Consider the following 57047-nt stretch of genomic DNA (forward strand, 5'->3'; position numbering starts at 1 on the left):
CAACCTCCTTTCCTCACCACTGAAAGTGCTTTACAACCCGAAGGCCTTCTTCACACACGCGGCATGGCTGCATCAGGGTTTCCCCCATTGTGCAATATTCCCCACTGCTGCCTCCCGTAGGAGTCTGGGCCGTGTCTCAGTCCCAGTGTGACTGGTCATCCTCTCAGACCAGCTAGAGATCGTCGCCTTGGTGAGCCGTTACCTCACCAACTAGCTAATCTCACTTGGGTTCATCCAATCGCGCAAGGCCCGAAGGTCCCCTGCTTTCCCCCGTAGGGCGTATGCGGTATTAGCCGTCGTTTCCAACGGTTATCCCCCTCGACCGGGCAGATCCCCAAGCATTACTCACCCGTCCGCCGCTCGCCGGCAAAAGTAGCAAGCTACTTTCCCGCTGCCGCTCGACTTGCATGTGTTAGGCCTGCCGCCAGCGTTCAATCTGAGCCATGATCAAACTCTTCAATTAAAGACTTGATGCTCAATGAATATCTGAATTGCTGCTATTTCTAGTGCACTTCACACAACATTGAAAAACAATATTTTTTTGTTTCCCAACATCCTGCGAGTGCCCACACAGTTTGCTTGATAAATTGTTAAAGAGCGTTGACCCTTCATCGGGTCAGGGCTGCGTATTCTACGCAATCCTTGGTGTTCGTCAAGCGTTGAATCAAACTTTGTTTCGTGTTGTTTCAACCCTTGTGACCGTCGGCGTGTTGCCCCGTGTCAGTGAGGGCGCATTATAGGGAGCCGCCGATTTTGCGCAAGGGCTTTTTGAGAAAAAATGGCTTCCACCGTATCGTTCGTTCACTTTTCCGGCAGAGGGTCGTTTCCCCTCTTTATATGCCTCACCTTATACTGAATGTTCGAGCCCGATCACGGATGCAGCCTTGCGGGGCTTTGGGGTAAGATAGCGCCCCTTTTTTACGCCCCCCTTCAGCTTGGAGAATTGAATGCCTTTTTCCCTCGGCCAACGTTGGATCAGCGATACCGAAACCGATCTGGGACTGGGAACCGTGGTTGCCATTGATGTGCGCATGGTCACCATGTTGTTTCCCGCCTGTGGTGAGAACCGCATGTACGCCATCAACGATGCTCCGGTGACCCGAGTCATGTTCAACCCCGGCGATGTCATCAGCAGTCACGAAGACTGGGAGCTGGAGGTGGAGTCGGTGTCCGAGCAGGACGGCTTGCTGGTCTATCACGGCAAACGCCTGGACACCGAGGAAGAAACCAGCCTGAAGGAAACCTTCCTCAACCACTTTATCAAGCTGAACAAACCCCAGGAGCGGTTGTTTGCCGGGCAAATCGACAAGATTGGCCGCTTTAATCTGCGCTACCAGGCATTGATGCACCAGTTCAGCCAGCGTCGCTCGCCCTTCCGCGGCCTGGGCAGCGGCCGCATCGGCCTGATTCCCCACCAGCTGCATATTGCCCATGAAGTGGGTAACCGCCATGCCCCCCGAGTATTGCTGGCCGATGAAGTGGGTCTGGGCAAAACCATTGAAGCGGGCATGATCATTCAGCAGCAGTGGTTGTCGGGCCGGGCCGCACGCATTCTGATCCTGGTGCCCGACGCGCTGATCCACCAGTGGCTGGTGGAGATGCTGCGTCGCTTCAACCTGCACTTTGCGCTGTTTGACGAAGAGCGCTGCGTCGAGGCCTTTGCCGACTCGGCCAATCCCTTTGATACCGAGCAGCTGGTGCTGTGCAGCCTCGACTTCATCACCAAAAAGCGCAAGCGTTTTGAACAGCTGGCCGACAGCGACTGGGATCTGCTGGTGGTGGACGAAGCCCACCACCTGGTATGGGACGCCGAGCGCCCCAGCCGCGCCTATGAAGTGGTGGAAGCCCTGGCCGAGGAGATTCCCGGTGTGCTGCTGTTGACCGCCACCCCGGATCAGCAAGGCCACGAAAGCCATTTTGCCCGCCTGCGCCTGCTCGACCCCGAGCGCTTTTACGACTATGACGCCTTTCTGGCAGAAGAAGAAGAATACCGCCCGCTGGCCGAAGCCGCCGAGGCGCTGCTGGCGGAGACACCGCTGGACGCTGCCGCCCGCGCCCGCCTGACCCCCTTTATGGATGGCGAAGAGCATGCCAGCCTGGAGACCCCCGAGCAACGCCGGGCGCTGCTGGCCCGACTGCTGGATCACCACGGTACCGGCCGCCTGCTGTTCCGCAACACCCGTCAGGCCATCAAGGGCTTTCCGTCACGCCGGTTGCATACTCACCCCCTGCCCCTGCCCACCCAGTACAAGACCGCCATTCGCGTGGCTGGCCTGATGGGCAGCCATCAGGACACCGCCGCCCAGGCGCTGCAGGCCCTGTACCCGGAAGAAATTTACCGCCAGTTCGAAGGCGGCGACAGCAGCTGGACCCAGTTCGACAGCCGGGTTGACTGGCTGCTGGACTACCTCAAGGAAAACCGTAACAACAAGGTGCTGATCATCACCGCCAAGGCCGGCGTGGCCCTGGCACTGGAAGAAGTGCTGCGCACTCGGGAAGGCATTCGCGGCACCGTGTTCCACGAGGGCATGTCACTGCTGGAGCGGGACAAGGCCGCCGCCTACTTTGCCCAGCAGGAAGGCGGTGCCCAGGTGATGATCTGCTCCGAAATCGGTTCGGAAGGCCGCAACTTCCAGTTTTCCCATCAGCTGGTGCTGTTTGATCTGCCCCTCAACCCGGATCTGCTGGAGCAGCGCATCGGCCGTCTGGACCGCATTGGTCAGCAGCACGACATCGACATTCATGTGCCCTATCTGGAAGACACCGCCCAACAGGCGCTGACCCTGTGGTATGAGCAAGGCATGGATGCCTTCAGCAAACCCAATGCGGTGGGACAGCCGGTGTATCAGCAGGTGTCTGAGCGCCTGCTTGAGCTGCTGGCCGGCCACGGCCAGGACAGCGAGGCGCTGGCCCAGCTAATTGAAGACACTCGTACCCTCACCCAAACGCTGATCAGCCAGATGGAGCAGGGCCGGGATCGGCTGCTGGAGCTCAACTCCAGCGGCGCCCTGCAACAGCATAATCTGGCGGAACAGCTGGCGAAGACGGATGAAGATCCGACCCTGGCCATTTTTGCCATCAAGCTGCTTGACGAAGTGGGCGTGCATCAGGACGACAAGGGCGAAAACGCCATTGTGCTGCGCCCCACCGAGCAGATGCTGGTACCCAACTTTCCCGGCCTGCCCGAAGACGGCGCCAGCATCACCTTTGACCGGCATACTGCCCTGGGGCGGGACGATCTGCAGTTCCTGAGCTGGGATCACCCCATGATCCGCGGCGGCATCGATCTGGTACTGGGCTCGGAAATCGGCACCACCTCGGTGGCCATTCTCAAAAACAAGGCACTGCCGGTGGGTACCCAGTTCGTCGAGCCCATCTTTGTGGCCGAGTCCGCCCACCACGCCCAGTTGTATCGTTTTCTGCCACCGGCGCCCATTCGCCTGCTGCTCGACAAGAATGGCAACAACCTGGCCGACAAGGTCAGCTTTGACGCCTTTGACAAACAGCTCAGCCCGGTAAATAGACATCTGGGCAGCAAGCTGGTAAACGCCTCGCAAGCGGTGATTCATCAGCAGCTGCAAGCCGCCGTCCCAATGGCCGAATCCCAAATGGAACAGTTGGTGGAACAGGCCCGTGAACGTATGCACGCGGCCATGGGCCAGGAGTTGAGCCGACTGCAGCAGCTGGCGAAGGTCAACCCTAACGTGCGCCAGAGCGAGATCGATCACCTGCAGGAGCTGAAGGCCGAACTCGACAACCTGCTCAGCCATACCCGCTTAAAACTGGACGCGATTCGGTTTATTGTGGTCAGCCATCAGTAACTAAAGAGCCCAATCATGGTATTGCTGCGTTACGATCCGCCGGTGGATCCCCAGTTCGACATTCTGTATCAGGATGACAGCCTCATCGTGCTGAACAAGCCCAGCGGCCTGCTCAGCGTGCCTGGCCGGGATCCGGTGCACTTCGACAGCCTGTCACTCAGGGTGTCGCGAGTGTTTCCATCGGTGCAGGTAGTGCACCGGCTGGACATGGCCACCTCCGGGGTGATCGTCATGGCGCTGAACCCCAAGGCCCACCGGGAGCTCAGCCGCCAGTTTCGCGAGCGGGAAACCGAAAAGCGCTACTATGCCTGGGTGCATGGCCAACCGAGTGAGGACGAGGGCAGCATTGACCTGCCCCTGTGCTGCGACTGGCCCAACCGCCCTCGGCACATGGTGAGCCATGAACACGGCAAAAAGGCGCTCACCCACTGGCGCTGCCTGCGCCGTGAAGGCCTACGCAGCCTGATGGAGCTGACCCCCATTACCGGTCGCTCCCACCAGCTGCGGGTGCACATGCTGAGTCTGGGACACCCGATACTGGGCGACAACCTCTACGCCGAGGGCGAGGCGCTGACCATGGCGCCACACCTGCAGCTGCATGCCGCCTGGCTGGCCTTTCGTCATCCCAGATACAAGCACCGGCTGGAGTTTACGGCCCCCGCACCGTTTGAGGTGAGCTGATGATAAGGGCGGCGCTGCTGATGCTGGGCTGGCTGACGGTGGCACCGGCCCTTGCACAGATTGACTGGAACGCCCGTGCGGAGTACCAAGCCGAGGCCAGACTACTTTACTTTGAGGCCGCGCGACCCGAGGCGCAGGGCGCTTTGCTGGTGTGGCCGGAGCTGGAGCAGACTCATCACTGGCTGGCCATGGCACCCTGGTGGCAACAGCGGGGCTGGGAGCTTCGAGTGCTGCTGCCCGACGAGCAACAGCGCCGGTTCGATCCCGCCGCCGAGCAAATCCCGCAAGCGCAGCAAGGCTGGCTCGAGCAACTGGGGCGGCGCCTGACGGCGGTATTAACCACCGACCGGAACATACCTCAGCTGGTGCTGACCCAGGGCAGCGCCACTCTCTGGTATCAGCAGCTGGTCGAAGGCGGCACACTGCCGCCGCCCGACGGCCTGATAGTAGTGGATGCGGTGCCCCGGTCTGCGGCACACCAGCGCATGCTCGCCATGGGCCTGGCGCGGGCAGGTTGGCCGGTACTGGATCTGTTTACTACCGGCAATGACGCCGCCGTCCCCAACCGGGAGCAGCGCCAGCACAGTGCCGCCCGCCGGGCCGCCGATTACACCACAGAACCACTCCATGACATCCACCACCCGGAGCGGCAGATTGCCGCCTGGCTGGTGCGCCGCGGCTGGCTGCCCTTGCCACCCGGTGCACCCGACTACCTGAAAGGAAGGACCTTGAATGAATCTGGTATTTCTCGACCGGCAAACCCTGGCGCCGAGCGTGAGCCTGCGCCGGCCAACCTTTGACCACCACTGGCAGGAATATGCAGAAACCGCCCCGGAACAGGTGGTGCAACGTTTGCTGCACGCCGAGGTGGCCATCGTCAACAAGGTGAAAATCGGTGCCGCCGAGCTGGCAAAGCTGCCCGCCCTCAAGCTGATAGCCCTGGCCGCCACCGGCAGTGACAACGTGGATTTGGCCGCCTGCCGGGCCGCCGGCGTGGCGGTGTGCAATATTCGCAATTACTCGAAAAGTGCGGTACCCGAACATGCCCTGTCGCTGATGATGGCACTGAGCCGCAACCTGCACGCCTACCGGTCATCGGTGGCCGACGGCCGCTGGCAGCAAGCGGGCCAGTTCTGCTATTTCGACTACCCGGTGCGGGATCTGAAGGACATGACCCTGGGGTTGATTGGCTACGGCACCATTGCAAGGGATCTGGAGCGACTGGTCCGGGCACTGGGCATGGACGTGATCGTCGCCGCTCGCAAGGGCCAGCCGGCAGAGCCGGGCCGTCAGTCCTTTGAGCACGTGCTGGCCGAAGCCGACGTGATCAGCCTGCACTGCCCGCTCACCGCCGATACTCACCACCTTATCGGCGAGCAGGAGCTGGCCATGATGAAACCGGATGCCCTGCTGATCAACGTGGGCCGGGGCGGACTGGTGGACGAGGAGGCACTGCTCTGTGCACTCAAGGAACAGCGCATTGGTGGTGCCGGCTTTGATGTGGTCAGCGCCGAACCGCCAGCCTCAAATAATCCGCTGATGCAGGCGCTGGACTGCCCCAACTTTATTCTTACCCCGCACATCGCCTGGGCCAGCCAGGCCGCCATGCAGCGATTAGCGGATCAGTTGGTGGATAATATTGAAGCCTTTGCAGCAGGACGGGAACAAAACCGGCTGGTGTGAAACCCGAAAAAAGAGTGAGACGTAAAGGTGAGACGCCTGTGAACTGACATTTCGTCTCACCTCTCACGTTCCACGTTTACGCCTTACCCACGTCAACGCAGATTGCGCGCGGCCTTGATGGTTTCCCAGGCCTGCTGAATGTCCTGGGCCTTTTCCTTGGCCATTTCCATCATTTCCTTGGGCAACCCTTGCGCCACCAGCTTGTCAGGGTGATGCTTTGACATCTGCCGGCGATAGGCCCGCTTCACGGTGGCGTCGTCGGCCCCTGATTCCACCTCCAGAATACGATAGGCATCGCGCAGCCGATCCTGGGGCGGTGTGGTAAAGCCCCCCTGGCCTCCGGCCCGCCCCTGGCGGTACATATGTAACTGCGCCTCGGCAAAGGCCAGCAACTGCTCCAGCTCCTGCTCGGAAAAACCGAGCTCGGCGGCAATGGTATGCAGCAGGCGGCGCTCGGCCGGATGCAATTCACCGTCGGCAAATACCAGCTGCAGCTGCACTTCCATAAAGAAGCGCAACAGGTTATGGCTGTTGCGCACCTGAGCCCGAAATCGACGCAGGGTCTGTTGCAACGGAAAATCGCTTTCCTTGCCATCGCGAAATGCCTGGCGTGCCTCGGCCTGTTGTGCCGCCCCCAGACGCATCTGTGCCATCAGCTGCTCGGCCAGCCGAATTTCCTCACTGGTAACCCGGCCGCTGGACTTGGCCAAGTGCCCCATGGTGGCAAAGGTGGCATAGAGAAACTGCTGTTGGGTGTCCTTGACCATGCCCCAGGCGCCGGCCAGCTTTTGATCGACCTTGTGCCCCAGCCAGAGCCCCAGCAGGGCGCCAGGAATATTACCGATAAGAAAGCCAAGCAGACAGCCGATGATCTTGCCCTTGATGTGTGCCAGCATTTACCGTCCTCCCCGCACGAAGAAGCCGACGGGAGGAAGTGCGAAATAACGCCTGAAGTCACGGTATGAGGTCATGGAAAGGTTTCTACGGTTGGATTCGGCCGGGCCGAGCCCCGGCGTAGAGCTGGCAGCGAGAATGCTTTATCATAGCCAGCTACCATAAAAGAATGACACCAAAAGCTCAACCAGCCCGCAGGAACCCGGGCGGTGTCGCCAACACCAGGAACGAGAGCATCACCCCATGAGAATACGGATTATTGGCCTTCCCCTGCTGTTTGTTTCCGGCCTGAGTCAGGCACAAGTTACCCCCCTGGAACAGCACGACGATGCCGACGCACGGCTGCTGCCCTTCAGTCGCTGTTTCAGCCATGTACCGCTGCTCGCCGAAACCGGCCAGACCGATACCGACGCCCCCATTTCGGTGACCGCCGAGGTGCTCAACGCCACGCGGGACGGCAAAATTCTCTACCGGGGAGACGTGGAGGTCATTCAGGGCGAACGCCGCCTCAACACCGATTATATGGAGCTGGAGCAGCAAAGCCGGGATGTGCTGGCGGAAGGCAATATTCGCCTCACCGACGGTACCATTACCGTGGAAAGCGACACTCGCCTCACCGGCAACCTGACCACCAAGGACACGGAACTGGATCAGGCCCGCTACCAGCTGCACGGAGACCCGGGCCGGGGTGAAGCACAATTGGCACAGCTGACCGGAGCAAGCGGTCAGGTAGACCTGAGCAGCGCCAGTTACACCACCTGCCCGCCGGGCGAAGAGGTATGGCAGTTAAAAGCCAGCACGGTAACCGTGGAGCAGGACGAGATCTTTGGCGAGGCCTGGAATGCGGTGTTGTGGCTGGGCGACGTGCCGGTATTTTACTTCCCCTACCTCAAGTTTCCGGTCAAGAATGAACGCCAGAGCGGCCTGCTCTATCCGACCCTGGAAATTAGCGGCGATAACGGTACCGACTTTCGTCTGCCCTATTACTGGAACATTGCACCCAACTACGATGCCACCATCACGCCCCGCTACATGGAAAAACGCGGCACCATGGCCCAGCTGGAGTTTCGCTACCTGCCGGTGGAAGGCCAGAACGGAATACTCTACGGCGAATACCTGTCCAGCGACGACAGCCTGAGTGACGATCCCGAGCTGGCCGACGAGGAGTGGCGGGATGATGCCCGCTGGCTGTTCCACTGGCGCCACAACGCCCGCTTTGACGAAGAAGGCCACTGGCGTGGCAATGTCGACTACACCCAGGTGGCCAGCTGGGACTATGCCTACCTGGACGACTTTAACCCTCCGGTGGGCACCGAGGTAGACGATCAGCTGCTGCAGTCATTTCGGGGCGGCTACTACGACCGGCACTGGCAGCTCACTACGGAAGTACGGGACTATCAGGTCCTGGAGCCCAACCTGGCGACCCAGCCATTTCAGCTGATGCCGGCACTGGTGCTGAACAGTTACCGGGGCCTGGGGGATGTTGATTTGGCCCTGGACTCGGAGTTGACTCGGTTTGGCAACGACAACGACACTACCTATGAAGCCACCCGCTTTCACGCCGAGCCCCGGCTCGTCTATTCCGTGGTGGATCAGGCCGGAGTGCAGGTCAAGGCCGATATTGGCGCCTACTACACCCACTACGAGCAGGACATTCCTTCCACCCTGGCGCCCTTTTACCGTGAACAGTGGGGCTTTGATAGCGACACCCTGGACAGCAGCGTAGACCGGCTGCTGCCACGGCTCAGGCTCAACGCCGGCCTGGTGTTTGATCGGGAAGCCCGCTGGTTTGAACAGGACTTTACCCAGACCCTGGAACCCCAGCTGCAGTACCTCTACGTTCCCTATGAGGATCAGGACAATATCGGCCTGTACGACACCACCAACATGCGTCAGGACTATTACAGCCTGTTCAGCGACCGCCGCTTTGCCGGCCTGGATCGCATCAGCGACGCCAACCAGCTGACCGCCGGCTTTACCAGCCGCATCTATGATGACAGCGGTACCGAGCGGCTGCGCCTGGCCCTGGCCCAGTCGTTCAACTTCACCCCGCCCAGGGTACGCCTCTATCCCGGCGAAGAGCTCGACGATACCAAGCGCTCCTTCCTCACCTTTGAAGGCGATCTCAACCTCGACAACAACTGGTTTATTCATGGTGAGGCCCAGCAGGACACCCGCAACCAGCGGCTGGCGGCTGGCAACCTGACCCTGGAATACAATGAGCAGGGCAAGCTGGCCCAGTTCGGTTTTCGTCACCTTAACCAGGCCTATTTCAGCGAAAGCCTGAGCGACGATCTCAACCAGATTGGCGGCACCGTATTCTGGCCGGTGGCGCCCCAGTGGAGCGTGGTTGGCGGCCATTACCGGGATATTGAACTCCAACGCAATATCGATACTCTGATAGGACTGCGCTACGACTCCTGCTGCTGGGCGGTGAGCCTGGTGTGGGAACAATGGCAGAAAGAAGACAAGCTGTTCAACCCCACCAGTACCACCCAGGAAACCAGTATAGGACTGCGCTTCGAAATGAAGGGATTCAGCTCCCTGGGCACCGGCAGCGAATTCAAGCCCGGCACTCGGCTGTTGCCCTATTACCGTCCGTTCAACCTCAATAACTGATTTTTCATTGCGCACAGGATTTGTCATGAACCAAAGATGTAAACAACTGCTGATGGCCGCCGCACTGGGTGTGCTGTCGGCTACCAGCCACGCCGCCGAGTTGCTGGACAGAACCGTGGCCCAGGTCAACAACGCCGTGGTACTGGAAAGCCAGCTCAACGCCCTGGTGGACCAGGTACGCCGCAGCGCCCAGGACGCCGGCCAGCCCCTGCCCGACGACCAGCGCCTGCGTAAACAGGCACTGGAGCGCCTGATCCTGGAAAGCCTGCAACTGCAACTGGCCGAACGGCTGGGTCTGCGTATTACCGACACTCAACTTGAACAGGCACTGGCCAATATCGCTCGCGGCGAAGGCAAAAACCTGGAGCAGCTGCGTGCCGGTGTTACCGCCAGCGGCCAGAGCTGGGCCGGCTTTCGCGAGCAGGTACGCAATGAGATCCTGATGAGCGAGCTGGCCCGCAACCAGGTGCGCCGACGCATCAACATTTCCGATCAGGAAGTCAAACAGGTGGTTCAGATGATTCGAGAGCAGGGTCAAAGCAACGCCCGCTACCGAATTGGCAATATTCTGCTGCCCCTGCCCGCCAACCCCAGCAGCGAGCAGCTGCGCCAGGCCAACCGCCAGGCCGAGCAGCTGCTGGCCGAACTGAAACAGGGCGCCGACTTTCGCAAGCTGGCCATTGCCCACAGCGCCGGTCCCAAGGCCCTGGAAGGCGGTGACTGGGGCATGATGGCCATGGGAGAGATGCCATCACTATTCAGCGAGGCGGTGAGAAATCACGCAAAAGGTGATATTATCGGCCCCATTCGCTCCGGCGCCGGCCTGCACATTCTCACCATTTTCGACATGAAGGGTGGCAAAACCCAGGCCGTGCAGGCGTTGGAGGTCCGCGCCCGGCACATTCTGATCAAGCCTTCCGTCATTCTCAGTGAAGACAAGGCCCAGGCCATGCTGGAAGGGTTCGCCCGCTCCATTCGCAATGGCGAGGCCAACATGGCGGAGCTGGCCGAACAGTTTTCCGATGACGCGGGTTCAGCCGTCAATGGCGGCGATCTGGGCTGGGCCTCACCCGAATTGTATGTCAGCAGTTTTCGTGACACCGTCACTCGGCTGCAACCGGGCGAGCTGAGCACACCGTTCCGTTCCGAGCACGGCTGGCACCTGGTGCGGCTGGAAGACAAGCGGGTGCTGGACGCCACCGAGCAGGCCACCGAACAACGGGCCTATCAACTGATTTTCAACCGTCGCTTTACCGAAGAAGTGCAGACCTGGCTGGACGAGCTCAAGGATCAGGCCTACATCCGTATTGTCGACGCTCAATTATCCGATGGTGATTCGTGAGTTGTAAACGCATAGCCATAACCCCGGGCGAGCCCGCCGGCATCGGTCCCGAACTGATGCTGGCGCTGTCCGATCTCGACTGGCCGGTGGAGCTGGTGGTGATCGCCGACCCGGCGTTGATTCAGGCCAGGGCCGAGCTTCTGGGCCGCGACATTACCCTGCTGCCCTACCGGCAGCAGGCCAAACCCGTGCCCCAGCGCGCCGGCACCCTGACCATAGAGCCGGTCACCCTGGCCAAACCGGCCGTGCCCGGCGTGCTGGACGAAGCCAACGGCCTCTACGTGCTGGAGACCCTCAAGCGGGCCTCGGACGGCAACATGAGTGGTGAGTTCGACGCCGTGGTCACCGGCCCGGTCAACAAGGGCATCATCAACAAGGCCGGCGTGTCCTTCAGTGGTCACACCGAGTTTTTTGCCCAGCAGGCCAATGTGCCCGATGTGGTGATGCTGCTGGCCACCCCCGGCCTGCGCGTGGCCCAGGTGACCACGCATATTCCCCTGGCCTATGTGGCCCGGGCCATTACCGAAGAGCGGCTCACCAAGATCACCCGCATTTTGCACGCCGAGCTGAAAAGCAAATTCGGCCTCGCCAATCCGCGTATCTATGTGTGCGGCCTCAACCCCCACGCCGGGGAGGATGGCCACCTGGGCCGGGAAGAACTCGACATCATCATTCCCGCCCTCAACGCCCTGCGCGAGGAAGGCATGGATCTGGTGGGACCGCTGTCGTCCGATACCGTATTCAACGAAAAAAACATGAAGGATGCCGACGCCTTCCTGGCCATGTATCACGATCAGGGCCTGCCGGTACTAAAGTACATCGGTTTCGGCAAGGCAGTGAACATTACCCTCGGGCTGCCCTTTATTCGCACCTCGGTGGATCACGGCACCGCCCTGGAGCTGGCCGGCACCGATCAGATAGACGCAGGCAGCATGCTCTGCGCCCTTAACCAAGCCATTGAGATGATAGAAAAACGCGATGAATAGCAAGGTCCACCAGGGGCACAAGGCCCGTAAACGTTTTGGCCAGAACTTTCTGCACGATGACTACACCATCGATCAGATTGTCAATGCCATTCATCCGACCGACGACTACACCATGGTGGAAATCGGCCCCGGCCTCGGCGCCCTTACCGGTCCGGTGTGCGACCGTATTCAGCGCCTCAATGTGGTGGAGCTGGACCGGGATCTGGCGGCCCGACTGGAAACCCATCCCTTCCTGAAGGACAAGCTCAACATTCACCAGGCCGATGCCATGAAGTTTGACTTCGCCGGCCTGTGCGAGCCGGGCAAGAAGCTGAAAATTTTCGGCAACCTGCCCTACAACATATCCACCCAGCTGATGTTCCACCTGTTTGAGTTCTCGGCGCTGGTGGCCGACATGCACTTCATGCTGCAAAAGGAAGTGGTCAACCGCCTTGCCGCCGGCCCCGGCAGCAAGGCCTATGGCCGCCTCAGCGTAATGGCCCAGTATTACTGTGAAGTGGTGCCAGTGCTGGAAGTGGGCCCGGAAGCCTTCAAGCCCGCCCCCAAGGTAGACTCGGCGGTGGTACGGTTGCTGCCCTATGAAACCCCGCCTCACCCGGTGAAAAACATGAAGGATCTGTCCCGGGTCACCGCCGACGCCTTTGGCCAGCGCCGCAAAACCATTCGCAACAGCCTGAGCCACCTGTTCAATGCCGACGAGATCACCGCCCTGGGCCTGGAACCGTCGGCTCGCCCCGAGCAGCTGACCCTGGCCCAGTACGCTACCCTCGCCAACGCCCTGACACAGAAAAAGGAAGCCTGATGTCCGCCGCCGCCATTCACATTTCCCCGGAGCCCCGTTATCTGGCCGAGCGCTCGTCGCCGGAAGACGATCACTATGTGTTCGCCTACACCATTACCATCACCAACCGGGGTGATGAAGGGGTTACCCTGATCAGCCGCCGCTGGCTCATCACCGACGCCAACGGCAAGCGAGTGGAAGTGGAAGGCAGCGGCGTGGTGGGCGAACAGCCCACCATAGCGGCGGGGGACGAATACTCCTACACCAGTGGTGTCAGCCTGGAGACCCCGGTGGGCGTCATGGAGGGCTTTTACACCCTGCGCCGGGACGATGGCAGCGAGTTTGAAGCCCCCATTCCCGCCTTTCGGCTGGCCCTGCCCAACCTGATCAACTGATGGCGACCTATATCGTCGGTGACCTGCAGGGTTGCCTGAGCGAGCTGAACCGGTTGCTGGCCGAGGTGGGCTTTACACCATCCCGGGATGAGCTCTGGCTCACCGGTGATCTGGTGGCCCGGGGGCCAGACTCCCTGGGCTGTCTGCGCCGCATCCTGGCCCTGGGCGCTGCCGCCACCACCGTGCTGGGCAATCACGACCTGCACCTGCTGGCGGTGGCCAGTGGCCTGCGTGCGCCGAAAACAGCCGACCGTATACACGACATTCTTCGGGCCGCCGACCGGGCCGACCTGCTCTACTGGTTGCGGCAGCAGCCGCTGCTGGCCCGCCATGAGCGGCACGGCTTTGTGATGACCCATGCCGGCATTCCGCCCCAGTGGACGGTGACCGAAGCCGAAGACGCCGCCCGGGTCGCCGAGGCCGAGCTGCGCTCAGCCCATTACCGGGATCGGCTGCGGGACATGTACGGCAACCAGCCGGACGGTTGGCGTGATGATCTTGGTGATCTTGAACGGCTGCGCTTTACCATCAATGCCCTGACCCGCATGCGGCTATGCCATGGCGACGGCCGGCTGGACTTCGATTACAAGGCAAGCCTTACCGACGCCCCGGCGGAGCTTCATCCCTGGTTTGATCTGCGGGATCACCATGAAGATCCGCCCCTGGTGTTTGGCCATTGGGCGGCACTGGAAGGTCAATGCGAGCAACCCGGCATCCATGCGCTGGACACCGGCTGTGTGTGGGGCGGCAGCCTGACCCTGCTATGCTGGGAAACCGGCGAGCGCATCAGCACCCCCTGCCCGGTACATGCTTGAAGACACAAAAAGCCCGGCATTTGCCGGGCTTTTTTATTTAATCCTTTCCAGCACCTGAAAACGGCAATCGTAGGCATTACGCTCGTCGGCAGGCCTGTGCTGTTCGCTCACCAGCCGCCAGTCCTGCTCATTCATCGCCGGAAAACGAGTATCGCCGTCGATATGGGCATCGATGCGGGTGATATAAAGGCGCTCGGCCAGGGGCAGAAAAGCCCCGTACAGCTGACCGCCACCCATCACCATGATTTCTTCCGCGTCCGCCAGCAGGGCCAGCGCCGCCTCGGGGGATGGCACCAGCTCGGTGCCGGCCGGAGCATCACGCAGGGAGCGGCTGACGATGACATTGCGCCGGCCCGGCAACGGCCGGCCGATGGACTCATGGGTGTTGCGGCCCATCACCACCGGCTTGCCCAGGGTGCTCTGCTTGAAGTAAGCCAAATCCGCCGGCAGGTGCCAGGGCATGCCGTTGTCGCGGCCAATGACCCCGTTTTGAGTCATGGCCACGATCATCGACAGCGTCATGATAGAGTTACTCGCGGGTGTAGATGACATGGCCGTCGTCTTCCTCGTCGTCCCAGTCGTCATCATCCTCATCGGCCACATCCGCTTCGTGCATGGCAGACTGGTGGTACTCATCCCATTTAAAGCTGACCGGCTCCCGGGCCGCTTCCAGCTCTGCCTGGCTGCGTGGGTGCTCTTCCAGAAACGCCATCAGCGCCTGGGTCAGCTCTCGTGTACCTTCCTTGCTGATGGCGCTCATGCGGAATACCGGCCCCTGCCAGTCCAGCAGCTCGGTAACCCGGGCGATCACTTCCTCGGCCTGCTCGTCGTCTACCAGATCCAGCTTGTTGAAGACCAGCCAACGGGGCTTGGCGGCCAGCTCTTCGCTGTACTGCTGCAGCTCGTTGACGATGATGTCGGCGTTGTCGGCCGGATCGGTGCCATCGATGGGCAACACATCAACCAGGTGCAGCAGCACACGACAACGCTCCAGGTGCTTGAGGAAACGAATGCCAAGGCCGGCGCCGTCGGCGGCCCCTTCAATCAGACCGGGAATGTCGGCCACCACAAAGCTCTTCTGGCCGTCACAACGCACCACGCCCAGGTTGGGTACCAGGGTGGTAAAGGGGTAGTCCGCCACCTTGGGCTTGGCCGCCGACACCGAACGAATAAAGGTGGACTTGCCGGCATTGGGCAGACCCAGCAGGCCCACATCGGCCAGCAGCAGCAGCTCCAGCAATACGTTGCGGACTTCACCCGGGGTACCGTTGGTCTTCTGCCGCGGCGCCCGGTTTACCGAGCTTTTAAAGCGAGCATTGCCCAGACCGTGAAAACCACCCTTGGCCACCAGCAGCTTCTGACCATGACGGGTCAGATCGCCGAGGATCTCGCCGGTCATCTCGTCCTTGGCGCGGGTACCCACCGGCACCGTCAGCACCAGGTCCTTGCCGCGCTTGCCGGTGCAGTTGCCGCCACGACCGTTTTCGCCCCGCTCGGCCTTGTGGAAGCGCTCGAAGTGATAGTCGATCAGGGTGTTGAGGTTCTCGTCGGCCAGCAGATAAACATCACCGCCATCACCGCCGTCGCCACCATCGGGACCGCCCTTGGGAACGTACTTCTCCCGGCGGAAACTGACACAACCGTTACCACCGTCGCCCGCATCAATGCGGATTTCCGCTTCATCGACAAATTTCATTTCACTGCTCTCCCATTCGTTTTCTGAGCCTGTGTATCCGGCTCACATGCCGAACGTGCCTTTATTAAAGCAAAAAGCCCCGCCGGTTGGCGGGGCTTTTAAGTAGTTCTGCCTGTAACTTATTCGGTTACAATGCTTACGAACTTGCGGTTCTGGGGACCTTTAACCTCAAACTTCACCTTGCCATCGGCTTTGGCGAACAGGGTGTGGTCCTTGCCCAGGCCAACGTTGTCGCCGGCGTGGAACTTGGTGCCGCGCTGACGAACGATGATGTTGCCCGCCAGGACAGATTCACCACCGTAACGCTTTACACCAAGGCGTTTGCTTTCTGAGTCGCGACCGTTACGAGTAGAGCCGCCTGCTTTTTTGTGTGCCATGGAACTTAACTCCTCTCTTAGGCGCTGATACCAGTGATCTTCACTTCAGTGAACCACTGACGGTGACCCTGCTGTTTGCGAGAGTGCTTACGACGACGGAACTTGACGATCTTGACCTTTTTGCCACGACCATGAGCAACTACTTCTGCAGTTACCTTGCTGCCATCAACGTAGGGTACACCTACTTTAACGTCTTCACCTTGGGCCACCATCAGCACTTTGTCGAATTCGACAGCTGCGCCGGTTTCCACGTCCAGCTTTTCCAGACGAACAACTTGGCCTTCGGCTACACGGTGCTGTTTTCCGCCGCTTTGGATTACCGCGTACATGATTTTAACTCCGAATATGGCACTTTTGCCCCAGAGGGCCGTGCACTAAAACTGTTCTACAATGGCCGCGCATTGTACGCAAATTGATCCCCCGAGACAAGGGGAGAAGGTGCAAAAAAATGATGCCCATCCGCATTGCGGGCCGTGCCCGGCGGGACAGGTTTATCCCTTTGACGAATCGTGTAAAATCCTACCACCAATGAATTCAGACTGCATCGTCCGGCTTATAACTTTATGGTAGATATCAACAGGATCAAACAACTGACCGAGCAAGACATGCAAGCGGTCAACGAGCTCATCATGACCCGGCTGCAGTCGGACGTCAGCCTGATTAACCAGCTGGGTTTTTACATTGTCAGCGCCGGCGGCAAGCGCATGCGCCCCATGCTCACGGTGCTGGCGGCCCGGGCCCTGGGCTATGAGGGCAACGATCACATCAAGCTCGCAGCCTTGCTCGAATTCATTCATACCTCCACCCTGCTGCACGACGACGTGGTCGACGAGTCCGAGTTGCGCCGGGGCCGGGATACCGCCAACGCCCTGTTCGGCAATGCCGCCAGTGTGCTGGTGGGCGACTTCCTCTACACCCGCTCCTTTCAGATGATGACCGAGCTCGACAGCATGCGCATTATGCAGCTGCTCAGTGAAGCCACCAATATCATCGCCGAAGGGGAAGTGCTGCAGCTGATGAACTGCAACGATCCCGACACCACCGAAGCCAGCTACATGCAGGTGATTTACTGCAAGACCGCCAAGCTGTTCGAAGCCGCTACCCGCCTGGCGGCGGTGCTGACCCACCAGCCCGAGGCCATTGAGCAGGCCATGCTCGACTACGGCAAATACCTGGGCACCGCCTTCCAGCTGATGGACGACGTCATGGACTACAGCTCGGACGCGAGTGACATGGGTAAGAACGTGGGCGACGACCTGGCCGAAGGCAAACCCACCCTGCCCCTGCTGCGAGCCATGGAAAAGGGCTCCCCGACCCAGCGCGAACGCGTTCGCGACGCCATTGCCAATCGCACCGGCATGGATCATCTGGACGAAATCATGGCCATACTGGTCGAGACCGAGGCGCTGGATTACTGCCGCCAGCGCGCCCGGGAAGAGGCACAGAAGGCCATCGATGCCCTGAGCGTGCTGCCCGACTCCGAGCACAAGGCGGCGCTGGTGGATCTGGCCCATATGGCGGTAGAACGTACCAGCTAACGCTGGCTGTGAAATGTGAGGGGTAAGCTTCTTTCCCCTCACTCCTTGCCCCTCTCCACCAACGAAAACGCCGGCTCAGTGAGCCGGCGTTTTTTTCGCGAGCCGTCGAAGCATCAGGCCTCGAACGGGTGGCGCAGTATCATGGTCTCGGCGCGATCCGGACCGGTGGAGATAATGTCTACCGGCACCCCGGTCAGCTCCTCAATGCGCGCGATGTAATCCCGCGCGGCCTGAGGCAGACCTTCCAGGGTGGTTACACCCACGGTGTTTTCGCTCCAGCCGGGCATGGATTCATACACCGGGGTCACGGTCTCGTAACCTTCGGCGGCCATGGGCGGCACGTCCTGCACGGAGCCGTCGGGCATGCGATAGCCGGTACAGATCTTCACCTCGTTCAGACCGTCGAGCACGTCGAGCTTGGTCAGGCAGAAGCCGGTGATGGAGTTGACCTGAATGGCGCGCTTCATGGCCACGATGTCGAGCCAGCCGGTGCGGCGCTTGCGGCCGGTGGTGGCACCAAACTCGTGTCCCTTCACGCCCAGGTGCTCGCCCACGTCGTCAAACAGTTCGGTGGGGAACGGACCGGAGCCCACGCGGGTGGTGTAGGCCTTGATGATGCCCAGCACATAGTCCACGTAGCAGGGGCCAAAACCGGAACCGGTGGCCACGCCGCCGGCGGTGGTGTTGGACGAGGTCACGTAGGGGTAGGTGCCATGGTCGATGTCCAGCAGGGTGCCCTGGGCGCCCTCGAACATGATGCGGTCACCGTTGCGGCGGGCCTTGTCGAGCATGTCGGTCACGTCCACCACCATGCTGGTCAGCAGCTCGGCGTAACCCTTGGCCTGCTCCAGTACCTCGTCGTAGGACACTTCTTCTTCGCCGTAGAAGCCCTTCAGCTGGAAGTTGTAGTAGGCCACGATTTCCTTCAGCTTGTCGGCAAAGGAAGTCATATCGAACAGATCACCCACGCGCAGGCCGCGACGGGCTACCTTGTCTTCGTAGGCCGGGCCGATACCACGACCGGTGGTGCCGATGGCCTTGGCGCCACGGGCCTTTTCCCGAGCCTGATCCATGGCCACATGGTAGGGCAGGATCAGCGGGCAGGCTTCGCTCAGCTTGAGGCGCTCACGCACCGGTACACCGCTTTCTTCCAGGCCGGCCATTTCCTTGAGCAGGGCATCGGGAGACAGCACCACGCCGTTGGCGATGATACAGGTACAATTGTCGCGCAGGATACCGGAGGGGATGAGATGGAGGACGGTCTTCTTGCCGTCGATGACCAGGGTATGTCCGGCATTGTGGCCGCCCTGATAACGTACAACATAACGAGCCTTGTCGGTCAGCAGATCGACAACTTTGCCCTTGCCTTCGTCACCCCACTGGGTGCCAAGTACAACAACGTTTTGTCCCATTTTCACTAACTGTCGAGTTGTTAAAAATGGAGTCTACCAAATTTTGACCAAGGCCGGAACTGCTGGACGGCCGGATTGCCGAAAATATTACCGCAAAATGAAAAACGCCCGGCGAGGCCGGGCGTTTTGGTTCACCTGGATCCTTCAGGATCCTTCAGGTAACGGAAGAAGTCTCCGTCGGGCTTAAGGATCATCATGTCCCCGCCCTGTTCAAAGCTTCTGCGGTAGGCTTCCAGGCTGCGAATAAAGCGGAAGAATTCCGGATCGGCCGCGTAGGCCTCCGCGTAGATCCTGGCCGCCTCGGCATCCCCTTCACCACGCAGGGTGCGGGAGTTGCGCTGGGCATCGGCGATCATCACCGTCACCCGGCGGTCGGCCTCGGCCTTGATCACTTCGGCCTGCTCACGACCCTCGGAGCGGTGCTCCCGAGCCACCGCGGTCCGCTCGGCGCGCATGCGCTGGTAGATGGAGTTCGACACCTCGGTGGGCAGGTTGATCTGCTTGATGCGCACATCCAGTACCTTGATACCCAGCTCGGAAGAAGACTCCAGCAGGCCCTTGAGCGCGCTTTCCATCACATCGCCCCGCTCTCCGGAGACGATATCGCGAATGGTGCGGCTACCGATCTCGGAACGCAGGCTGTTGTTGATCCGCCGGCGCAGCAGGCTTTCGGCCTGGAGCCGGTTGCCGCCGCCAGTGGCCAGGTAGTACTGGGCGAAATTGTCGATGCGCCACTTCACGTAGGAGTCGATGATCAGGTCCTTTTTCTCGGACGTCACAAAACGATCCACCTGATCGTCCAGGGTCTGAACACGGGCATCCAGCTTGCGCACCTGATCGATCATCGGCACCTTGAAGTGCAGGCCCGGCTGATACACCACCGGCAGCTCCGAGCCCTGCTCGCGCTTGACCTTGCCGAACTGCAGCACAATGCCGCGCTCGCCTTCGGCCACCACAAAGACCGAGGAAAACAGCAGTATCGCCAGCAGGGCCAGCACCACGATTAACAATCTTTTCATCGCTTAGTTTCTCCCTGACGTCGGACGAATGCTGGTTCTGTCGGAGCCCGGCCGAAGCTGGCCGCTGTCCTGACCCGAGGGCACATTGGAGTTCGAGTAATCGGAGGTGATTACATTGGGATCAACTTGAGCTTCACGCCGGGACTGCTCCGCCATCAGCTTGTCGAGAGGCAGATACATCAGGCTGTTGTTGCCGTCCGGTGTATCCACCACCACTTTGTTGACCTTGCTGTAGATCTCTTCCATGGTCTCCAGGTAGATACGCTCACGGGTCAGCTCGGGCTGCTGCTCGAACTGGGGCAGCAACTCGCGGAAGCGGGCCACCTCACCCTCGGCGCGCAGGGCCACTTGCTGCTTGTAGGCCTCGGCCTCCTGCAACAGACGCTGGGCCTGACCTCGAGCCTTGGGCTCGATTTCCCGGGCATAGGCCTCGGCTTCCCGAATAAAGCGCTGCTCGTCTTCCTGGGCGGCAATGGCGTCATCAAAGGCGTCCTTTACCTCTTCCGGCGGGCGGGCCGGCAGGAAGTTAAGATCCAGAATCATCAGACCCAGCTGGTAAGGCTCGATAATCTGCTGCAGCAGCTCACGGGTTTCCTGACGCACCCGTTCACGACCCACGGTCAGGACGTCGTCCATGGTGCTGTGACCCACCACGTAACGCAGGGCGCTGTCGAGGGCCTGATGCAGGCTGTCATCGGCGTTGGTGACGTTGAACAGATAGTCCCGGGGCTCGATCACCCGGTACTGCACATCCATCTCCACCCGCACCAGGTTTTCATCCCGGGTCAGCATAAAGCCGGACGCCGGCAGTGAGCGCACGGTTTCCACGTCCACCGGATACACCCGATCGATGAAGGTGGCTTTCCAGCTCAGGCCGGGCTCTACCGTCTGGTAGAACTTGCCAAAGCGCAGCACCACGCCCCGCTGGGCTTCACCTATGGTGTAGAAGCCACTGACCACCCACACCGCCAGGGCGATAACCAGCGCCACCGTTACCCCAAAGGAGCCGATGCCACCACCGCCACTGCCGGAGCCACGGCCGCCAAGCAGACCGCCCAGTTTTCCGCTGAGGTTGCGAATCACCTTGTCCAGATCCGGCGGACCCTGATGCTTGCCGTCATTCCCCCAGGGATCACGGTCTTTGCCACCATTTCCAGGCTCGTTCCAAGCCATTTGTATCTCCGTCTTTCTGGTTTATGAAAACAACTCTACCAAGCAATTAATCGATCAGGCAATCAATCGCTTACAAAGCCTTGCAGGCGGTCACCTTCCTGCTTGAGCAGGCGATGCCAGTCGGCCTGCTGCAAGCGAATGTCGACCACGAATTCACCCTGCTCGCCAAAGGACTCGGCCACCACGCCGTTCAGGGCGTAAAGCCGGCTGCGCAGCCGGGATGCTGACGGCGGCAGGGTCAGCCGATGTTCCACCAGGGTCCCTGCCAGCCGCTCATTCAGTGCATTCAGCAGACCGTCAATACCCAGTCCCTGTTGCGCCGACACCCACACCGCCCGGGGATTGCCTTCATCATCCCGTTCGATGCGTGGCTCGGGCGGATCCAGCTTGTCGATCTTGTTGTACACCATCAGCACCGGAATCTCGTCGGCCTCGATCTGCTCGAGTACCGAGTTGACCTCGTCGATGTTGTCGCGCATCTGTTCATCGGCGCAGTCCACCACGTGCAACAGCAGATCCGCGTCCCGGGTTTCCTGCAGGGTGGCCTTGAAGGCCGCCACCAGGTCGTGGGGCAGATGACGAATAAAGCCCACGGTGTCGGCCAGAATGACCGGGCCGGCATCGGGTAATTCGATCTTGCGCAGGGTGGGATCCAGGGTGGCAAACAGCTGATCCGCCGCATAGACGTCGGACTGGGTCAAACGGTTAAACAGGGTCGACTTGCCGGCGTTGGTATAGCCCACCAAAGACAGGGTTGGAATCTCGTTGCGCTGACGCGCACGCCGCCCCTGCTCACGCTGACGGGACACCTTTTCCAGTCGCTTAAGAATGTACTTGATGCGCTCGCGCAACAGCCGGCGGTCGGTTTCCAGCTGGGTTTCACCCGGGCCACGCAGACCGATACCGCCCTTTTGACGCTCCAGGTGGGTCCATCCTCGCACCAGCCGGGTGGAGAGGTGGCGCAACTGGGCCAGTTCCACCTGCAGCTTGCCCTCGTGGGTACGGGCACGTTGGGCGAAGATATCGAGGATCAGGCCGGTGCGGTCAAGCACTCGGCATTTCACTTCCCGCTCCAGGTTACGCTCCTGGGCCGGCGACAAACTGTGGTTGAAGATCACCACGTCGGCCTGGTGCATGTGCACCAGCGACGACAGCTCTTCTACCTTGCCGGTGCCGATAAAGAACTTGGACTGGGGCGCAGCCCGGCTGGAAGTAACCACCGCGCAGGTGGTCACGCCGGCGGAGTCCGCCAGTAACTTCAGCTCTTCCAGATCTTCCCGTTCGCTGTCGTCGGTAAAATTGATATGAACCAAAATGGCGGACTCACCACCCTGATAACGCTCAAACAAAGGGGTTCCTCCGTCTTTCGGCTACTGCGGCACCGGCCGCGGCGCGGCCTTGCATGATGGGGAAAATTAGACTCAATCCTGACCTTGCTCGCTGTCGGCCTGTTCCTGACTGCCGCCGGGGGATGTCAGGTGGTGCACCGGACGGGCCGGAACCACGGTGGAAATGGCGTGCTTGTAAACCATTTGGCTGACGGTGTTTTTCAGCAGGATCACAAATTGATCAAAAGACTCAACCTGACCCTGCAGCTTGATGCCGTTGACCAGATAGATGGAGACAGGTACCCGCTCCCGTCGCAGTGCGTTCAGAAACGGATCCTGCAGTGATTGCCCCTTAGCCATTTTTTTGTCCTTATCTTTTGTAATAGTGAAAAGTTATTATTGTTTTGTTTGATTATGAGCCCGCCGGACTCGTTCGACCAGTTGCCGGCAGACGTCCTTGTCGTCTGTGTCCAGCCAGGTCAGCTCGGGCCAGCCGCGCAGCCAGGTTAGCTGCCGCTTGGCCAGCTGGCGGGTAGCGGCCATGCCCCGTTCGACCATTTCATCATAGCCGACAACGCCGCTCAGGTAATCCCACATTTGCCGGTAGCCCACGCAGCGAATGGAGGGCAGACCGGCATGCAGATCGCCGCGCTCATACAGGACCCGCACCTCATGTTCAAATCCCTGCTCCAGCATCAGCCGAAAGCGCTCGTTAATGCGCCGGTGCAGCTCGGCCCGTTCGGCGGGTGCGATGGCAAACTGTAACACTTTGTAAGGCAAGGGATCACCCTTGCACTCGGTCAATTCTGTGAGCGTTTTACCGGAAATGCGAAAAACCTCCAGTGCCCGGGACAGCCGCTGGGGATCGTTGGGATGAATGCGCGCCGCCGACACCGGGTCAATACGCGCCAGCTCCTGATGCAGGGCCTCCCAGCCTCGCTCGGCGGCCTCACGCTCGATGCCGGTGCGCACATCGGGGTCGGCCGCCGGCAAGGGCGACAGGCCTTCCAGCAGGGCCTTGAAATAGAGCATGGTGCCCCCTACCAGCAGCGGAATACGGCCGGCCTGGGTGACTTCCGTCATGGCAGCCAGCGCATCCCGGCGAAAGTCGGCGGCAGAATAGGCCTCGGCCGGATCGATAAGATCGATCAGCCGGTGTGGCGTGGCCACCAGCTCCTCGGCGGTGGGCTTGGCGGTGCCGATGTTCATGCCTTTATACACCAGTGCCGAATCGACGCTGATAATGTTGCAGGGCAGCTGACGGCACAACTCCATCGCCAGACCGGTCTTGCCCGAGGCGGTCGGCCCCATCAGAAAAATCGCCAGGGGCTCAGTCCCCATTTATCCACCTGTTCAGTTGCTGTTCCATCTCTACCGGACGCAGAAAATCCGGCAGGGTTTCATTCAGTTCGGGAGCCAGCCGTTGCCACAGCGCCGTGGCCCGACTCCAGCTCCACTCCTCGTTCGGCACCGCCTGTTGCGTCAGCCACTGACACAAGGCCTCGGGACGGCGCGCCTGCTCCTGCTCCAGTCGCGCCAGCAGCTCGGGAAAAAGCCGGGCCAGATCGGCGTGACGCAGGGGCTGAGGCACCCGGGTGAGAATAATGGTGTCACCGGAACCGGTTTTCAACTCGATGCCCAGCTTTTGCAGCAGCGCCTCATGCCGTTGCAGCGCTCCCTGCCGGGCCGCCGGCAGCGCCAGCCGAATCGGCAGCAGCAGGGGTTGGGGCGTCAGCCCCTGCTGCCAGGCCGCTAGCAGCGCCCTGCCATCAAGCCAGGCCTGTGCCTGGTTGAGTTCGCACAGCCACAGCCGTTCCCGATACAGCACCACCAGAAAGCGCTGCCGCTCCAGCAGCAACGGCCCCCCGGAAGGTGCCTCGCCGACCGGTATCGTGGTTGGCGCCGGGGCCGGCCTGACATTCTCGGCTCTCGGCAGCGTGGTCATCAGGCCATCTAGCCCCTGCCACTGCCCGCGGCTGATGCCGCCGTCACGGGCAGGCTCCGGGCGCTGACCGTAACCATGACCGGCGGGCGCATAACGGGGAGATGACGTCGGTGCCGGCGGATCATAGCGTTCGGCCTCGTAGCCGGCGTCCGGCTCGGCGGCCGAGGCCGGAGCTGCCACGGGCGCCTCGGCCAGGGCTTGATGCAGCACCTGATAGATAAAGTCGTGTACCAGCCGGGCCTGGTGAAAGCGCACCTCATGCTTGGCCGGATGCACATTGACGTCCACTTCTCGAGCATCCAGCTCCAGATAAAGTACAAAGGCACCATGCCCTTCCGCCGGCAGCCGTTCTCCATAGGCCTGGCGCACCGCGTGGTTAAGCAGCTTGTCGCGCATCATGCGGCCATTGACATAGGTATATTGCAAATCCGGTTGGGCCCGGGCCGCCGAGGGCGGCGCCAGCCAGCCCCACAGCCGCAGGCCATGGTGCTCGCTGTCGAACTTCAGCGCCGAGGCCACAAAGGCCGGGCCGCACACCGCCGCCAGCCGCTTGTCCTGCTGGGACGGCAGCCGCCCGGCCCGGTACTGCCGCACCGGCTTGCCGTTGTGGCGCAAGATGAGGTCCACATCAAAACGGCTGAGGACGATGCGCCTGAGCACCTCGTCGATATGGCCAAACTCGGTCTTCTCGGTACGCATAAAACGCCGCCGGGCCGGGGTGTTGAAGAACAGATCGCTCACCTCCACCGTGGTACCCACCGGGTGCGATGCCGGTTGCAGTTGCACCGCCATATCCCGGCCCTCGGCCACCGCCTGCCAGCCCTGCTCCTGCTCCGCGGTGCGGGCGCTGAGCACCAGCCGGGACACCGAGCTGATGGAGGCCAGTGCCTCACCGCGAAAGCCCAGGCTGAGAATGGCTTCCAGATCCGCCAGGCTGCTGACCTTGGAGGTGGCGTGACGGGACAGCGCCAGGGTCAGCTCGTCCCGGGGAATGCCGCCGCCGTTGTCACGAATGCGAATCAGCTTGGCGCCGCCCTTTTCAATGTCTACCTCAATGCGGGTGGCGCCGGCGTCCAGGCTGTTTTCCACCAGCTCCTTAACCACAGAAGCGGGTCGTTCCACCACTTCGCCGGCGGCAATCTGGTTGGCCAGCCGGGCCGGCAGTATTTGTATGGCCATGGTCAGCTACCCGGAATGTTGAGCACCTGGCCCACCCGCACCACGTCCGAACTCAGATCGTTGTGGCCCTTGATGCGACTGACCGACACGCCGTAGCGACGGGCGATCACCGACAGGCTTTCGCCGCTTCTCACCGTGTGCCGAACGGCAGCACCGGGGGCGGCCCGCGCCGCCATCATGGTGCCGTTGGGCGGGTTTTGCCGGTAATAGGACTTGACGCCGTTAAACACCGCCCGGGCTATCTTCTGCTGGTGCTCGGCGCTGAGCAGCAGGCGCTCCTCGTGCGGGTTGGAGATAAAGCCCGCCTCGATCAGTAGCGAGGGAATGTCCGGTGACTTCAGTACCGCCAGGCTGGCGTGCTCGGGCTTGCGCTTGTGCAGCCGCACCACCTTGGCCATTTCCGACAAAATGTGTTCGCTGATGGCGTAACTGTCGGCCCGGGACCTGTCCATGGACAAGTCGAGGAAGGTGCGGGTGAGATAGGGGTTGCCGTCGGTCTGGGAAATCACCTCGCCCACGCCGCCCAGCAATTCCGACTGCTGCTCCTGCTTTTCCAGCCAGCCGGCCATTTCCCGGTTGGCCCGATTGGACGACAGCAACCATACCGAGGCGCCGCGCGGCCCCTGGTTAGCCACGCTGTCGGCATGAATCGACAGCAGCAGGTCGGCCTTGGCCTTACGGGCAATTTCCGAGCGCTTGTTGAGGTTGACATAATAATCGCCGCTGCGGGTCAGCACGGCGCGCATGCCCGGCTCCTGGTTGATGAGTTCCGCCAGCCGGCGGGAAATGGCCAGGGTCACGTGCTTTTCCCGATTTTTCTTCGGGCCGATGGCCCCCGGATCCTCACCACCGTGGCCGGCATCCACCGCGATCACCAGCTCACGCAGCCCCGCCGGCGCCAGCTTGCGGGCCGGCTGTTGCGGCTTGCGGCTCTGATCCTGGTAAGGCAGGTCAATTACCAGGCGGTGACCATAGTCCCCCGCCGGCGCCAGGGGAAACACCACCGGCTTGGCCGCGGCCTTGAGTTCAAACACCAGCCGGTAGCTGCCCGGCTGCGGCGGCTTGCTCTCGCGAATACGGGTAACCAGCTCGCCGCTGTTCTTGATGGCGGAAAAATTGACCCGCCCCTGGGTCTGGGCCAGATCCACCACCAGCCGGTCCGGCCCGTTCAGCAGAAAGTAATCGAAGCGGGGCGAGGCCTGCATGTCGAGCACAATGCGGGTATTGTCGGGCGAGGGCCAGATGCGAATGCCCTGCAACTGGTTGGCCCAGGCCGTGGTGGTACACAGCAGACACATCAATGCCAGCAGGGTTCTCATGCTTGCACCGCCTTCAGCAGTTGCCGGCCGGTCGCGGAGTGGGCCTGCAGCACCACTTGGCGGCCCTCGCCATGGTAGCTCAGGGTAATGTCCAGATCCGGGGCCGGCAGCATGCCGGCTCCCCGCTCCGGCCATTCCACCAGGCACAGGCTGTTATCGGTGAAATAATCCCGAATGCCCATGTATTCCAGCTCTTCCGGATCCGCCAGGCGGTAGAGGTCAAAGTGATAAATGGCGCGCTCACCACACTGATAGGGCTCCACCAGGGTATAGGTGGGACTTTTGACCTTGCCCTGATGACCCAGTGCCTGGACCACACCCCGGCTGAAGGTGGTTTTACCCGCCCCCAGCTCACCATGCAAAAAAACGACACAGGCGCCGTCACAAGCCCGGGCCAGGGTTGCGCCCAGTGCCAGGGTTGCTTGTTCATCGGCCAGTGTCAGCGTCAGGCTTGTTGTTGTCATGTTCTTCCGTCTGATTGATAAGGCGTCTAATAGGTGTAAGCAAGTCCGATGCCAGCATGCCGACCATGCCGGACGCGGCGGCCAGGTCGCCGGCCCGGGCGTGCAGGCATACGCCAAGCCGGGCCGCGGCCTCGGGTTCGATGCCCTGGGCCAGAAAAGCGCCGATTATACCAGATAACAAATCCCCCATGCCTCCCGATGCCATGCCCGGATTGCCATGGGGACAAAGGGCCAGGCCGTGTTCGCCGGCAACCAGGGTGCCGGCCCCTTTCAGGACCACCACGGCACCGGTTTGTTCCCGCAATTGCCGCACCGCGTCGAGCCTGTCGCTTTCCACTTCGGCGACGGTGCAACCCAGCAGGGCCGCGGCCTCTCCCGCATGGGGCGTAATCACGACCCGAGCCGGCGTCCGGCCTGCCAGCAAATGCAGGGCATCGGCGTCGATCACCATGGGCCGGCCGGCATGCAGGGCGGCGGTCAGCAGCGCCCGGCTCCAGTCATTCCGGCCCAGCCCGGGCCCCAGCACCAGGGCATCGGCCCAGGACCACTGGTCAAAACCGGGAAAACTGGCGGTCATCAGTTCGGGACGGGTCAGGTTGAGCAACTGCACATGGCTGGCGTGACTGACCAGCCGCACCAGGCCGCTACCACAGCGCAACGCCGCCTCACCCGCCAGCCGAATGGCGCCACTCATGCCTTCATTACCGCCCGCCACCAGCAGTCGGCCGGCCTCTCCCTTGTGGGCACCCCGCCGGCGCCGAGGCAGATGCTCACGCACGGAGTTCCAGTGCAGCAACTGCAAGGTTGGCGCCTGCCCCAATCGGTGCTGAATGCCCAGATCCGCCAGCCACAACCGGCCGCACACGTCCGGCCCACGTCCGGTCAGCAACCCGGGCTTGAGTCCGACAAAGCTGAGGGTGGCATCGGCCGCCACCGCCTCGGCGGGAATGCAACCGCTGCCGGCACACAGCCCGGAAGGCAAATCCACCGCCAGCACCGGCACACCCAGCCGGTTGATGGCGGCAATGTGCTGCCTGGCCGGCTCCCGCGGTGCGCCGCTCAGGCCGGTGCCGAGCAGGGCGTCGATGACCAGATCCGGCTCGCCCTGCAGTGCCCCCAGGGTTTCGATGGCGCCGCCGTCGGCCCGGTAGTGATCCCGGGCGATGGCGGCATCGCCATTTAGCGCCTCGGCATCGCCCATCTGCACCAGCTGCACCCGAAGGCCGGCGGCCCGGGCCAGCCGGGCCAGCACATAGCCGTCGCCGCCGTTGTTGCCACCGCCGCAAAATACCCACCAGTGCCGAGCCCCAGGCCATTGCCGGCGGGCCAGTTCAAAGGCCGCCAGACCGGCCCGGGACATCAGCTCAAACAGGGTCATGCCCATGGCCGCGGCGGCCTGCCGTTCCCCCTGCTTGATCTGCTCCGGCAGCCAGAGCCCTTGTGTTAGAATATGGGGCTTTTCCAGACCGGTAATGCTCATGACCACTCCCGATTTTGCTGCGTTGGCTCACGATATCAAGCTCTGGGCGGCAGAGCTAGGCTTTGACCAGGCCGGCATTACCGGTACCGATCTGTCCGAACACGAGTCGTTGCTGGCGGACTGGCTGGCAAAAGGCTATCACGGCGAAATGGACTACATGGCCCGCCACGGCATGATGCGGGCCCGCCCCCATGAACTGCTGCCGGGTACCCTGCGGGTCATTTCGGTGCGCATGAACTATATGCCCGAACACGCAGCCATCGCCCATGTGCTGAGCGATCCGGACAAAGGCTACATCAGCCGTTATGCGCTGGGGCGGGACTATCACAAGGTGCTGCGCAACCGGCTGAAGAAACTGGCGGACAAAATCGCCGAGCGGGCCGAGAAGCTGGTCGCCCGCCCCTTTGTGGACTCGGCGCCGGTGCTGGAACGACCGCTGGCGGTGAACGCCGGCCTCGGCTGGACCGGCAAGCATTCCCTGGTGCTCAACAAGGAGCAGGGCTCGTTCTTTTTCCTCGGTGAGCTGTTGGTCAACCTGCCGCTGCCGGTGGACCAGCCGGTGGAAGAAGGCTGTGGCAACTGCGTGGCCTGTCTCACCATCTGCCCAACCCAGGCCATTGTTGAACCCTATGTGGTGGACGCCCGCCGCTGCATTTCCTACCTCACCATAGAGCTGGACGGCCCCATTCCGGAAGAATTTCGTCCGCTGATGGGCAATCGCATTTACGGCTGCGACGACTGCCAGCTGATCTGTCCCTGGAACCGCTTTGCCAATGCCAGCCAGGAGCCGGACTTTGCCCCACGGGAGCGGCTGCATGCACCGCAATTGCTGGAGCTGTTTGACTGGAGCGAAACACACTTTCTGAGCATGACCGAGGGCAGCCCCATTCGCCGTATCGGTCACCGCCGCTGGCTGCGCAATATCGCCGTGGCCCTGGGCAACGCCCCCGCCAGCCCCATGGTGGTGTTTGCCCTGGAGCAAAAACGGGACCAGGTCGATGACATGGTGCGGGAGCATATCGACTGGGCCCTGGCCCGGCAGGCAGACAAGCTGGCCCGCCAGGATCGCAAGACTGCCCGGTTGATTCGCGCCGTGGACAAGGGCATGCCCACCCATGCGCGCTGAGCACAGAGACACACTCAAGCCTGGAGCAAAAGGACAGTTTTACCAAAAATAAAACGCTTGTAGACTAATGAGGCACACTTGATGTGCCAAACTATTCATAAATTCTACGGGTGAGGCTAATCATGGGACATCTGGACAGGGCCGATCAGCAGATCATCAAGGAACTTCAGGAAAATGCCCGCATGACGCTGACCGAGCTGGCATCACGGGTAGGATTGTCAAAAACCCCCTGCCAGCTGAGAATGCGCAAGCTGGAAGAACAGGGATACATCAAGGGTTATACCGCCCTGGTGGATCAGAGCAAGCTCGGCATGAGCCATATTGCCTTTGTGCAGATCACCCTGAGCGATACCAGCAGCAAGGCCCTCTCGGCCTTTAACAAGGCGGCCCTCAAGATCACCGAAGTGGAGCAGTGCCACATGATCGCCGGGGGCTTTGACTACCTGCTGAAGGTGCGTACCAAGGACATGGCATCCTACCGCATGGTGCTGGGAGAGAAGATCTCCGCCCTTCCCCATGTGCTGCAGACCAGCACCTTTGTGGTGATGGAAAACGTGCGGGATATCGGCCCCGTCGGCATCTAAACCGGCCGAGGCCAGGTAACGCCACGGCCGTGACCCGTTGAACCGGGTCACGGCCGTTTTGCTTGTTACTCCGAGGTCGCGATCAGGCTGGCGTTGCCGCCGGCGGCGGTGGTATCAACGCAGAGGTGACGCTCAAGCACGAAGCGCTCGGGCAACGACTGCTCTGTGATCAACGGCAACAGGGCCCCGTCACGTCGGGCCAGAGCCACACGGTACTGACGCAGGGTGTCGCTATCGGCGCCACTGGTCACCGCCTCAAACCCGGTGAGGGTCTCGAGCGCTTCGGGCCGCAACAGGCCGTCCAGGCCGATGGCCGGAATGCCCGCGGCCACCGCGCCTTCCAGCGCGGCCTGAGCCCCCGGGGCCACCACCACCACGGCGTTGCCCTGAGACAGGGCGGTGCCGGCCTGAGTCATGGCCGAGGCCAAATCCGGCCCCAGGCAGAGGATGGTGCCACGGGCAAAACAGCGCAGCCGGTTCAGCTCACCGGTCGGGCCCGGCATCTCTTCCGCATGGGCATCCAGGGCCGCGGGCACACTGCCAAACAGGGTTGCCAGCCGCTCGGCCCGGTTCTGGGAGCGCGCCCAGTCCTTGCCATCCAGCTGCACAATGGCCGCCTGCACCTGGGCCGCGGTAACCGCCGCCGCTTGTGCCGGTTGCACACCGGTGCCGTTCGCACTGGCCATAAAGCGGCGCACATACTGGGGACCACCCGCCTTGGGACCGGTGCCCGAGAGACCTTCACCGCCAAAGGGCTGGGAGCCGACGATGGCACCAATCTGGTTGCGGTTGACATAGATATTACCAACCTTGATGCGGCTGGTGATGCGCTCCACCCGCTTGTCGACCCGCGTGTGCAGGCCAAAGGTCAGGCCAAAGCCCTGGGCATTGATTTGATCCACCACGCGATCGAGCTCATGGGCCTCAAAGGTCGCCACATGCAGTACCGGGCCAAAGATTTCTTCTTCCAGCTCGTGAATGCCTTCCAGCTTGATCACGGTCGGCGCCACGAACAGGCCTTCGGCGGGCACCGGCAACTGCTTGAGCACCCGGCCCATGCGCGCGAATTTCTCGCAGTGGGCCTCAATGCCGCGCCTGGCGTTTTCGTCGATCACCGGGCCCACATCGGTGGAAAGCTGCCAGGGATTACCCAGCCGCAGCTCGTCCATGGCGCCAAACAGCATGGCCAGCAGGTGATCGGCGATGTCCTTCTGCACATAGAGCATGCGCAGGGCGGAGCAGCGCTGGCCGGCACTCTGGAAAGAAGACATCAGCACGTCGCGCACCACCTGCTCCGGCAGGGCGGTGGAGTCCACTATCATGGCGTTCAGGCCGCCGGTTTCCGCCACCAGGGGCGCGTCCGGCTTCATCGACTCGGCCATCACCTTGTTGATGCGCTGGGCTGTGGCGGTAGAGCCGGTAAAGCAGACGCCGTCAATGCGCGGATCCGACGTCAGTGCCGCACCCACCGTGCTGCCACTGCCTGGCAGCAGCTGAATGGCTTCTCGCGGAATGCCGGCCTGGTGCATCAGCTCAACCGCCCGGGTGGCGATCAGCGCGGTCTGGCCCGCGGGCTTGGCAATCACCGCGTTACCGGCCGCCAGTCCTGCCAGCACCTGACCGGCAAAGATGGCCAGGGGAAAGTTCCAGGGCGAAATACAGGTGATCACGCCTCGGCCGGTGCCGAAGTCCTGATTACGCTCGGCTTCGTTCGGATAGTAACGGGCGAAATCCACGGCCTCGCGAATTTCCGCCACCGCATCCGCCATGGTCTTGCCCGCTTCCCGGGTAGCCAGGGCGAACAGCTCGGGGGCATGCTCTTCAAACAGATCGGCCACCTTGCGAATGCGTGCGCTGCGCTCGGCCACCGGCAGGGCGGACCAGATTTCAACGCCACGACGGGCGGCGGCAATGGCGGTTTCAATGTCGTCGGCATTGGCCTGTACCACAAGGCCCACCACATCACTCGGCACCGCCGGGTTGCGTACCTCGTCGGCCTCGGTGCTGGTCACGGCCCCGGCAATCACCGGGCCACCCTGCCACTGCTGCTCTCTGAAGGCGCCACGGGCTGCCTCGATCTCCGCCATTTCCACCGGGTTGGTGATATCCCAGCCCTTGGCATTGCGACGGCCGGCACCGTAAAGATCGGCGGGGCGCGCAATGATCTTGCTCGACACCTCGTTCCCCATGGCCGCCACCGTATCAAAGGGATCCCGGGCGATGTCTTCGGGCCGAATGCGGGTGTCGACGATCTGGTTCACGAAGGAGCTGTTGGCGCCGTTTTCCAGCAGACGACGCACCAGATAGGCCAGCAGATCCTGGTGTGCGCCCACGGGCGCGTAAATGCGGCAGCGGGTGCCCTGGCTGGTCAGCACGGCATCGTGCAGGGATTCACCCATGCCGTGCAGGCGCTGGAATTCAAAGCAGTCCTTGTCCTGGGCCAGTTCAAGAATGGCCGACACCGAGTGGGCGTTGTGGGTGGCGAACTGCGGATAGATGCGATCGGTCATGCCCAGCAGCTTTTTGGCACAGGCCATGTAGGACAAATCGCTGTTAACCTTGCGGGTGAACACCGGAAAATCTTCCAGGCCCATCACCTGAGCGCGCTTGATTTCCGCATCCCAGTAGGCACCTTTAACCAGACGCACCATGATGCGGCGATCCAGCTTCTCGGACAGGGCGTACAGCCAGTCGAGCACGGGAGCGGCCCGCTTGCTGAAGGCCTGCACCACAATGCCAAAACCATCCCAGCCCGCCAGGGTTGGATCGGACAGCACGGCTTCGATCACGTCCAGGGACAGATCCAGGCGATCCGCCTCTTCCGCATCGATATTGAAGCCCATGTTGGCGGCCTTGGCCTGCTGTGCCAGCACCAGGGTACGGGGCACCAGCTCCTGCATCACCCGCGCTTTCTGACCGAACTCGTAACGGGCGTGCAGGGCCGACAGCTTGACCGAAATGCCGGGGTTCTTGCGAATGTCCCGATGCTGGCAGTTCGGCGCCAGGGAGGCAATGGCGGCAGAATAGGCCTTGTGGTAGCGCAGGGCGTCGGCATCGGTACGGGCCGCTTCACCCAGCATGTCGTAGGAATAGGTATAGCCACGGGCTTCGTATTTCTGGGCGCGCTTGAGCGCCTCTTCGATGTTGCGGCCCAGCACGAACTGGCGGCCCATCTCTTTCATGGCCTGACCAACGGCGGTGCGTACCACCGGCTCGCCCAGGCGCTTGACCATGCCCCGCAGGGTGGAGGACAGGCCTTGACGGTCAACCGGCGACAGCAGCTTGCCGGTGATCAGCAGCGCCCAGGTGGAGCTGTTGATCAGCGAGGAGTTGGAACGGCCACGATGCTCGCCCCAGTTGCCGGAAGAAATCTTGTCTTCGATCAGTTCATCAATGGTGCTTCTGTCCGGTACCCGCAGCAGTGCCTCGGCCAGGCACATCAGGGCCACGCCTTCCTTGGTGGTCAGGCCGTACTGGGCCAGAAACTTTTCCATCATGGTCGGGGTGGAGCCGGCCCGCACCTGACGTACCAGCTCGGCGGCCCGGGCGGAGATCCGCTGCCGCACATCGGCGGAAATGGCCGCTCCGGAGGCCAGCGCCCCAATCACCTTGGCTTCATCCGCCAGGTAATGACTCCGAACCTGCTCCCGGCAAGTCACCAGCGACAGTGAATGATCTTTCATCCGACCTTACTCCCTCGGTATGTGAGTACAATGTTGTTACATCATGCTAACCGAAAGAAGAAGTGCATTTTTCCTATACATTCAAACACTGCAATCCAAATGAACTTTTTAAAAGGACTTATTTTTTCTTTTTTACCATCAAAAAGTTTAAAAGTGGTCATTTATACCAAAGCAAAAAAATGAGACTCTAAAGAAACCAAACTGACAACCAGCGACCTGCCAGCATAACAATAAAACAACCGAACAAAGCTCGACGGCGCTTGAACAGAAAAGACCAGCTCAACGAAGAGAAGGTACGGCCACGTGGAGGCATGGCGGGACCGAACGAACCAATACGCCGATTCCGAAAAGCAAAAAGCCGCCCCTGGGGTCGGCTTTTTAATTTTGAAACGTGAAAACGAGATTCGAACTCGCGAGACGCCGCATTCCGCCCAACCTCGGTAAGGTTGGGCGTGAACTTATGCAAATTCCGAAAAGCAAAAAACCGACCCTGAGGTCGGTTTTTTAATTTGGAGCGGGAAACGAGATTCGAACTCGCGACCCCAACCTTGGCAAGGTTGTGCTCTACCAGCTGAGCTATTCCCGCAGATTTTTACTTGCTTTTAAAACACCGGCCTGGTGACCCATGCTTTTCAATTTGGAGCGGGAAACGAGATTCGAACTCGCGACCCCAACCTTGGCAAGGTTGTGCTCTACCAGCTGAGCTATTCCCGCAAAACTTTCTGGATACCGTTCTGGTGAAACGCCATCGTTGTAATTTGGAGCGGGAAACGAGATTCGAACTCGCGACCCCAACCTTGGCAAGGTTGTGCTCTACCAGCTGAGCTATTCCCGCGCTGACCGTAATCAGTCCAACGTAACCAGTGGCTTGCTTCGCATTTCCTCTTGGCTACGGGAGGCGAATTATAAGCACGCCCCGATCGAATGCAAGCCTTTTTTTGACGGTGATTATCAACTGCCGAAAATGTCGCCAAACGCTCAAAAAGCGTCTTGCCGTGGATTAAATGGTGAACACATGCTGGCGATAGAACTGCAGCTCGGCAATGGACTCGCGAATATCGTCCAGCGCCTGATGGCTGCCCTTCTTGGTGAACTGTTCCAGCAGCGTCGGCTGCCAGCGGCGCACCAACTCCTTGATGGTGCTCACATCCACATTACGGTAATGAAAGAAGGCCTCCAGCTCCGGCATGTGCCGCACCAGAAAACGCCGGTCCTGACCGATGGAATTACCACACAGGGGCGAGCTGCCTTCCGGTACCCACTGACGCAAAAACGCCAGGGTCTGCGCCACCGCCTCGGCTTCGGTGATGGTGCTGGCCTTTACCCGATCCACCAGACCGGAGCCGGTATGGGTGCGCACGTTCCAGTCGTCCATCTTGCCAAGCTCGGCCGCCGTCTGGTGAATGGCCAGCACCGGCCCTTCCGCCAGAATATTGAGCTCCTTGTCGGTAACGATGCTGGCAATTTCGATGATGCGGTGTTCGTCGGGCTCCAGACCGGTCATCTCCAGATCGATCCACACCAGATTTTCTGCACTTTGGCTCATGGGTTGCTTTCCTGCGGCTTGGCAAATAAGGACAAGGTTGAACGGGAAAGTGTATCATAGCCGGCAGTGAAAACAGGTTCGAGGACAGCGTGACCAAGAAGAAACGCCTGAGCAAAGGCCAGAAACGCCGCGTAAGCGATAACCACAGCCGCCGGCTGAAAAAACAGCAGGCCGAGGTGATAGACGACACCCTGTTGGGCGCCCCCGAGGAAGGGGTGGTAATCAGCCGCTTTGGTCAGCACGCGGACATTGAAGACGACGAGGGCCGCGTGCATCGCTGCAACCTGCGCCGCACCATTGGCTCCCTGGTCACCGGCGACCGTGTGGTCTGGCGCCCGGGCACCGATGCCCTGCAGGGCATCAGTGGCGTGGTGGAGGCCGTGCACTCCCGTGCCACCGTGCTTACCCGCCCCGACTATTACGACGGCATCAAGCCGGTGGCCGCCAATATCGATCAAATTGTGGTGGTCTCCGCGGTATTGCCCGAGTTGAGCTGCCACATTATCGACCGCTACCTGGTGGCCGCCGAAGACGTGGAAATGCCCCCCATGCTGGTGCTGAACAAGGTGGATCTGCTGAGCGACGAGCAGCGCCGTGACGCCGAACGCGATTTGCAGCGCTACCGGGACATTGGCTACCGGGTGCTGCTGGTCAGCTGCGACACCGGCGAAGGCCTGGATGAACTGCAACAGGCGCTGAGCAGCCACACCAGCATCTTTGTGGGCCAGTCCGGGGTAGGCAAGTCATCTCTGGTCAACGCCATCATGCCCGATGTCGAGGCCCAGACCGGCGCCGTGTCCGACAACTCGGGCCTGGGTCAGCACACCACCACCACCGCCCGGCTGTATCATTTTGCCACCGGCGGCTCGTTGATCGACTCCCCCGGCATTCGCGAGTTTTCCCTCTGGCACCTGGCCCCCGAGCGGGTGGCCTGGTGTTTTCGCGAGTTTCGCGACTACCTGGGCGGCTGCCGCTTTCGCGACTGCAAGCACGGCACCGATCCGGGCTGCCTGCTGCAGGAAGCCGCCGCCGACGGCCGCATTCACCCTGAGCGGCTCGACAGCTACCACCGCATTATGGACGCCATGGCCGACAAGCCCGGCCGTCATCATCCCAACTCCTGACCGTGTGAATTCAGAATGAAAGATCATTTCAAGATTTTGCTGCAATACTCGTTGCCCAAGCATTTGCTGTCCCGTCTGGTGGGCAAGCTCGCCGCCGCGGAGGCCGGTGCCCTGACCCAGTGGCTGATTAAACACTTTATTCGCCGCTACCGTGTGGACATGAGTGAAGCCGCCCATTCAAACCCGGACCACTATAAAAGCTTCAACGCCTTTTTTACCCGCCCGTTAAAGGACGGTGTGCGCCCCCTGGTGGACGGCGACGATGTGCTGGCCATGCCGGTGGACGGCGCCATCAGCCAGCTCGCCCCCATTGAGCAGGGCCGCATCATTCAGGCCAAGGGCCACGACTACAGTGCTCGCGCCCTGCTGGGGGGTGACAAGGCCCTGGCCGCGCCCTTTCTCGGCGGCGACTTCGCCACCATCTATCTGGCACCGCGGGACTATCACCGCATTCACATGCCCCTGGACGGCGTGCTCAGAACCATGGTGTATGTGCCCGGCGAGCTGTTTTCGGTCAACCCGCTGACCGCTTCACGGGTGCCCGAACTGTTTGCCCGCAACGAGCGGGTAGTCTGCATTTTTGACACTCAGGCCGGCCCCATGGCCATGGTGCTGGTGGGCGCCACTATCGTCGCCAGCATCGAAACCGTCTGGGCCGGCACCGTGACCCCGCCGCCGGGCAAGCGGGTACAGCGCTGGGACTACGACGCCGATACCGCCCCGCGCCTGGCCAAGGGCGAGGAAATGGGCCGGTTCAAGCTGGGCAGCACCGTTGTGTGCCTGTTTGGCCCCGACCGGGTGACCCTGAGCGAGGCACTCATTCCGGGAACGCCCACTCGCATGGGTACCGAATTTGGCCGCCTGGTGAACTGACCCGAACAAGCCTGACTGAGAGACGCCGCCGTGTTTGCCCCCATTTTGCTGTTTTTCATGCTGTTGTTGCTGCCGGCCCCGGTGCCGGCGGATCAGAGCGTGGCCGATATCGAGGCCCTGCTGAAGGAAATTCCCGAGGGCGACAAACCCGAGCTGCAGAAACTGCGTGACAGCTACAACCAGGCGCTGCAGCTGGTGCGCGAGGGAGAGCGCTACCGCCAGCAGACCGAGAGCCTGCGCCAGTTCATGGAGAAATATCCGGCCGAACTGAAAAAGCTGGAGCAACAAAAGGCGGCGATCAAGGGCACCTCCACCGAAAGCATTCCCCTGCTCGACGGCCCGGATCTGGAGCAGGCGCTGGTGGACGCCCAGGCCCGGCGGCTGGAGCTTAGGCGCCAGCGGGAAGAGCTGACCAATACCCTCAACCTGCAGGAGCTCAGCAACAGTGGCCTGCTCAATCAGCTCGACGAACTGCGCCAGCAACTGCGCCAGACCCAGCAGGGGCTGGATGAACTGCAATTTACCGAGAACCAGAGCCGGCAGCAGAACGCCAACCGCATTCTGGCCATGGTGCGGGAGCAGACCCTGCAGCGGCGCATTCAGATGCTGGAGCTGGAACAACTGTCATCGGGCAACCGGGACAACCTCAACAAGCTTCGGCTGGAGATACTGCAAAACCGGCTGACCGATCTTGACCAGTACATAGACGCCCTGCAAAACCGGCAGAATGAACTGCGCCGGGCCACCACGGAGGCGGCCATTGCCGAGAGCGAGCGGCTGCTCGACGAGGTGGAAACCGACTCGCCACTGCTGACCCGGGAGCAGGAGCGCAACCAGCAGCTGTCGGCCCAACTGGTGGAACGCAGCCGTACCATAGAGTCGCTGCAACTGGAAAACCAGGCGGTGGAAGGCAGCGTGGGGGAGCTCACCACCCTCAAGAACAACCTCAAGGAGCAACTGGAGTGGCTGCAGGTCAGCCGCGGATTTGGGGAAAACCTGCGCAACCGCCTGAGCGAGCTGCCGTCCCCCTATCCCCTGCCCCAGCTTGAAGCCCGCATCGTACAGAGCCGGGTGGACAAGTTCGGTTACCAGGAAGCCCTCGATGACATTCACAACAGCAGCTACCGCAACCGCCTGCTGACCCTGGAGCAGGATCTGAGCGAAGAGCAGCAACTGCTGCTCGACGAGCTGCTTACCACTCGAGCCCGGCTGCTGGAGCGGCTGCTGGCGGCCACCGACAACCAGATCCACGAGCAGACCCGGCTCAAGGTGGCCTACAGCCGGCAAAACGGCCAGCTGGAGGAAATTCGTGCGCTAAGCGACGAACGGCTGTTCTGGTTGCCGGATCTGCGCCCCGTCGGCAGCGGCTTTCCCGCCGCCATGATGGAAACCCTGAACTGGCTGACCCGCGGCGCCACCTGGACCGCACTGCCCAGGGCGTTACAGCAACAGGGCGGCGCCAGTCTCACCCTGTACGGCATCAGTACCCTGGTGGTGCTCTACCTCTGGCTGCTGAGCCGGCGCAGCCTGCGCGACTACCTGGAGCGCATCGGTCCGCGCATCGGCAACGTCACTCAGGACAAATACGGCTATACCTTTAACACCCTGCTGCTGAGCCTGCTCACCGCCCTGCCAGTGCCGGCGCTGCTGTCGCTGCTGTCTCATGCCATCGACTCGCCCCTGGCCTCGCCCATCGTCGTGTCCCTGGCGGCGGCGCTCAGAGAGCTGATGCTGCCGGTGTTTATTTTGCTGCTGGTGGGCAACCTCACCCTGCCCAAGGGGCTGCTGGTGATGCACTTCAACCTGCCCGCCGAGCAGGTGCGCCGGGTCTGGCGCCAGTTCCGCACCCTGATGCTGAGCCTGCTGCCCATGCTGCTGCTGCTTTATACCGCCCGGGAATTCCGCGAGTTCTCCCTTTACGAAACCCTGGGCCGGCTCGCCTTTATGTACACCTGCCTGCTGATGAGCCTGTTTTCCTGGCGGCTCTATCGCCAGGACATGCCGCTGCTGGTGTCGACCCCGCGTCAGGAACACCTGACCCTGGCCAACCACCTGCTGTGGGGCCTGCTGATCACGTCTCCGCTGCTGGCCCTGGCCGCCGCCGCCATGGGCTATCTGTTTACCGCCCATACCCTGCTGCGCCAGCTGGAATTTTCGGTGCTGGCGGGTCTCGGCTTTGTCATGGCCTACCTGTCTGTGCGCCGCTGGATGCTGCTGCAACGTCGCCGCCTGGCCTTTGACCGGGCCAAGGCCAGGCGCGCCGAAATCCTGGCCCAGCGCAAGGAGAAGGAACGGGAAGAGCCCCATGAAACGCCCCCCAGCCCGGAAGCCGAAGCCGCCGCCGTGGCCGAGGTGGACCTCGATACCATCAGCGCCCAGTCGCTGGGACTGCTGCGCTCGGCACTGATGCTGGGCTATTTGCTGTGCCTGATGTTGCTGTGGTCGGAGATCAACACCGCCTTCAGCTTTCTCGACAGCATCGAGGTGTGGCATGTGTCCAGCAGCCTGGCCGGGGAAGACACCCTGGTACCGATCTCGCTCAAGGATCTGGTGATCGCCGTCTTTCTGGTGGTGTTGACCCTGGTCACCGCCCGCAACCTGCCGGGACTGATGGAGCTGAGCGTACTGCAGCACCTGGAGCTGTCGCCCGGCACCGGCTTTGCCATTACCACCATCTCGAAATACCTGGTGCTGATGGTGGGAGCCTTCTCCACCTTTGCCATGCTCGGCATCGACTGGTCCAAGCTGCAATGGCTGGTGGCGGCGCTGTCGGTGGGCCTGGGTTTTGGCCTGCAGGAGATCTTCGCCAACTTCGTGTCAGGCCTGATCATTCTGTTTGAAAAGCCCATTCGCATCGGTGACACCGTCACCATTCGCGATCTCACCGGCACCATCTCCAAGATCAAGACCCGGGCCACCACCATAGTGGACTGGGATCGGCGGGAGATCATCGTGCCCAACAAGGCCTTTATCACCGAGCAGTTCGTCAACTGGTCGCTGTCGGACGCCATTACTCGGGTCAAACTCTATGTGCGGGTACGGCTGGATGCCGACACCGAGCTGGTGCAGCGGCTGACCAGGGAAGCCATTGCCGAATGCAGCCTGATCCTCGACAACCCGGTGCCCGAAGTGTTCCTGATCGAGCTGACCGACTCGGCGCTGGTGTATGAGGTGCGGGTCTACGTGAACGACATGGGCCACCGCATGCCCATGACCCACGAGCTGCACAGCCTGTTGCTGGAACGGCTGCGTCGCCACGACATTCGCATTCCTCACCAGCAGGTGGACATTCGCCTGGTGGGCGACGATGCCGAAGCCCTGTTCCCGGCCCGCCCGTCATGAGTTTTACCCTCAAGCAGCTGCGGCTGTTTGTGGCGGTGGCGGAAAACGGCAGCCTGAGCCGGGCCGCCGACCAGCTGGCGATGACCCAGTCGGCGGCCACCATGGCGCTGCGGGAGCTGGAACGCCAGCTCAATCACCCGCTGTTTGACCGCCTGGGCCGGGGCCTCAGGCTGAACGCCTGGGGCCTGTGGCTGCTCCCCCGGGCCCAGAAAATGCTGGCCGAAGGCAGCCTGATCGAGCGCGGCTTTCGCGGTCAGAGTCCGATCGCCGGCCGGCTTCGCCTGGGAGCCAGCCGCACCATTGCCGATCACCACATTCCGGCACTGATTGAATACGGCTCCCGCCGTTATCCCCAGCTGGATATTGCCCTGGCGGTGGACAACACCCACAGCCTGCTGCAGCGGCTGTATCAGGGCAGCCTGGAAATGGCATTGATTGAAGCCCACGCCCAGGAAAAGTGGCTGAAGCTGGAGCCCTGGTGCCGGGACGAGCTGGTGATCGTCTGCCGCCCCGATCATCCCCTGGCCCGCCAGCCCCGGGTCAGCCTGGAACAGCTGGCCGGCTGCGAGTGGGTGTTGCGTGAATCCGGATCCGGCACCCGCAACACCTTTGAACGCGCCCTGCAGGGCCGGCTGGGGCCTTTGCGCATTCGTCAGGAATACCCTCACCTGCCCACCATTCTGTGCCTGCTGCACCACCGTCCCTGGCTGAGTTGCCTGTCCCGGCTGAGCGTGGCCGGGGAGCTGGCCCAGGGCAGGCTGGTGGCGCTGCCGGTGCCCGAGCTGGCGCTGCAGCGGTTCTTTTATTTTGCCTGGCACAAGGACAGGGGCGACCACCCTTCCCGCATGGCCCTGCTTGAACTGGCCCGAGAGCTGGTGCCCGAGTGACCCCCTTGCTTGCCGCGCGCTTTTGACCAACACTTAACTGTTGGCCCTAGAAAAACCGGAGGCTGCCATGCTGCGTATATTCACCCTGGTGTTACTGTTGAGCGGCTGCGCCGCGCCCTATGACTACGCGGAAGACACCGACTTCAGCCGCTTTACCACGGTGGCACTGGCCCCCACCGCCGATAAAAGCTCTCTCGACGGCGCCCGCATTGCCGAGGCCGCCGTCGACGCCCTGCCCGCTCGCGGCCTGACGCTCACCGAGCCGGAGCAGGCTTCGCTGTGGCTGAATTTCGGACTGAGTGAAGAGGTGCGCTGGTACAGCGCCGCGCCGCGCATGCTGCGCCCGGCGCGCTATTCGGGCCACTACTGGCCCGGCTATCACTACTGGGATGACTGGGACGAGCCTCGGGCCCGGCCGCAACGCCTGATCCGATTGGTGCTGTGGCTGGAGAACCCGTCCACCGGCAAAATGGTCTGGCGCAGCCGCCATGGCGGCAGCTTTCCTGGCGAAAGTACCAAGGGAGCCGAGCGCAGCCGGATCATCGAACAACAGGTAACCGAGCTGCTGGAGAACTATCCGCCCCGGCCGTGAGCGGTGACGGGGCAGAGGCGAGGAGAATGGTCCGATAGGCCCCCTCTCCTCACGGCAGCCTGTGCTGCCTTATCTCAGGCCCGAGTGACCGGAAAGGCGACAACCTGCTCCAGCCGCTCGGCCTTAAGCGCCAGCATGATCAGCCGGTCGATGCCCAGCGCCACCCCGGCACAGTCGGGCAGGCCCGCGGCCAGCGCCGCCAGCAGGTATTCATCCACCGGCCTTTCCGCCAGCCCCCTCGCCCGGCGCAGGGCATTGTCCTGATCAAAGCGGGCCCGCTGCTCGGCGGCATCGCTGAGTTCGTGAAAGCCATTGGCCAGCTCAATACCGCGAAAATACACCTCAAACCGCTCGGCCACGCGGCCATCGGCGAGGCTGATCCGGGCCAGGGCCGCCTGGCTGGCGGGAAAGTCATACACGAAGCAGGGCACGATCTGGCCGATCACCGGCTCCACCCCAAAGGCAAACAACAGCTGCAGCAGGGTGTCCCTGTCCTGTTCAACGACCAGCAGATCATCGGCTCCCAGGCCCTGGCCGGCGGCACGCAACTCGCTCAGAGAAGCGGTCAACGGGCAGACGCCCAGGGTCTGCTCAAAGGCGGAACGGTAGCTCAGCCGTTCGGGTTCGTCGCAACCCAACACCCGTCGCAGCAGTTCGGCCATTTCGTCCATCAGCCGGTGATGGTCAAAGCCCGGGCGATACCATTCCAGCATGGTGAACTCGGGGTTGTGCAGCCGCCCCGACTCCTCGTTGCGGTAAGCCTTGCAAATCTGGTAGATGGGTCCGCTGCCGGCGGCCAGCAGCCGCTTCATGTGAAATTCCGGTGAGGTCTGCAGATAGAGATTCTGGCCTTCGGCCATGCCGGGGCCGGTAAAGCGGGTAACGAAGTTTTCCAGGTGCACATCGGTCACCCCGGCCGCCGCCAGGGTGGGGGTATCCACTTCCAGCACGCCGCGCGCGGCAAAGAAGTCACGAATACGTGCCAGCAGCTCGGCACGCCGGCGCAACATGGAAAATTCAGCGGTGGGAGACCAGGATGACGTCATCATGAAAGTACACTCGGCAAAAAACGCCGAGTGTACTTTGAATCAGTCCCGGCTGGCAGCCCTGCTGTCGCCTTTCAGTTCGATCTGGTTGCCTTCCGGATCGAACAGGTAGATCGACGGCCCTTCACCCTGGGCACCGTAGCGTAGTGCCGGTGGCTCACAAATCACTCCCGACAGGCTGAAGTAATTGAGCAGGGCATCGGGATCAAAGGGATCGATGCGCAGGCAAAAGTGATCCATATTGGCCCGGCACTGATCGGCGGCCTCGCCATCGCCCCCCAGGGGGCCGCGAATATCCACCAGATCGATCAGCTGATCCCCGGCCCTCAGCTGGTAGAGGCCGATTTCCCCCTTTTCACGTTCCAGGCAACAACCCAGCACCCTGCAATAGAAATCCAGCATGCGCTGGGGATTGCGCACCCGCAGCACCAGATGATCCAGCCCAAGCACCCTGAACATGACGTCGCTCCATTCAACGGTTTGGCCAATAATGGCGTAAATTTGACCGAAACTAAAGCCTTTGGTTCCTGGCTGCAACGAACTCATCGCTCGCCACACAGGGCATGGGGAGACATGCCAAAGGCACGTCGAAAGGCGGCGGTAAAATTGGACGGATGCTGATATCCCGATTCGTAGGCCGCCTCGGTAATGGTGACCAGCCCCCGTTCCAGTTGCTGTCGGGCAATTTCCAACCGTCGGCGCCGTATATAGCCGCCGACGGTCAGGTTGAAGTTTTGTTTGAACTGCCGCTGCAGGCTCGACACACTCATGGAGAAGTCCGCCGCCAGCCGCGCCAAAGTCAGCTCTTCATGCAGGTGGCTTTCAATAAAGGTGACCAGCCGCTCAATGCGCCCATCTGTGGTCCTGTCCTGGCCGGCTTCCGCCTCCTCGGTCGCCTCCTCGGCCGGTCGGGCAACCTGGTCAAAGATCATACCCGCCAACCCGTGCACCAGGGTTTCAAAACGCAGCTTCTCCGCCAGGGTTTGCGGATGGGACAGTGCCAGAATGGCCCTGACATGACCGAGCATGTCGGCACTGACCTGCAGATGGCGGCACGCCAGGTGGCGGTTGGCAAAATCCGCAACCGGACAGCCCGGCGTGATCCGCCGGCGCAGCCAGGCCGGCGCCACAATCAGGTTCAACTTGCAAACCCGGGTGCCCGGCGTAAAGCGCCGGCGAAAGGCGGCTGGCCTGACCATGTTGGCCACCACCCCCACGGCTCCCTGCGCCGCGTTCAGGCTAAACTCCAGCCCGTCATACCCAAAATCGAGCCGCCCTTCCAGTAACAGGGTCGCCACCAGGGCGCCGGGCACCGACGCCACAACCTGGGAGTTATCCAGCTCCAGGCTGGTGCCACCGTGCACTCGAATGTCATCGTGAAAGCGGTAGGAAATAAAATCTCCTTCCGCCAACGGTATTTGCCGGTTCGATTCCAGCACCATCACCAGATCCTTGTCAGGCAGCGCCAGCTTGCGCGTCAACAGGGCTTTTCTGGTTCTTGTTCCGATATCTGACTGCCCTTCCATGCTGACCATTTCCAATAAGCGATATGTGGTTTTGCATAAGCCGATGTGCTTCGGCCCGCCGGCCAAAGAGATTACCATACCTGATAACCATTACCATTTGCATTTGAGGTTTATTGCATGCATTCATTCCATGCCCTTCCCTTCAGACCGGCCCTGCTCGGAGTGGCCATTAGTGCCGTCCTGGCCGGGCCGGCCGCGGCCGAAGAAACCACCTCCTATTTCGACGAAGTGCTGGTCTGGGGCACCGAGGTAACCAGTAATACCGACACCCTGCACGCTCGGGACATGTCCCTGAAGCAGGCGGATCACATGTCGGATCTGCTGCGCGACATTCCCGGCGTGGACGTGGGTGGCACTCACTCGGTCAATCAACGCATCAATATTCGTGGCCTGGGAGAGACGGATCTGGACATACGCCTGGATGGCGCTTCCCAGCACGCCAACATGTTTCACCATGTGGGCAACCTGACCCTGAACCCGGACATTTTGAAATCCGCCAATATTCAGGTGGGCAACAATTCGGTCACCCAGAGCGGCCTGGGCGGCGCGGTTTATTTTGAAACCAAGGACGCCGGGGATCTGCTGCGTCCGGACGAGCGCTTTGGTGCCCGCGCCTTTACCGGTTATCAGAGCAACGACAGCCGCCAGGGCTCGCTCACCCTCTATGGCCAGCTTACCGACAGCGTGGACGCCATGGTGTACGGCCACGGCATCAGCCGCGGCAATTTCAAGGACGGCGATGGCAACACCACCATAGGGGCCGATGGCGATACCTATAACGTGCTGGCCAAGGTGGGCGTGGAGCCGGCCGACGGCCATCGTTTCGAGCTGAGCTACGATCTGTACCGCGACAGTGGCGATTACTCTCCCCGAGCCGACATGGGTGGCAGCGCCAACCAGGCCCTGTCGGCACAGGTTCTGGTGCCCACCGACTACAACCGCGACACCATTACCCTGGGTTACGAGCTGGACGGGGACAATCATGATGGCAAGGTCACTCTCTACACCAGCCGCACCGAGCTGGTGCGCGACGAAAGCGTCTTTATCGGTAGTGGCGTAGGATGGCCGGGTGACCGGTTATCGGAAAACAAGGCGGAAAACCGCAACACCGGCGTGAATGTGCTGCTGAGCTCCAACCTGCGGTTGCTGAGGCTGGATAACCAGTTGAACTATGGCTTGGAGTACCTGCACAAAAACACCGAAAGCCACTACGGCGGCGTGCAGTTCATGGACGAGTCCGCCGACTCCCGCGCCGTGTTTGCGGAGAACACCCTGTTTATTACCGACACCCTGTCGCTGACCGGGGGCCTGCGTCATGACGACTATCGCCGCAAGGCCACCACCGGCACCCATGACTTTGACGACGTCACCTGGTCACTGGGGGCCGAATGGCAGGTCACACCCGACTGGACACTGTTTGCCAATGCCCGCTCCCTGTTCAAGGGCCCCGAACTGCTGGAAAGTTTCGTCAAATATCAGGACGTGACCGTGCTGGCCGATGACCTTCGCCCGGAAACCGGTCTCAACACTCAAGGCGGAGTACGCTTTGCCAGGCACCTAGGCGAACATCGACTGGGCGCCACCGCCACCCTGTTCCGCACCGAAATCGACGACTACATCGGCACCAACTGGCAAGGCAGTGGCTATGTCATGGAAAACATCGCCGATGTGGAAATCGACGGCTTTGAGCTGAGTGCCAGTTACGGCTTTGGCAACTTTAACGGCAAGCTTTCCTACGCTCGTTCCGACACCACCGACAAGGCCACCGGCGGCCCGGTTGCCGCCGACAACGGGCGCAGCATGGACGTAGGCGACAGCCTGGCCCTGAGCCTGGACTACCAGGCCGAGCGGCTGGAAACCATCTTTGGCCTGACCTCCATTCTGGTACGGGATGAGGACAATGTGTTTGCCGGAACCCCGATCAAGGAAGGCTACGACGTGCACAATATTTATGCCCAGTGGGTGCCCTCGGCGGTGGACGGCCTGTCGCTGACGGTTGGCATCGACAACCTGTTTGATGAAACCTATACCTCCCACGCCTCTCGCTCCGGCACCGCCCGGGGAGCCGTGCTGAATGATTTTGAACCGGGCCGTAACGTCAAGATTTCCGCCGCCTACCAGTTCTGACCGGAGCATTGGTTCAGGCCATTGCCTGAAAAACGCATTTTCTGAACTTGTAGTCAGGAATGGTTGCAAAAAAGTTCGCCGTGGCTAGAATGCTGAAAACCGGGGGCCTAAAAAACCCCCGGTTTTTTTATGCCTGTCATTTACTGAGGTAATACCAATGCGTATCGAAGAAGACTTGAAACTGGGCTTTAGGGATGTGCTGTTTCGCCCCAAGCGCTCCACCCTCAACAGCCGCGCTCAGGTCGAACTGAACAGGGAGTTCACCTTTAAGCATTCAGGTCGCCGCTGGTCCGGCGTGCCGGTCATCGCCGCCAATATGGACACCGTGGCCACCTTTGCCATGGCCCGTGCCCTGGCCCGTCACGAAATGCTGACCGCGGTGCACAAGCATTACTCGGTGGAACAATGGCAGGCCTTTGTTACCGAATCCGGCGCCGAAGTGCTCAAGCACGTGATCGTGTCTACCGGCACTTCCGACAAGGACTTTGAAAAGCTGCAGCAAATCCTGGCGCTGTCGGACGACCTGGGCTTTATCTGCATCGACGTGGCCAACGGCTACAGCGAACACTTCGCCGCCTTCGTGTCCCGCGTGCGCGAGCAGTGCCCCCAACACACCATCATTGCCGGCAACGTGGTGACCGGTGAAATGGTGGAGGAACTGATCCTGTGCGGTGCCGACATCGTGAAAGTGGGCATCGGCCCCGGCTCGGTGTGCACCACTCGGGTCAAGACCGGTGTGGGCTACCCCCAGCTGTCCGCCATCATCGAATGTGCCGACGCGGCCCACGGCCTGGGCGGCCAGATCATCGGCGACGGCGGCTGCACCTGCCCCGGTGACGTGGCCAAGGCCTTTGGCGGCGGCGCCGACTTCGTGATGCTGGGCGGCATGCTGGCGGCCCACGAAGAGTGTGGCGGCGAGCTGATCGAACGCGACGGCAAGCAGTATATGAAGTTCTACGGCATGAGTTCTGCCAGCGCCATGGACAAGCACGCCGGCGGCGTGGCCAAGTACCGTGCGGCCGAAGGCAAGACCGTTGAGCTGGCCTATCGCGGCCCGGTGGATAACACCGTTAACGACGTGCTCGGCGGCGTGCGTTCCACCTGCACCTATGTGGGTGCCCAGCGCCTGAAGGAGCTGACCAAGCGCACCACCTTCATTCGCGTGCGTGAGCAGGAAAACAACGTGTACGGCAAAGAGTGAAACGTCTGACGTAAGACGTAAGGGGTGAGGAGTAAGGGGTAAAGCTAAAACGTTTTCACCTCACACTTGTCCCCTCCACCTCACAATAAAAAACGGCGCCGAAAGGCGCCGCTTTTGTATCTAAAGCCCGAAGCTTATTTGACGCGGGACACGTACTCGCCGGAGCGGGTGTCAACGCGCAGCACTTCACCGATCTGAATGAACAGCGGCACGCGCACCACGGCGCCGGTGCTCAGGGTGGCGGGCTTGCCACCGGTGCCGGCGGTGTCACCCTTCAGGCCCGGATCGGTTTCCACCACTTCCAGCTCCACGAAGTTGGGCGGAGTCACGGAGATGGCGGCGCCGTTCCACAGGGTCAGGGTACATACGTCCTGCTCCTTGAGCCACAGTTTGGTCTCGCCCACGGCCTTTTCGTCGGCGGCGATCTGCTCAAAGGTGTCGTTGTTCATGAAGTGGTAGAACTCGCCATCGTTGTACAGATAGGCCAGTTCCACATCCATCACGTCGGCCGCTTCCACGCTGTCGCCGGACTTGAAAGTTTTTTCCAGCACCTTGCCATTGAGCAGACGGCGAATCTTCACGCGGTTGAACGCCTGTCCTTTGCCGGGCTTGACGAATTCGTTTTCGATAATGGCGCAGGGTTCTCCGTCCAGCATAATCTTGAGACCGGACTTGAATTCATTGGTACTATAGGAGGCCATTTTACCCTCGTAGTTGACAGAGTTGCAGAAAATGCCGGCAATGATACCCCTAAACGGGGGCGATTTACATATTCCCTGGCAAAAAGAGCTGGCCCGCGCCTTTACCACTCCCGAGCAGTTGCTGGACTATCTGGGGCTGGATGCCGCCCCCTGGCAACCAGGGCTGGCCGCGCGCCGGCTGTTTGCCATGCGCGTGCCTCAGCCTTTTGCCGACAAGATGGAAAAGGGTAACCCGCAGGACCCCCTGCTGCGCCAGGTGTTACCCCTGGCCGACGAGTTCACCCAGGTGCCGGGCTTTGTCACCGATCCCCTCGACGAGCACGACAGCGCCCTGCCCGGCCTGCTGCACAAGTACCGCTCCCGGGTGCTGCTGGTGCTGCGCGGCGGCTGCGCGGTAAACTGCCGCTACTGTTTTCGCCGCCATTTTCCCTATGCCGACAACAGCCCGGGCCAGGGCGGCTGGCAGCCGGCGGTGGACTACATTGCCGCCCATTCGGAAATCAACGAGGTGATCCTGTCCGGCGGCGATCCGCTGATGGCCAAGGACGAGCATATTGCCGCCCTGCTGAACGAGCTTGAAGCCATTCCCCACCTCAAGCGGCTGCGCATTCACAGCCGGCTGCCGGTGGTGATTCACACTCGGCTCACCGACACCCTGCGCGACCGCCTGGCGCACAGTCGGCTGCGCCCGGTGCTGGTGCTGCACATTAACCACGCCAACGAAATCGATGCCGATCTGGCCGACCGGCTGCGGTCGTGGCAACGGGCCGGCATTACCCTGCTGAACCAGAGCGTGCTGCTGGCCGGGGTCAATGACGACGCCGACGCCCTGGAAGCCCTATCGGAGCGCCTGTTTGACGCCGGCGTATTGCCCTATTACCTGCACCAGCTAGATCGGGTGGCCGGGGCGGCGCACTTTGCGGTGAGCGATGAGCGGGCCCGGACGCTGATGGCTCGGTTGCTGGAGCGGCTGCCGGGCTTTCTGGTGCCCCGGCTGGTGCGGGAAGTCGGTGGCGAGGCAAGCAAAACCCCCCTCGATTTACGTCTTGAACCCAGTTAAGGAATTCCCATGCACGATTCGGTAATTGACCGGCTTAACGACACCCTGAAAGAGTTGTATCACCAGGCCATTGACGCCGACAAAAAACTGGCCGCCCTGCGCGCCAAGGGCCAGGCCAAATTCAGCGCCGTGCTGCGCGAAGACAGCCAGTTCACCACTCATGCGGATCATTTTATGCCTTACGTGGCGGAGCTGGCGGAAGAGCTGGAGATGCTGTCATCCAGCTCGGAAGCAGAATACCAGGCGCTGCTGGCGCGCATGGTGCACAAGATTCAGCTGCTGGCCACCACACTGGGGCAGTTTATGCGCCTGCAGTAACCGGCACGGTCAGGACCGCGCTTCAAGCCAGTCCTTGACTTCAATGGCGCCGAGCGGCGGGCTGACCACATCACCCTGCAGCAGCGGCGCCTGTCCCTGCTCGCGTATCACCTGCACTTCGGCTGCTCGATGCACTCCACAGCAGATAACCGGTAACGCCAGCAACCGCGCCAGCGCAAGCAGCGCCTGAAACTGACGGCGTGCCTCCCCTTCACGTTCTATGCCGTTGCACAGCGCCGCATCCAGCTGCAGCCAGTCCAGCGGCAAGCGCGTCAGTTGCCCCCAGGAAGAGCGCCCACTGCCGAAGTTGGCCAGCATGATGCGAATGCCCCGTTCACGCAGCTCCCGCACCAGGGGCTGCGTCAAATGCAGCTCTTCTTCCAGCTGGGCCTCTTCCAGCTCCAGCACCAGTGAAGCGCCGTCCAGGCCGTGCTGCTTGAGCACGGCCAGCAGCGATTCCCTGATGGAACTGCGAAACAGCGAAGGCGGCAGGGGCAGACTGACAAAAAGCCCCGATTGCAGAGCCTGCCAGCCGGGTAGCAGCTCGCAGCAGCGGTTCAGTGCCCACAGCAACAGCGCCTCCGACAACTGATATTGCTCCGCCAGCCGCCCCAGCTCAGGGCCGGTGATCATGCCAAAGTGCGGGTGACGCCATTGCAGTGATAAACGAAACCCCGCACAACGCCCTTCACCATCGGCCAGTGGATGAAAACGCAGGCTCAGACTGTCGCTTTCCAGCGCCGCCGGCAGATCCCGGGCCAGCTGCTGGCGCCGCTCGATTTCCTTCAGCATGGAAGGGTCAAAAATAACGTAGGGCAAGCGCTCCTGCCGGCACAACGCCAGGGCCAGCTCCCCCCTCGCCAGCAGATCCACCATGTTATCGGCATCGGCCGGATACAGCACCACACCAATCACCGGGGTTGGATGGAAGTCATGCCGCGCAATGGCCTCCGGCGCCGCCAGGGCCTGGCGAACACGAGACAGCTGGGCGCGCACTTCCGCCAGCTCCAGCACCCCTTCCGCCACCACCACGCACTTGCGCTCGAACAGGGCGATATGTTCATGGGGCAGCAGACAGGCCTGCAGCCGCCGAGCAAAGGCAGACTGCAGCTGGTCGGCGGTATCATAACCAAAATGCTGCACCAGCCAATCCAGGTCCTCCAGCTCCAGCAGGGTGATACTGAACGGCTGCCGACGGCCGATCAGTTGGCCGAGCCGATGTTGCAGGGCAAAGCGGTTGGGCAGGCCGGTCAAGGCGTCTTGCAACAAACGCCTGCGGTAACTCAGCAATTCCAGCCACAGCATCAGCAGCAGCAGCAGGGCGCAAAATCCCAGTCCCAGGGTACAGACATAGAGCTCCTGGCTGAGAGACTTGTAGGCCTTGTCATATTCGGCATAAAACAGCACATTGCTGTGCATGGTGGCGGTGACCGTACGGGCCAGGGGTTCGGCATAAGGCGCCAGTTCGGCCAGCAGCAGCCGGTAGTTGAGGTCACCCGGTTTCAGGGCCTGCACCATGGGCTCCACACTTCTGACCCTGTCTTCAATCTGCTGGATCAGCAGCCACAGATCCGGCCGCTCACTCAGGGTGTCCTTGAGCTGATTGCTGAGCAACACCGGCGTACGACTCCACAGAATGTCGTAACGCAGCATCAACTCATCGTGTTCGATCACCCCGGCATTCAGCAGCCTGACCGCATCGAAAAAGCGGTTCATTTCCAGTTGCAACTGCATCAGTGACCAGGGCACCTCGTAATTGCGCTGTTCAAGCTGGGTATTGTGCTGGCGAATGCCCAGCAGGGCATGGGTAACGCCGGCACCAAACAGCAGCATACAGATCAGCAGCAACAGGGCGGCCACCTGTCGCAGCATATGGCCCGGCCCCCATTGATCGCTGCCGGGAATGGGAATGAAAAGTTGCTTCACCTGGGTTCCGTTCTTACCTTGATGTGCCTGAGCTGCCAGGCCATGTAGTGCAGAAATTTCGCCTGCTGCAGCTCCGGTACCCTGTCGTAGGGCAGCATCAGCCACAGCGGCCCCTTGTCGCGACGGCTCATCAGCCGCCCATTGTCACGCCAGGCCAGCAAGGGCTGGTAAGGCGCCACCGCCTGCCAGTCTACCACCACGCTGAAACCGTTGAGGGATTCCAGATAGAGGGCCTTGACCTCGGCGTGGGCAAAGAGGGTGTCGAGCAGTGCCCTCAGATCCAGGCCGCGGTAGGTGTGAGGAGTATTCGACCAGGGATGGGCCGTGGTGATCTCACCCTGGGGCAGGGCCTGAAGCTGGGACAAGGTGTAATCCATGCGTTCATGGGAGCGCCCTTCCAGCTCGATATTACCGGAGATGGTCAGTACTATCGCCTCCTCGGCCCGGACTCCCCACGACATCAACAGCAATACAACGACGCCGAGCAACTTCATGCATTTCTCCTTTCGCCCGAAGGATACCGCTGGTTTCATCCTTCAAGGTCATATCCTGAATACAACTGGGACTCAAACGCCCCTCAAGACAATAGGTCATCATAACCAAAATCTTTAATGCAGAAGAAGTGTAATTTAGGCCAACACAAGCCGGAACAAGACTTTCGGCCAAAAAAAAGCCGGACTCAAGAGTCCGGCTTTTCGGGATGCGGGTGAACTCACCCGGCCACATTAATGTGATTCAGATCACATCATGCCGCCCATACCACCCATGCCGCCCATGTCGGGCATGGCCGGGGCTTCGTCTTTCGGCAGCTCGGTGACCATGGCTTCGGTGGTGATCATCAGACCGGCCACGGAAGCGGCGAACTGCAGGGCAGAACGAGTCACCTTGGTCGGATCCAGGATACCCATTTCCAGCATGTCACCGTAGGTGTCGTTGCCGGCGTTGTAACCCTGGTTGCCTTCGCTGGCCTTAACCTTGGACACCACCACGGAGGCTTCTTCACCGGCGTTGGTGACGATCTGGCGCAGCGGGGCTTCCATGGCGCGCAGGGCAACCTTGATACCCACGTTCTGATCTTCGTTGTCACCGGTCAGCTCACCCAGCTTGGCGGCGGCACGTACCAGGGCAACACCGCCACCGGGTACCACACCTTCTTCCACCGCGGCACGGGTCGCGTGCAGGGCGTCGTCAACGCGGGCTTTCTTCTCTTTCATTTCCACTTCGGTAGCGGCGCCCACCTTGATCACGGCAACACCGCCGGCCAGCTTGGCCACGCGCTCTTGCAGCTTCTCGCGATCGTAGTCGGAAGAAGACTCTTCGATCTGCTGGCGAATTTGCGCCACACGACCGTTGATGGCATCGGCTTCACCCACACCGTCGATGATGGTGGTGTTGTCTTTGCTGATCACCACGCGCTTGGCACGGCCCAGATCTTCCAGGGTCGCCTTTTCCAGTTCCATGCCCACTTCTTCGGAGATCACGGTGCCGCCGGTCAGAATGGCGATGTCCTGCAGCATGGCCTTGCGGCGGTCACCAAAGCCCGGGGCCTTGACGCCGGCCACTTTCACGATGCCGCGCATGTTGTTGACCACCAGGGTGGCCAGGGCTTCGCCTTCCACGTCTTCGGCCACGATCAGCAGCGGCTTGGACTGCTTGGCAACGCCTTCCAGTACCGGCAGCAGCTCGCGAATGTTGGAGACTTTCTTGTCAACCAGCAGAATGAAGGGGTCGTCCAGCTCAACGGTGCCGGTTTCCTGCTTGTTGATGAAGTAGGGAGACAGGTAGCCACGGTCGAACTGCATGCCTTCAACCACGTCCAGCTCGTCTTCCAGGCCCTGGCCTTCTTCCACGGTGATAACACCGTCGGTGCCCACTTTTTCCATGGCTTCGGCGATAAGCTGGCCGACTTTCTCGTCAGAGTTGGCGGAGATGGTGCCCACCTGAGCAATGGCCTTGGTGTCTTTACAGGGCACGGACAGGCCTTTCAGCTCGGCCACGGCCTGTACCACGGCCTTGTCGATACCGCGCTTCAGATCCATGGGGTTCATGCCGGCGGCCACGGCCTTGAGGCCTTCGTTGACGATGGCCTGGGCCAGTACGGTGGCGGTGGTGGTGCCGTCACCGGCTTCGTCGTTGGCCTTGGAGGCGACTTCTTTCACCATCTGGGCGCCCATGTTTTCGAACTTGTCTTCCAGTTCGATTTCCTTGGCCACGGACACGCCGTCCTTGGTGATGTTGGGGGCACCGAAGGACTTGTCCAGTACCACATTGCGGCCTTTCGGGCCCAGGGTTACCTTGACCGCGTCGGCCAGGATGTTTACGCCTTTCAGCATTTTAACGCGGGCGTCGTTACCAAATTTTACGTCTTTAGCTGCCATTGTTTATCTTCCTTAAAAGTGGATGAACCGGATTATGCTTCAACGATTGCCAGGATGTCGGTTTCGGACAGGATCAGTACTTCCTGGCCGTCCAGCTTCTCGGTCTTGACGCCAAAACCTTCGTTGAAGATCACCTTGTCACCGACCTTCACGGACATGGCTTTCACTTCGCCGTTGTCCAGAGTGCGGCCATTACCCACCGCCAGTACTTCACCGCGAGTGGATTTCTCGGCGGCAGAGCCGGTCAGAACGATACCGCCGGCCGACTTGGCCTCGGCTTCAATACGCTTGATAATGACGCGATCGTGCAATGGACGAATGTTCATCGATAACTCTCCTGATGAGTGTTGTTACCTTCATAGATAAACGGCCAATGGCCGCAAACTTGTTCCGTTGCCTTCCTATATGGGAGCGCATTCACCGCCTTCAAGAGCGAAAGGCAAAATTTTTTTAAAATCATTGGCGGGGCGGCGTTATCATGGCCACCGAATTTCACCCCGCCGCAGCATCAAGGTTTTTTTGTGCCCCACACCAACTCCCTGCTCACCGCTCCCATCGGCCCGCAACTGGCGCGCATGACCGGCCCCATGGCACTGGGCATAGTGGCAATTCAGGCGTTCAACCTGGTAGACACCTTTTTTATCGGGTTGCTGGGCACGGCGCCGCTGGCGGCGGTGACCTTTACCTTTCCGGTGACCTTTGTGGTGCTGTCTCTGGCCATGGGACTGAGCGCCGGACTGTCGGCCTGCCTGGGCCAGGCCCTGGGCGCCGGCCACCGCGATCAGGCAGCCCGTTTCACCAGTAACAGCCTGCTGCTGTCGCTGGTGCTGGTGCTGATGCTGGTCGCCCTGGGGCTGGCCAGCCTGGACCCGCTGTTTACCCTGCTGGGGGCGGAAACGGAGTTGATGCCACTGATCCACGACTACATGGTGATCTGGTACGCCGCTTCGCCCATGCTGGTGTTGCCCATGGTATGCAATGCCGCCATTCGCGCCACCGGCGATACCCGCACTCCCGGGCTGGTGATGGTGGTGGCCGGCCTGGTCAACGGCGTGCTCGACCCGCTGCTGATCTTTGGGTTGGGGCCCTTTCCGGAACTGGGGATTCGCGGCGCCGCCATCGCCACCGCCTGTTCCTGGCTGATGGCCATGATGGTGGCGCTGTACCTGCTGCAGCACAGGGAACGGCTGCTGTGCTGGCAGTGGCCGCACCCGGGGCGGCTGTTGGCTCACTGGTATCAATTGTTACAGGTGGCCATTCCCGCCTCCTTTACCAGCGTCCTTTACCCGGTGGCCACCGCCCTGCTGATGCTGTTGCTGGCGGACTTTGGTACCGAAACCGTGGCCGCCTTTGGGGCCGCCTCACGCATTGAAGCCGTGGTGCTGATCGTGATGATGGCACTGAGCTCGGCGCTGGCCCCTTTTGTCTCCCAAAATACCGGTGCCGGCCTGCACCAGCGCAGCCGCCACGGCCTGCTGCTGGCCATGCGCTTTGCGCTGATATTCCAGTTGGGCGTGTTTGCACTGTTGTGGTGGCTGGCGCCCTGGCTGGCGCGGCAGTTTACCGACAATGCCGAGGTTGCGGCACTGTTGCAGCAGTATCTGCGGCTGGTGCCCATCGGTTATGGGCTGCAGGGGTGCTTTATGCTACTGAGCGCGGCGCTGAACGGCCTGCGGGTATCGGTGATTTCGCTGTTGCTGAACGGGGCCCGGCTGTTCGGCCTGTTGCTGCCGCTGGCCTGGCTGGGTGCCGGCCTGGCCGGTGCCGAAGGGATTTTTGCCGGCATTCTGCTGGCCAACCTGCTGACGGGGTTGATCGCCTGCCTGTTTGCCTGGCGGCGGTTTCCCTGGAGAATTCGCCATCCGCTGAGTTGAAAACCCGGGGACTGGGGACTGGGGACTGGGGACTGGGGACTGGGGACTGGGGACTGGGGTAAATTGTAGGCCGGGTTTTACACCCGGCAAAACTTCCAGTTCTTCAAGCGATTCGGAATGTTGGGATTCGCTGCGCTCATCGCCAACCTACGCACTGACAGCTTCCAGCTTAAGGCTTCAAGCTCC

The 57047-nt window shown here is 61.3% G+C and carries 48 protein-coding genes, 3 tRNA genes and 1 rRNA gene; 23 read left to right on the forward strand and 29 right to left on the reverse strand.

Going from position 1 to position 57047, the window contains the following annotated elements; translation table 11 throughout:
• Positions 1–463, reverse strand: a 16S ribosomal RNA gene (locus OJHNALOF_RS02580); the annotation flags it as partial.
• A 484-nt stretch (positions 464–947) separates the two neighbouring features.
• Here OJHNALOF_RS02580 and rapA point away from each other — a divergent pair.
• The 4 genes from rapA to OJHNALOF_RS02600 are packed head-to-tail and all read left to right on the forward strand — an operon-like array spanning position 948 to position 6185.
• Positions 948–3821 carry an RNA polymerase-associated protein RapA gene (gene rapA / locus OJHNALOF_RS02585; protein WP_165661068.1) on the forward strand — a complete coding sequence of 958 codons (2874 nt, stop codon included), beginning with the start codon at positions 948–950 and terminating at the stop codon, positions 3819–3821.
• Positions 3822–3842: 21 nt separating this feature from the next.
• Positions 3843–4502, forward strand: a complete 660-nt coding sequence (locus OJHNALOF_RS02590; RefSeq protein ID WP_206063545.1) for an RluA family pseudouridine synthase — start codon at positions 3843–3845, stop codon at positions 4500–4502.
• A complete protein-coding gene (locus OJHNALOF_RS02595) occupies positions 4502–5302 on the forward strand; it encodes a DUF3530 domain-containing protein (protein WP_165661070.1) in 801 nt (266 codons plus the stop codon). Before OJHNALOF_RS02590 ends, OJHNALOF_RS02595 begins: the two co-directional genes overlap by 1 nt.
• A complete protein-coding gene (locus tag OJHNALOF_RS02600) occupies positions 5235–6185 on the forward strand; it encodes a D-2-hydroxyacid dehydrogenase (RefSeq protein ID WP_165661071.1) in 951 nt (316 codons plus the stop codon). Before OJHNALOF_RS02595 ends, OJHNALOF_RS02600 begins: the two co-directional genes overlap by 68 nt.
• Before the next feature lie 92 nt (positions 6186–6277).
• Here OJHNALOF_RS02600 and djlA read toward each other — a convergent pair whose 3' ends face one another.
• Positions 6278–7081, reverse strand: coding sequence for a co-chaperone DjlA (gene djlA / locus OJHNALOF_RS02605; protein ID WP_094201900.1), 804 nt, complete (start codon positions 7079–7081; stop codon positions 6278–6280).
• 241 nt (positions 7082–7322) lie between these two features.
• On the opposite strand from djlA, the gene lptD reads away from it, so the two are divergent.
• Genes lptD through OJHNALOF_RS02635 form a run of 6 tightly spaced genes read left to right on the forward strand, consistent with a single transcriptional unit; the run spans position 7323 to position 14017 of the window.
• Positions 7323–9698: an LPS assembly protein LptD gene (gene lptD, locus OJHNALOF_RS02610; protein WP_165661072.1), complete on the forward strand. Its 2376-nt coding sequence runs from the start codon at positions 7323–7325 to the stop codon at positions 9696–9698.
• 25 nt (positions 9699–9723) lie between these two features.
• Positions 9724–11040 (forward strand): peptidylprolyl isomerase SurA, encoded by a 1317-nt coding sequence (gene surA, locus OJHNALOF_RS02615; RefSeq protein ID WP_165661073.1) that lies wholly within the window; start codon positions 9724–9726, stop codon positions 11038–11040.
• Positions 11037–12026: a 4-hydroxythreonine-4-phosphate dehydrogenase PdxA gene (pdxA, locus tag OJHNALOF_RS02620; protein WP_165661074.1), complete on the forward strand. Its 990-nt coding sequence runs from the start codon at positions 11037–11039 to the stop codon at positions 12024–12026. Before surA ends, pdxA begins: the two co-directional genes overlap by 4 nt.
• On the forward strand, positions 12019–12828 hold the full coding sequence (gene rsmA / locus OJHNALOF_RS02625; RefSeq protein WP_094201897.1) for a 16S rRNA (adenine(1518)-N(6)/adenine(1519)-N(6))-dimethyltransferase RsmA: 810 nt from the start codon (positions 12019–12021) through the stop codon (positions 12826–12828). The genes pdxA and rsmA overlap by 8 nt, the downstream gene beginning before the upstream one ends.
• The gene (gene apaG, locus OJHNALOF_RS02630) at positions 12828–13202 is read left to right on the forward strand and encodes a Co2+/Mg2+ efflux protein ApaG (RefSeq protein ID WP_094201896.1); all 375 of its coding nucleotides are present in this window, start codon (positions 12828–12830) and stop codon (positions 13200–13202) included. The genes rsmA and apaG overlap by 1 nt, the downstream gene beginning before the upstream one ends.
• Positions 13202–14017, forward strand: a complete 816-nt coding sequence (locus tag OJHNALOF_RS02635) for a symmetrical bis(5'-nucleosyl)-tetraphosphatase (protein WP_165661075.1) — start codon at positions 13202–13204, stop codon at positions 14015–14017. The genes apaG and OJHNALOF_RS02635 overlap by 1 nt, the downstream gene beginning before the upstream one ends.
• Positions 14018–14050: 33 nt before the next feature.
• Here OJHNALOF_RS02635 and folA read toward each other — a convergent pair whose 3' ends face one another.
• From folA to rplU, 4 genes are all read right to left on the reverse strand, one after another.
• Positions 14051–14539: a type 3 dihydrofolate reductase gene (folA, locus tag OJHNALOF_RS02640; protein ID WP_165661147.1), complete on the reverse strand. Its 489-nt coding sequence runs from the start codon at positions 14537–14539 to the stop codon at positions 14051–14053.
• Between the two features lie 7 nt (positions 14540–14546).
• Entirely contained in the window at positions 14547–15713 is a 1167-nt protein-coding gene (cgtA, locus tag OJHNALOF_RS02645) for an Obg family GTPase CgtA (protein WP_094201893.1), read from the reverse strand.
• Positions 15714–15832: 119 nt separating this feature from the next.
• Positions 15833–16090, reverse strand: coding sequence for a 50S ribosomal protein L27 (rpmA, locus tag OJHNALOF_RS02650; protein ID WP_014291574.1), 258 nt, complete (start codon positions 16088–16090; stop codon positions 15833–15835).
• Between the two features lie 17 nt (positions 16091–16107).
• Positions 16108–16419 (reverse strand): 50S ribosomal protein L21, encoded by a 312-nt coding sequence (gene rplU, locus OJHNALOF_RS02655; RefSeq protein WP_094201892.1) that lies wholly within the window; start codon positions 16417–16419, stop codon positions 16108–16110.
• A 234-nt stretch (positions 16420–16653) separates the two neighbouring features.
• On the opposite strand from rplU, the gene ispB reads away from it, so the two are divergent.
• The gene (ispB, locus tag OJHNALOF_RS02660; protein ID WP_094201891.1) at positions 16654–17628 is read left to right on the forward strand and encodes an octaprenyl diphosphate synthase; all 975 of its coding nucleotides are present in this window, start codon (positions 16654–16656) and stop codon (positions 17626–17628) included.
• Positions 17629–17741: 113 nt separating this feature from the next.
• Here ispB and OJHNALOF_RS02665 read toward each other — a convergent pair whose 3' ends face one another.
• The 10 genes from OJHNALOF_RS02665 to OJHNALOF_RS02710 form a co-directional block, all read right to left on the reverse strand.
• Entirely contained in the window at positions 17742–19040 is a 1299-nt protein-coding gene (locus OJHNALOF_RS02665) for an adenylosuccinate synthase (RefSeq protein ID WP_165661076.1), read from the reverse strand.
• Positions 19041–19171: 131 nt separating this feature from the next.
• The gene (gene hflC, locus OJHNALOF_RS02670) at positions 19172–20059 is read right to left on the reverse strand and encodes a protease modulator HflC (protein ID WP_094201889.1); all 888 of its coding nucleotides are present in this window, start codon (positions 20057–20059) and stop codon (positions 19172–19174) included.
• 3 nt (positions 20060–20062) lie between these two features.
• The gene (gene hflK, locus OJHNALOF_RS02675) at positions 20063–21232 is read right to left on the reverse strand and encodes an FtsH protease activity modulator HflK (RefSeq protein ID WP_094201888.1); all 1170 of its coding nucleotides are present in this window, start codon (positions 21230–21232) and stop codon (positions 20063–20065) included.
• Between the two features lie 62 nt (positions 21233–21294).
• Entirely contained in the window at positions 21295–22581 is a 1287-nt protein-coding gene (gene hflX, locus OJHNALOF_RS02680) for a ribosome rescue GTPase HflX (RefSeq protein ID WP_165661077.1), read from the reverse strand.
• A gap of 72 nt (positions 22582–22653) precedes the next feature.
• Entirely contained in the window at positions 22654–22920 is a 267-nt protein-coding gene (hfq, locus tag OJHNALOF_RS02685) for an RNA chaperone Hfq (RefSeq protein ID WP_094201886.1), read from the reverse strand.
• 36 nt (positions 22921–22956) lie between these two features.
• Positions 22957–23901, reverse strand: coding sequence for a tRNA (adenosine(37)-N6)-dimethylallyltransferase MiaA (gene miaA / locus OJHNALOF_RS02690; protein ID WP_165661078.1), 945 nt, complete (start codon positions 23899–23901; stop codon positions 22957–22959).
• Positions 23891–25684: a DNA mismatch repair endonuclease MutL gene (mutL, locus tag OJHNALOF_RS02695; RefSeq protein WP_165661079.1), complete on the reverse strand. Its 1794-nt coding sequence runs from the start codon at positions 25682–25684 to the stop codon at positions 23891–23893. Before mutL ends, miaA begins: the two co-directional genes overlap by 11 nt.
• Before the next feature lie 2 nt (positions 25685–25686).
• Positions 25687–27003, reverse strand: a complete 1317-nt coding sequence (locus tag OJHNALOF_RS02700) for an N-acetylmuramoyl-L-alanine amidase (RefSeq protein ID WP_165661080.1) — start codon at positions 27001–27003, stop codon at positions 25687–25689.
• Positions 27000–27467, reverse strand: coding sequence for a tRNA (adenosine(37)-N6)-threonylcarbamoyltransferase complex ATPase subunit type 1 TsaE (gene tsaE, locus OJHNALOF_RS02705; protein WP_165661081.1), 468 nt, complete (start codon positions 27465–27467; stop codon positions 27000–27002). The genes OJHNALOF_RS02700 and tsaE overlap by 4 nt, the downstream gene beginning before the upstream one ends.
• The gene (locus tag OJHNALOF_RS02710; protein WP_165661082.1) at positions 27430–28947 is read right to left on the reverse strand and encodes an NAD(P)H-hydrate dehydratase; all 1518 of its coding nucleotides are present in this window, start codon (positions 28945–28947) and stop codon (positions 27430–27432) included. The genes tsaE and OJHNALOF_RS02710 overlap by 38 nt, the downstream gene beginning before the upstream one ends.
• Here OJHNALOF_RS02710 and queG point away from each other — a divergent pair.
• Together queG and OJHNALOF_RS02720 are read left to right on the forward strand one after the other, a co-directional pair.
• Positions 28946–30073, forward strand: a complete 1128-nt coding sequence (gene queG / locus OJHNALOF_RS02715) for a tRNA epoxyqueuosine(34) reductase QueG (protein ID WP_165661083.1) — start codon at positions 28946–28948, stop codon at positions 30071–30073. The genes OJHNALOF_RS02710 and queG overlap by 2 nt on opposite strands.
• Before the next feature lie 122 nt (positions 30074–30195).
• The gene (locus tag OJHNALOF_RS02720) at positions 30196–30657 is read left to right on the forward strand and encodes an Lrp/AsnC family transcriptional regulator (RefSeq protein WP_094201879.1); all 462 of its coding nucleotides are present in this window, start codon (positions 30196–30198) and stop codon (positions 30655–30657) included.
• 65 nt (positions 30658–30722) lie between these two features.
• On the opposite strand, the gene putA is transcribed toward OJHNALOF_RS02720, so the two are convergent.
• The 5 genes from putA to orn all read right to left on the reverse strand — a co-directional run bounded on the left by putA (position 30723) and on the right by orn (position 35886).
• Positions 30723–34340: a bifunctional proline dehydrogenase/L-glutamate gamma-semialdehyde dehydrogenase PutA gene (putA, locus tag OJHNALOF_RS02725; RefSeq protein WP_165661084.1), complete on the reverse strand. Its 3618-nt coding sequence runs from the start codon at positions 34338–34340 to the stop codon at positions 30723–30725.
• A 510-nt stretch (positions 34341–34850) separates the two neighbouring features.
• A tRNA-Gly gene (locus tag OJHNALOF_RS02730) sits at positions 34851–34926 on the reverse strand.
• A 52-nt stretch (positions 34927–34978) separates the two neighbouring features.
• Positions 34979–35054, reverse strand: a tRNA-Gly gene (locus OJHNALOF_RS02735).
• A 45-nt stretch (positions 35055–35099) separates the two neighbouring features.
• Positions 35100–35175, reverse strand: a tRNA-Gly gene (locus OJHNALOF_RS02740).
• Between the two features lie 165 nt (positions 35176–35340).
• The gene (gene orn, locus OJHNALOF_RS02745; protein ID WP_094201877.1) at positions 35341–35886 is read right to left on the reverse strand and encodes an oligoribonuclease; all 546 of its coding nucleotides are present in this window, start codon (positions 35884–35886) and stop codon (positions 35341–35343) included.
• A gap of 89 nt (positions 35887–35975) precedes the next feature.
• Between orn and rsgA the strand changes: the two genes are divergently transcribed.
• The 5 genes from rsgA (at position 35976) to OJHNALOF_RS02770 (ending at position 42704) form a co-directional block, all read left to right on the forward strand.
• Positions 35976–37010, forward strand: a complete 1035-nt coding sequence (gene rsgA, locus OJHNALOF_RS02750) for a small ribosomal subunit biogenesis GTPase RsgA (protein ID WP_165661085.1) — start codon at positions 35976–35978, stop codon at positions 37008–37010.
• A gap of 15 nt (positions 37011–37025) precedes the next feature.
• Complete coding sequence (gene asd / locus OJHNALOF_RS02755) at positions 37026–37883, forward strand: archaetidylserine decarboxylase (protein ID WP_165661086.1); 858 nt, start codon at positions 37026–37028, stop codon at positions 37881–37883.
• 30 nt (positions 37884–37913) lie between these two features.
• Entirely contained in the window at positions 37914–41225 is a 3312-nt protein-coding gene (gene mscM / locus OJHNALOF_RS02760) for a miniconductance mechanosensitive channel MscM (RefSeq protein ID WP_370462288.1), read from the forward strand.
• On the forward strand, positions 41222–42112 hold the full coding sequence (locus OJHNALOF_RS02765) for a LysR substrate-binding domain-containing protein (RefSeq protein WP_094201873.1): 891 nt from the start codon (positions 41222–41224) through the stop codon (positions 42110–42112). Before mscM ends, OJHNALOF_RS02765 begins: the two co-directional genes overlap by 4 nt.
• Positions 42113–42179: 67 nt before the next feature.
• On the forward strand, positions 42180–42704 hold the full coding sequence (locus OJHNALOF_RS02770; protein WP_165661087.1) for a DUF4136 domain-containing protein: 525 nt from the start codon (positions 42180–42182) through the stop codon (positions 42702–42704).
• 74 nt (positions 42705–42778) lie between these two features.
• Here the strand turns inward: OJHNALOF_RS02770 and epmA are convergent, their stop codons facing one another.
• The 3 genes from epmA to OJHNALOF_RS02785 form a co-directional block, all read right to left on the reverse strand.
• A complete protein-coding gene (gene epmA / locus OJHNALOF_RS02775) occupies positions 42779–43753 on the reverse strand; it encodes an elongation factor P--(R)-beta-lysine ligase (RefSeq protein WP_206063540.1) in 975 nt (324 codons plus the stop codon).
• Positions 43754–43792: 39 nt separating this feature from the next.
• Positions 43793–44209 (reverse strand): VOC family protein, encoded by a 417-nt coding sequence (locus OJHNALOF_RS02780; RefSeq protein WP_094201870.1) that lies wholly within the window; start codon positions 44207–44209, stop codon positions 43793–43795.
• Positions 44210–44292: 83 nt separating this feature from the next.
• Entirely contained in the window at positions 44293–45276 is a 984-nt protein-coding gene (locus OJHNALOF_RS02785; RefSeq protein WP_165661088.1) for an AraC family transcriptional regulator, read from the reverse strand.
• 117 nt (positions 45277–45393) lie between these two features.
• On the opposite strand from OJHNALOF_RS02785, the gene OJHNALOF_RS02790 reads away from it, so the two are divergent.
• Together OJHNALOF_RS02790 and OJHNALOF_RS02795 are read left to right on the forward strand one after the other, a co-directional pair.
• Positions 45394–47403: a TonB-dependent siderophore receptor gene (locus OJHNALOF_RS02790; RefSeq protein ID WP_165661089.1), complete on the forward strand. Its 2010-nt coding sequence runs from the start codon at positions 45394–45396 to the stop codon at positions 47401–47403.
• Positions 47404–47560: 157 nt separating this feature from the next.
• Positions 47561–48604 (forward strand): GMP reductase, encoded by a 1044-nt coding sequence (locus tag OJHNALOF_RS02795; protein ID WP_165661090.1) that lies wholly within the window; start codon positions 47561–47563, stop codon positions 48602–48604.
• A gap of 134 nt (positions 48605–48738) precedes the next feature.
• Here the strand turns inward: OJHNALOF_RS02795 and efp are convergent, their stop codons facing one another.
• Entirely contained in the window at positions 48739–49305 is a 567-nt protein-coding gene (gene efp, locus OJHNALOF_RS02800) for an elongation factor P (RefSeq protein WP_094201866.1), read from the reverse strand.
• A 40-nt stretch (positions 49306–49345) separates the two neighbouring features.
• Here efp and epmB point away from each other — a divergent pair, with 40 nt between their 5' ends.
• Both epmB and OJHNALOF_RS02810 read left to right on the forward strand, forming a co-directional pair.
• Positions 49346–50365 carry an EF-P beta-lysylation protein EpmB gene (epmB, locus tag OJHNALOF_RS02805; RefSeq protein WP_206063541.1) on the forward strand — a complete coding sequence of 340 codons (1020 nt, stop codon included), beginning with the start codon at positions 49346–49348 and terminating at the stop codon, positions 50363–50365.
• Between the two features lie 9 nt (positions 50366–50374).
• Positions 50375–50683: a hypothetical protein gene (locus OJHNALOF_RS02810; RefSeq protein WP_165661091.1), complete on the forward strand. Its 309-nt coding sequence runs from the start codon at positions 50375–50377 to the stop codon at positions 50681–50683.
• A gap of 9 nt (positions 50684–50692) precedes the next feature.
• Here OJHNALOF_RS02810 and OJHNALOF_RS02815 read toward each other — a convergent pair whose 3' ends face one another.
• The 4 genes from OJHNALOF_RS02815 to OJHNALOF_RS02830 all read right to left on the reverse strand — a co-directional run bounded on the left by OJHNALOF_RS02815 (position 50693) and on the right by OJHNALOF_RS02830 (position 55313).
• Positions 50693–52609, reverse strand: a complete 1917-nt coding sequence (locus tag OJHNALOF_RS02815; RefSeq protein WP_370462289.1) for an EAL domain-containing protein — start codon at positions 52607–52609, stop codon at positions 50693–50695.
• A complete protein-coding gene (locus OJHNALOF_RS02820) occupies positions 52606–53103 on the reverse strand; it encodes a molybdopterin-binding protein (protein WP_094201863.1) in 498 nt (165 codons plus the stop codon). Before OJHNALOF_RS02820 ends, OJHNALOF_RS02815 begins: the two co-directional genes overlap by 4 nt.
• A gap of 246 nt (positions 53104–53349) precedes the next feature.
• Positions 53350–54987 (reverse strand): chaperonin GroEL, encoded by a 1638-nt coding sequence (gene groL / locus OJHNALOF_RS02825; RefSeq protein ID WP_094201862.1) that lies wholly within the window; start codon positions 54985–54987, stop codon positions 53350–53352.
• A gap of 32 nt (positions 54988–55019) precedes the next feature.
• The gene (locus OJHNALOF_RS02830; protein ID WP_094201861.1) at positions 55020–55313 is read right to left on the reverse strand and encodes a co-chaperone GroES; all 294 of its coding nucleotides are present in this window, start codon (positions 55311–55313) and stop codon (positions 55020–55022) included.
• Between the two features lie 195 nt (positions 55314–55508).
• Here OJHNALOF_RS02830 and OJHNALOF_RS02835 point away from each other — a divergent pair, with 195 nt between their 5' ends.
• On the forward strand, positions 55509–56861 hold the full coding sequence (locus OJHNALOF_RS02835; protein WP_370462290.1) for an MATE family efflux transporter: 1353 nt from the start codon (positions 55509–55511) through the stop codon (positions 56859–56861).
• Positions 56862–57047: the final 186 nt, after the last annotated feature.

Origin of the sequence: Oceanimonas sp. MB9 (genome assembly GCF_011319775.1) — a bacterium.
Lineage (GTDB): Bacteria > Pseudomonadota > Gammaproteobacteria > Enterobacterales > Aeromonadaceae > Oceanimonas > Oceanimonas doudoroffii.

Coding starts and splice junctions, on each gene's coding strand:
- rapA (WP_165661068.1), top strand. CDS start 948: ATGCCTTTTTCCCTCGGCCAACGTTGGATCAGCGATACCGAAACCGAT.
- OJHNALOF_RS02595 (WP_165661070.1), top strand. CDS start 4,502: ATGATAAGGGCGGCGCTGCTGATGCTGGGCTGGCTGACGGTGGCACCG.
- OJHNALOF_RS02600 (WP_165661071.1), top strand. CDS start 5,235: ATGAATCTGGTATTTCTCGACCGGCAAACCCTGGCGCCGAGCGTGAGC.
- djlA (WP_094201900.1), bottom strand. CDS start 7,081: ATGCTGGCACACATCAAGGGCAAGATCATCGGCTGTCTGCTTGGCTTT.
- lptD (WP_165661072.1), top strand. CDS start 7,323: ATGAGAATACGGATTATTGGCCTTCCCCTGCTGTTTGTTTCCGGCCTG.
- surA (WP_165661073.1), top strand. CDS start 9,724: ATGAACCAAAGATGTAAACAACTGCTGATGGCCGCCGCACTGGGTGTG.
- rsmA (WP_094201897.1), top strand. CDS start 12,019: ATGAATAGCAAGGTCCACCAGGGGCACAAGGCCCGTAAACGTTTTGGC.
- apaG (WP_094201896.1), top strand. CDS start 12,828: ATGTCCGCCGCCGCCATTCACATTTCCCCGGAGCCCCGTTATCTGGCC.
- OJHNALOF_RS02635 (WP_165661075.1), top strand. CDS start 13,202: ATGGCGACCTATATCGTCGGTGACCTGCAGGGTTGCCTGAGCGAGCTG.
- folA (WP_165661147.1), bottom strand. CDS start 14,539: ATGACGCTGTCGATGATCGTGGCCATGACTCAAAACGGGGTCATTGGC.
- cgtA (WP_094201893.1), bottom strand. CDS start 15,713: ATGAAATTTGTCGATGAAGCGGAAATCCGCATTGATGCGGGCGACGGT.
- rpmA (WP_014291574.1), bottom strand. CDS start 16,090: ATGGCACACAAAAAAGCAGGCGGCTCTACTCGTAACGGTCGCGACTCA.
- rplU (WP_094201892.1), bottom strand. CDS start 16,419: ATGTACGCGGTAATCCAAAGCGGCGGAAAACAGCACCGTGTAGCCGAA.
- ispB (WP_094201891.1), top strand. CDS start 16,654: ATGGTAGATATCAACAGGATCAAACAACTGACCGAGCAAGACATGCAA.
- OJHNALOF_RS02665 (WP_165661076.1), bottom strand. CDS start 19,040: ATGGGACAAAACGTTGTTGTACTTGGCACCCAGTGGGGTGACGAAGGC.
- hflC (WP_094201889.1), bottom strand. CDS start 20,059: ATGAAAAGATTGTTAATCGTGGTGCTGGCCCTGCTGGCGATACTGCTG.
- hflK (WP_094201888.1), bottom strand. CDS start 21,232: ATGGCTTGGAACGAGCCTGGAAATGGTGGCAAAGACCGTGATCCCTGG.
- hfq (WP_094201886.1), bottom strand. CDS start 22,920: ATGGCTAAGGGGCAATCACTGCAGGATCCGTTTCTGAACGCACTGCGA.
- miaA (WP_165661078.1), bottom strand. CDS start 23,901: ATGGGGACTGAGCCCCTGGCGATTTTTCTGATGGGGCCGACCGCCTCG.
- mutL (WP_165661079.1), bottom strand. CDS start 25,684: ATGGCCATACAAATACTGCCGGCCCGGCTGGCCAACCAGATTGCCGCC.
- OJHNALOF_RS02700 (WP_165661080.1), bottom strand. CDS start 27,003: ATGAGAACCCTGCTGGCATTGATGTGTCTGCTGTGTACCACCACGGCC.
- tsaE (WP_165661081.1), bottom strand. CDS start 27,467: ATGACAACAACAAGCCTGACGCTGACACTGGCCGATGAACAAGCAACC.
- queG (WP_165661083.1), top strand. CDS start 28,946: ATGACCACTCCCGATTTTGCTGCGTTGGCTCACGATATCAAGCTCTGG.
- OJHNALOF_RS02710 (WP_165661082.1), bottom strand. CDS start 28,947: ATGAGCATTACCGGTCTGGAAAAGCCCCATATTCTAACACAAGGGCTC.
- OJHNALOF_RS02720 (WP_094201879.1), top strand. CDS start 30,196: ATGGGACATCTGGACAGGGCCGATCAGCAGATCATCAAGGAACTTCAG.
- putA (WP_165661084.1), bottom strand. CDS start 34,340: ATGAAAGATCATTCACTGTCGCTGGTGACTTGCCGGGAGCAGGTTCGG.
- orn (WP_094201877.1), bottom strand. CDS start 35,886: ATGAGCCAAAGTGCAGAAAATCTGGTGTGGATCGATCTGGAGATGACC.
- asd (WP_165661086.1), top strand. CDS start 37,026: ATGAAAGATCATTTCAAGATTTTGCTGCAATACTCGTTGCCCAAGCAT.
- OJHNALOF_RS02765 (WP_094201873.1), top strand. CDS start 41,222: ATGAGTTTTACCCTCAAGCAGCTGCGGCTGTTTGTGGCGGTGGCGGAA.
- OJHNALOF_RS02770 (WP_165661087.1), top strand. CDS start 42,180: ATGCTGCGTATATTCACCCTGGTGTTACTGTTGAGCGGCTGCGCCGCG.
- epmA (WP_206063540.1), bottom strand. CDS start 43,753: ATGATGACGTCATCCTGGTCTCCCACCGCTGAATTTTCCATGTTGCGC.
- OJHNALOF_RS02780 (WP_094201870.1), bottom strand. CDS start 44,209: ATGTTCAGGGTGCTTGGGCTGGATCATCTGGTGCTGCGGGTGCGCAAT.
- OJHNALOF_RS02785 (WP_165661088.1), bottom strand. CDS start 45,276: ATGGAAGGGCAGTCAGATATCGGAACAAGAACCAGAAAAGCCCTGTTG.
- OJHNALOF_RS02790 (WP_165661089.1), top strand. CDS start 45,394: ATGCATTCATTCCATGCCCTTCCCTTCAGACCGGCCCTGCTCGGAGTG.
- OJHNALOF_RS02795 (WP_165661090.1), top strand. CDS start 47,561: ATGCGTATCGAAGAAGACTTGAAACTGGGCTTTAGGGATGTGCTGTTT.
- efp (WP_094201866.1), bottom strand. CDS start 49,305: ATGGCCTCCTATAGTACCAATGAATTCAAGTCCGGTCTCAAGATTATG.
- epmB (WP_206063541.1), top strand. CDS start 49,346: ATGATACCCCTAAACGGGGGCGATTTACATATTCCCTGGCAAAAAGAG.
- OJHNALOF_RS02810 (WP_165661091.1), top strand. CDS start 50,375: ATGCACGATTCGGTAATTGACCGGCTTAACGACACCCTGAAAGAGTTG.
- OJHNALOF_RS02820 (WP_094201863.1), bottom strand. CDS start 53,103: ATGAAGTTGCTCGGCGTCGTTGTATTGCTGTTGATGTCGTGGGGAGTC.
- groL (WP_094201862.1), bottom strand. CDS start 54,987: ATGGCAGCTAAAGACGTAAAATTTGGTAACGACGCCCGCGTTAAAATG.
- OJHNALOF_RS02830 (WP_094201861.1), bottom strand. CDS start 55,313: ATGAACATTCGTCCATTGCACGATCGCGTCATTATCAAGCGTATTGAA.